This window comes from Nonomuraea sp. NPDC049684, assembly GCF_044465345.1.
Lineage (GTDB): Bacteria > Actinomycetota > Actinomycetes > Streptosporangiales > Streptosporangiaceae > Nonomuraea.
Map to the genome: position 1 here is coordinate 228,335 of NZ_JBITLO010000012.1, position 56,761 is coordinate 285,095.

A 56,761-nucleotide genomic window follows, 5' to 3' on the forward strand; every position below is an offset into this window, starting at 1 on the left:
CGGCCGCCTCCAGGCCCCGGGCCCCCTCCATCGCCCGCCCCGCCGCCGTCGCGTACCGGCTCAGCAGGTGTTCGTCCCCCTCCTGGAAACCCCGTCCCGCCACCCACACGAACGTGTGGTCGCGGACCTGCGCCGGCACCGGCACGGCCAGGAAACCCGGCTCGCCCATCGACTCGTCCCGCGCCAGCCGGAGCGACCCCTCCGCGGCGGCCAGCTCCTTCAGCACCCCGGACCCCGACAACCACCGCCGCACCCGCAGCGGGTCTCCCGGCGGCGCGTGGACGTGCAGCGGACGGGCGTCCCGCCGCAGCACGTCCACGTGGACGAACCCCGCGTACGCGGTCCCCGCCACGGCCGCCGCGGCGCGCGCGAGCCGATCGATCACGTCGGCGACCTCCAGGCAGGAGAACGCGGTGATGAGTTCACGCATGGCGATATCGACACGGTTGTTTGGCATCGCGGTGATTCCCTCGGGTGGAGGGCGAAGAGATCGCGCGGCCCGATCACGCGAAACTCCGAACGGTGCCCCGGAGTATCACCCTCGACGCGGCTCTTGACTACCCCTCAACAGGAAATTGCGATTTCTCCGCATTTCGCAGGCAGAGCCGGCCGAGCCGTTCACGACGGGCGCAGCCGCACCCACTCCACGTCGTCCGCCCGCGTGCCGTCGGGCTTCGGGAACAGCTCCCGGTGCAGGCTCTCCCTGCTGAAACCGGCACGTTCCAGCACCGCGTGCGAGGCCGTGTTCGCCACGTCGGTGCCCGCCACGACCCGGTGCAGGGCCGTGCGCGCGAACGCCCAGTCGACCAGCAGCCGCACCGCGCGGGTCATGAACCCCCTGCCGCGGAAGTCCGGAACCAGCGAGTAGCCGATCATGGCCTGCCCGAGCACGGGAAGGACCTGCATGAGCTGGAGGTGCCCGGCGAACGCGCCGGTGGCGGCGTCCCTGACCGCCAGCTCGATGCGCTGCCCGGTGACCCACCAGTAGCCGGTGCAGCGGCAGCGCTGCTCGTCCTCCTCCAGGGAGGCGGGCGGGGTCAGGGAGTAGGCGGTCACGCTCGGGTCGCACATCATCCGGTGGTACTCCGGGGCGTCCTCCACCGCGAGCGGCGCGAGCCGCACCACGCCGTCGGTCAGCTCGCCGCCGTCGAAGAAGGGCAGGTACGGCTCCTCGGCCGCCGCCGGCTCCCCGGCGATGCGCGCGAAGGAGACCAGGTCGACCCACCGCCCGTCGCGCAGCCGCTTGGCCCTGCGCCGCCGGCCCTCCTCGCGGAACCCGGCCCTGAGCGCGACCCTGAGGCTGGCCACGTTCTCCACCTCGGCCTGCAGCTCCACCCGGTGCACGCCCCGGTCGGTCAGCCAGTCGGACACCGCCCTGGCGGCCCGGGCGGCCACGCCCCTGCCGCGCGCCCACGGCGCCACCACGTAGCCGATCTCGGCCGTGCCCCAGCGGTCGGGCGGGCGGACCCCGATCGCGCCGGCGTACCGGCCGTCCTCGGTGACGGCCCACTCCGCGCCGCCCGACGCCCACTTGTCCTCGGCGAACTTCAGGTAGGCGCGGGCGTCCTCGATCCGGTACGGCGACGGCAGCAGCGGCAGATGCCGGGCGGTGACGGGATCGTCCATCATGCGCGCGATCGCCTCGGCGTCGGGATCGGCGGGCATTCGCAGGATCAGGGGGCCGGTGGAGATCACGTCGCGCGGGAGCATCCCCCATAGATACCGCGCGTCCGCGCGCCCGAGAAACCCATATAACCTTGCCGCCATGGGTTTCCGCAGGCATGGGCCGTTCCAGGCAGGGGATCAGGTGCAGCTCACCGACCCCAAGAACAAGCGCCACACGATCACGCTCAAGCAGGACGGCGTCTTCCACACACACAAGGGCGCCATCCCGCACAGCGAGCTGATCGGGCAGCCTGAAGGCTCCGTCGTGCGGTCCTCCGGCGGCACCGCCTACCTCGCCTTCCGCCACCTGCTCCAGGACTACACGCTGGCGATGCCGCGCGGCGCGGCCGTCATCTACCCCAAGGACGCCTCGATGATCGTCGGCATGGCCGACGTCTTCCCCGGCGCGCGGGTGATCGAGGCCGGCGTCGGCTCCGGCGCCCTGACCTGCTTCCTGCTGCGCGCCGTCGGCCCCGAGGGCCACGTCACCTCCTACGAGCGCCGCGAGGAGTTCTCCGAGGTGGCCCGCAAGAACGTGGAGAAGTTCTTCGGCGACCCGATGGACGACAACTGGCGCCTGGTCGTCGGCGACCTGGTCTCCTCGATCGACGAGGCCGACGTCGACCGCGTCATCCTCGACATGCTGGCCCCCTGGGAGTGCGTCGACGCCGCCGCCAAGGCCCTCACACCGGGCGGCGTCATCTGCTGCTATGTCGCCACCACCACCCAGATGTCCAAGACCGTGGAGGCCATTCGCGATCACGGGTGTTTCACCGAGCCTCATGCGTGGGAGACCCTGGTTCGCGACTGGCATGTCGAAGGGCTCGCGGTTCGTCCCGATCATCGGATGATCGGCCACACCGGCTTCCTCGTCAGCGCCCGCCGCATGGCAGACGGAGTGACGCCGCCACCGCGACGCCGCCGACCGAAGGGAACCACCGAGGAACTATGACAATTTGGCCACGAGGGTGCGTTGGTGCGTGACACGGGAACAGATCGCCGTGTTCATATGCTGGGAGTATTAAACGCACCATTGGGGATTATTCACCGAATACTGCATGTCACTCGACGAACACTGCCCGGCCAGGTTACGGAGGGGCCCGAGATAGGTAAGGTCCTTAGTAGTCGCCCTCGACTGGGAAGGAGGTGACGGGGCGTGGCAGCTCGCGATGATGCTGAGGCTCGAGCCGCGCAGCGCGAACGGGAGGTCGCTGATCTTTCAACACAGGTCTCCTTCCTCCAGGAGGAGATCACCGCGCTGAGGCGGAAGCTGGCCGAGTCACCCCGTCAGGCCAGAGTCCTCGAAGAGCGTCTCCAGGAGGCACAGGCGAATCTCGCGGCCGTGACAGGCCAGAACGAGCGCCTGGTGGCCACACTCAAGGAGGCCCGGGACCAGATCGTCGCTCTCAAGGAGGAGGTCGACCGGCTGGCGCAGCCGCCGTCCGGCTTCGGCACCTTCCTTGAAGCCCGAGAAGACGGCACGATCGAGGTGTTCACCGGAGGGCGCAAGCTCCGGGTGAACGTCAGCCCCGCCGTCGACGTCGACTCGCTGAGGCGTGGCCAGGAGGTCATGCTCAACGAAGCACTCAACGTGGTCGAGGCGCTCGGCTACGAAGAGGTCGGCGAGATCGTCATGCTCAAGGAACTGCTGGACGAGGGCAGGCGGGCCCTGGTCATCTCGCACGCCGACGAGGAGCGCGTCGTGCGACTGGCCGACTCGCTGGTCGGCCAGCCCATCAGGGCCGGTGACTCGCTCCTGCTCGAACCCCGCTCCGGCTACGTCTACGAGCGCATACCCAAGTCCGAAGTCGAAGAGCTCGTGCTCGAGGAGGTCCCCGACATCTCCTACGAGGAGATCGGCGGGCTCATGCGGCAGATCGAGCAGATCAGGGACGCCATCGAGCTGCCCTACCTGCACGCCGACCTGTTCCGCGAGCACAAACTGCGTCCCCCGAAGGGCGTGCTGCTCTACGGCCCGCCCGGCTGCGGCAAGACGCTCATCGCCAAGGCGGTCGCCAACTCCCTGGCCAAGCAGGTCGCGGAGAAGACCGGCCAGTCCGGCAAGAGCTTCTTCCTCAACATCAAGGGCCCGGAGCTGCTCAACAAGTACGTCGGCGAGACCGAGCGGCACATCCGCCTGGTCTTCCAGCGGGCGCGGGAGAAGGCCTCCGAGGGCACCCCGGTGATCGTGTTCTTCGACGAGATGGACTCGATCTTCCGCACCCGTGGCTCCGGCGTCTCGTCCGACGTGGAGAACACCATCGTCCCTCAGCTGCTGTCGGAGATCGACGGCGTCGAGGGCCTGGAGAACGTCATCGTGATCGGCGCCTCCAACCGCGAGGACATGATCGACCCCGCGATCCTGCGGCCGGGCCGCCTGGACGTGAAGATCAAGATCGAGCGGCCCGACGCCGAGGCGGCCAAGGACATCTTCTCCAAGTACCTGCTGGCCGACCTTCCCCTGCACCCCGACGATCTGTCCGAGCACGGCGACTCTCGCGAGGCGACCATCCACGGCATGATCCAGAGTGTGGTGGAGCGCATGTACACCGAGAGCGAGGAGAACCGCTTCCTCGAGGTGACCTACGCCAACGGTGACAAGGAAGTCCTCTACTTCAAGGACTTCAACTCCGGCGCGATGATCCAGAACATCGTCGACCGGGGCAAGAAGATGGCCATCAAGCAGTTCCTGGAGAGCGGGCAGAAGGGTCTGCGGGTGCAACACCTGCTCACCGCCTGCGTCGACGAGTTCTCCGAGAACGAAGACCTGCCCAACACCACCAACCCCGACGACTGGGCCCGCATCTCCGGCAAGAAGGGCGAGCGGATCGTCTACATCCGCACGCTGGTCTCCGGCAAGCAGGGCACCGAGGCCGGCCGTTCGATCGACACGGTCGCCAACACCGGCCAGTACCTGTAGGGAACGTCTGGAAAGGGCCGCGCGGCCGCCCGCGCGGCCCTTTCCATGCCCGCCGGGCAAAGCGCCCTTTCCATGCCCGCCGGGCAAAGCTGTCTGGAAGAGACGGGGCCGGCTTCCCGAGGAGAGCGGGGAACCCGCCGGGGTGACCTTCGGGGGAGGCGTCCGGGAGAGAGCCGGGGGAAGCCACCCGGGCCGGCGCGGGGGAGAGCCGGGGCGCTTCTGGGAGATGGGCGCGCGACTTCCGGGGAGGCGGGGGCGTCCTCTTGAGGACAAAGCGTGCTTCTTCTTGAGGAGAGAGCGCGTGAGTTCCTGGGAGAAGGGGGCGCGACACGCGTCATCCGCCGTACAAGCCGCCCGGGTGAGGCGCACACTGGGGCCTGTGACGGTCCGTAAGCGGGTGGACGTCCGCGTCGAAGGCGTCGTCCAGGGCGTGGGGTTCCGCCCCTTCGTGTATTCGCTGGCCAGCAGGCTCGGCCTGGCCGGCCGCGTGCGCAACGACGTCGAGGGGGTGTTCATCGAGGTCGAGGGCGCCCTGGCCGGGGTCGAGGAGTTCCTGACCGCGCTGGAGCGCGACGCGCCCGCCCTGTCGGAGATCGAGAGCGTCACGGTCGTCAGCGGCCCGCCCGCGGGGCACCGGGGCTTCAGCATCGCCGCCGGCGACCCGGCCGGCCCGCGCCGCGCCCTCGTCCCGGCCGACCTCGCCACCTGCGACGACTGCCTGCGCGAGCTGGCCGACCCGGCCGGCCGGCGCCACCGCTACCCGTTCATCGCCTGCGCCAACTGCGGGCCGCGCTTCACCGTCGTGCGCGGCGTGCCCTATGACCGGCTGCTGACCACCATGGCCCGGTTCGCGATGTGCGCCGGCTGCTCGGCCGAGTACCACGACCCCGGCGACCGTCACTTCCGCGCCGAGTCCACCTGCTGCCCGGCCTGCGGCCCGTCCCTGCGCCTGCTGGACGCCCGCGGCGCCGAGCTGTGCGGCGACCCGGTCACCGCCTGCGCGACCCTGCTGCGGGCCGGCCGCGTCGTCGCCGTCAAGGGGCTGGGCGGGTTCCACCTGGCCGTGCCCGCCGCCCACCAGGAGGCCGCCGCGGCGCTGCGGGCCCGCAAGCACCGCGCGGAGAAGCCGTTCGCCGTCATGGTCGCCGACCTCGACCAGGCCCGGCGGCTGTGCGCGGTCGACGGGCAGGGCGCCGCGCTGCTCACCGGCCGCGCGCGGCCGATCGTGCTGCTGCCCCGGCTGCCCGGCGCGCCCGTCGCCGACGCCGTCGCGCCCGGCAGCCGCGACCTCGGCCTGATGCTGCCCTGCACGCCGCTGCACCACCTGCTGCTCGCGGAGGTGGCCGAGCCCATGGTCCTGACCAGCGGCAGCGTCGGCGACGAGCCCATCGCCTACGAGGACGCCGACGCGGTCACCCGGCTCGGCGGCATCGCCGACGCCTTCCTCGTCCACGACCGGGCCATCCACGTCCCCGCCGACGACTCGGTGCTGCGTCCCTGGTCGGGCGGGCACACCGTGCTGCGCCGCGCCCGCGGCCACGCGCCCGAGCCGCTCACGCTGCGCCGTCCCGCGCCCCGGCCGGTGCTGGCCTGCGGCGCCGAGCTGCGCAGCACCTTCTGCCTGGTACGCGGCCGCCGCGCGTTCCTGTCCCAGCACATCGGCGACCTGGACGACCAGGAGACCCTGCGCTCCTTCGTCGAGGGCATCGACCACTTCTGCGGCCTGTTCGACATCCGTCCCGAGGTCGTCGCGCACGACCTCGACCCCGGCTACCTGTCCACCAGGCACGCCCTGGAGCTGACCGGCGTCGAGCTCGTCGGCGTCCAGCACCACCACGCCCACATCGCCTCCTGCCTGGCCGACAACGGCGAGACCGGCCCGGTGATCGGCGTGGCCCTCGACGGCCCCGGCCACGGCCTCGACGGCACGCTGTGGGGCGGCGAGTTCCTGCGCGCCGACCTGACCTCCTTCCACCGGCTCGGCCACCTGGCCCTGGTGCCGATGCCCGGCGGGGCCGCCGCGCTCCGCCAGCCGTGGCGCATGGCCGCCGCCTACCTGCGCGACGAGCACCCCGGCCTGGACGTCGTCCGCCGCAACGCCGCCCACTGGCCCGACGTGCTCGCCCGGACCCGCACCGGGCTCGGCGCGCCCATGACCTCCAGCGCCGGGCCGCTGTTCGACGCCGTCGCGGCGCTGCTCGGCATCCGGGACGCCGTCACCTACGACGGGCAGGCGGCCGCCGAGCTCGAACAGCGCGCCGACCCGGCCGAGAGCGGCTCGTACCCGGCGACCATCACCGAGGGCGACCTGCTCGTCGTGCACGCCGCCGACCTGGTCCGGGCCGCCGCCGCCGACGTCGCGGCCGGGGTGGCCACCGGCTCGATCGCGGGCCGCTTCCACAACGGCGTGGCCGACGCCGTCGTGCGCTGCTGCGTCATGCTCAGGGACGGCACCGGCCTGAACACCGTGGCGCTGTCGGGCTCGGTGCTGCAGAACGCGCTGCTGCTCGAACGGGCCGTCGAGCGCCTGCGCGGTGCCGGGTTCCGGGTGCTCACCCACACCCGGGTGCCGCCCGGCGACGGCGGGCTCAGCCTCGGCCAGGCCGCCGTGGCCGCCGCCCGCGACCGCTCGTCGTGACATGCGGCCGGGCGCGCCCGCCAGGCACCCGGGAACGCCCGTCCTAGCATGGCGATCATGCACTTCTTCAACCCCGGCCGCACGCCCTACTCCGAACGCGACCGTGAGCTGATCGGTGTGGAGCACGCCCGGCTCGCCCGCGCCCACTTCGCCCGGCACCCCGCCTACCGGCCCACGCCCGTGCACACCCTGACCGATCTGGCCGGGGCGGGCACCGTGCACGTCAAGGACGAGAGCGGCCGCATGGGCCTGGGCAGCTTCAAGGCGCTCGGCGGGGCCTACGCCGTGCACCGGCTGTCCGAACGCGACGGCGGCGGCACCACGTACGTCTGCGCCAGCGCCGGCAACCACGGCATCTCGGTCGCGGCCGGGGCCAGGGAGCTCGGCGCGCACTGCGTCGTCTACCTCAGCGAGCAGGTGCCCGAGCCGTTCGCGCACCGGCTGCGCGCCCTGGACGCCGAGGTCCGCCGCGAGGGCGGCGACTACGACGCCAGCCTGGCCGCCGCCCTGCACGCCTCCCAGGAGCACGGCTGGCGCCTGGTCGCCGACACCTCCTGGGAGGGCTACGACGACATCCCCCTGGACGTGATGCGCGGCTACACCGTCCTGTTCGACGAGATCGAGATCCCGCCCACGCACGTGTTCGTGCAGGCCGGGGTGGGCGGGCTGGCCGCCGCCGCGGCCGGGTACGCGCGCGACCGCTGGGGCGAGCAGCCGCGGATCGTCGTGGTCGAGCCCGACGGCGCGCCCTGCCTGCTGGAGAGCGCCCGCGCCGGACGCCCGGTGCACGCGACCGGTTCGCCCACGCGCCTGGGCAGGCTCGACTGCCTGGAACCGTCCCTGATCGCCTTCGACCTGCTGAGCCGGCAGGCCGACCTGTTCCTCACCGTGTCCGACGAGCAGGCCGCCGAGGCCGCCGCGCTGCTGGCCGAGCGCGGGGTGGCGCTGTCGGAGTGCGGCGCGGCCGGGGCCGCCGGGCTGCTCGCCCTCGATCCCGGGACCCGCGAGGCGCTCGCGCTGGGCCCGGCGGCCCGCGTGTTGCTGGTGGGAACAGAGGGACCTGTGGAACCAAAGTGATCAGCGGGTCGTCAAAGGGGCGTGCATCAAGCTAACCGGCCAAAGCATGCTCGGGGAGACGGCCGGTTGGCCGAGCTCGACCTGCTGCGTTTCCTCGCCGCCCTGGCGGTCGTCGCCTTCCACTACCTGGTGGCCTTCGCCTCGGTCTGGGGGGCCAGGCCCGCCGCGCTGTTCCCCGCGGTGGCGCCCTTCGCCGGGCTGGGCATCCTCGGCGTCGAGCTGTTCTTCGTCATCAGCGGGTTCGTCATCCTCATGACGGTGTGGGGGAGGGGCCTCGGGGCGTTCGCGCGGTCGCGGCTGGTGCGGCTCTACCCGGCGTACTGGCTGAGCCTCGGCGCGGTGGCGGCCCTGTACGGGCTGACCGGCGCCACCGCGCTGGACCCAAAACTTTCACCAGGCCAGTACCTGGTGAACGCCACCATGTTCCAGCGGCTGTTCAAGGTGGCCGACGCCAGCGGCGTCTACTGGTCGCTCTGGGCCGAGCTTCGGTTCTACCTGCTGATCGCGATCCTGGTGATCGCCGGCGTCACGTACGGGCGCGTGCTGGTGTTCTCGGGCGTCTGGCTGGCCGCCGCGCTGGCCGCCAGGTTCGTGGAGAACGACCTGCTGAACGAGATCGTCATGCCCGACTACGCCCCCTACTTCGTCGCCGGCATGGCCCTGTATCTCATCCACCAGAACCGCAAGGCCCTGCTCCCGTGGCTGTACGTGGCCGCCGGATACGCCATGGCCATCCCCGCCGCGCTGGGCCGCGTGCACCGCCGCATCGACGCCGCCGGGTTCAAGAACATGCCCGTCACCGACACCAGCGTGATCGTCACGCTCACCCTGATCTTCGCCGCCATGGCCCTGGTCGCCCTCGGCCTGATCCGCCTCAAACCCTCCAGGACGCTCACCGCGCTCGGCGCCACCACTTACCCGCTTTACCTCTTCCATGGGGTCGCCGCGGCGGCGCTCATCCCGCTGCTCACCGGCGACCTGCCCCCCTGGACGGTGGCCCTGGTCACGACTCTGGCCGCCGTCGTGCTGTCGTATCTGATCTACTCCTTTGCCGAACGGCCCATCCAGCGACTCCTCAAGCCCCGCAGATCACCGCAAACCACAACAAGCTCCGCCGTACAGATTCAGAAGGCGTCGGTGCCATAACTCTGTGGCCTCGGGGCACTGTGAAGGGCATAGGCTCGGGCATATAAACGGCGGATAGGCAGATCCGGACGAACAGAGGGTGTTGCATGACGGTGCGTCGGGTGATGGGCATCGAGACCGAATACGGCATCTCCGTACCAGGTCAGCCAGGCGCCAACGCGATGGTGACCTCCTCCCAGGTCGTGAACGCCTACCTGGCCGCCTCGGCGGCCCGCGCGCGCAGAGCACGATGGGACTTCGAGGAGGAGAACCCGCTCCGCGACGCGCGCGGCTTCGACCTGGCCCGCGAGGTCGCCGATCCGAGCCAGCTCACCGACGAGGACCTCGGGCTGGCCAACGTCATCCTCACCAACGGGGCCAGGCTCTACGTCGACCACGCCCACCCGGAGTACTCCTCGCCGGAGTGCACCAACCCGCGGGCCGCGGTCATCTGGGACAAGGCCGGCGAACGCGTGATGTACGACGCGGCCACTCGCGCCTCGGCGATCCCGTCCAACGCGCCGATCCAGCTCTACAAGAACAACACCGACGCCAAGGGCGCCTCCTACGGCTGCCACGAGAACTATCTGATGCGGCGGGCCACGCCGTTCGCCGACATCGTCCGGCACCTGACGCCGTTCTTCGTCTCGCGGCAGGTCGTCACCGGCGCGGGCAAGGTCGGCATCGGCCAGGACTCCCGCGGCGAGGGCTTCCAGATCAGCCAGCGCGCCGACTTCTTCGAGGTCGAGGTCGGCCTGGAGACCACGCTCAAGCGGCCCATCATCAACACCCGCGACGAGCCGCACGCCGACCCCGAGAAGTACCGCCGGCTGCACGTGATCATCGGCGACGCCAACATGTCGGAGATCTCCACCTACCTCAAGCTCGGCTCCACCGCGCTCGTCCTGGCCATGATCGAGGAGGGCTTCCTGACCCGCGACCTGGCCGTGGAGAACCCCGTCCAGTCGCTGCGAGCGGTCAGCCACGACCCGACCTGCCGCTACGAGATCCCGATGCGCGACGGCCGCAAGCTCACCGCCGTGCAGCTCCAGATGGAGTACCTGGAGCAGGCCCGCAAGTACGTCGAGGAACGCGGCACCGCCCAGGACGAGATGAACAAGGACGTCCTCGACCGCTGGGAGTCCGTGCTCACGCGCCTGGCCGAGGACCCGATGCAGCTCTCGCGCGAGCTCGACTGGGTCGCCAAGCTGGAGCTCCTGGAGGGCTACCGCACCCGCGACAGCCTGCCCTGGTCCCACCCGAGGCTGCAGCTCGTCGACCTCCAGTACTCCGACATCCGTCCCGACCGCGGCCTGTACAACCGGCTCGTGGCGCGCGGGCGCATGCAGCGCCTGATCAGCGAGGAGGAGGTCGAGCGCGCGATCGAGCTGCCGCCGACCGACACCCGCGCCTACTTCCGCGGGCGCTGCCTGAGCCAGTACAGCGAGTCGGTGGCCGCCGCCTCCTGGGACTCGGTGATCTTCGACATCCCCGGCCGGGAGTCCCTGCAGCGCGTGCCCACGCTCGAACCGCTGCGCGGCACCAAGGCCCACGTCGGCGAGCTGTTCGACCGCTGCCGCACCGCGGCCGAGCTGGTCGCGGCGCTGACCGGCAGCGGGGAGTGACCGGGGCCCCGGGCGGTCCCGGGGCTCACAGCAGGCCGATGCCGAGCGTCAGCGTGCCCGCGGCCAGCGACGCGCCGCCTACCGCGGTCAGCCAGATCAGCCGGTTCGGCTTGGTGTCGCGCGGACGCAGCACCGACAGGAAGAAGCCCAGCGGCATCAGGATGGGCGCGGCCACGATGAGCGTGCGCGTCAGCGCCTTCACGCCTTCTGACAGGCTCGCCTGGTCCACGTACACCATCGCGACCAGGCTGAACAGCACCAGGACGCCCGCGTGCGCGTGCCCGGCCCGCCACAGGCCCCTGCGGACGGGGTTGTCCAGATAGCCCGGCTCGTTGCGCATGAGGAAACGCAGCAGCGTCACGCCGCCGAAGGCGACGCCGGGAACTGTGATGAGGAGCACACCTGCCGTGTGCAGCGACGAAGGCGACATGTCGGGATCTCCTTGTGTATAGGTGGATCCATTATTGGATAGGACTGCTATCCAGTCAAGCCGCCAAGATCGCAGGGTGTTCGACGCGAAATGTCGTCCGGTTCGGGGAAGATATGCCTTAGAGGCAGTCCCCCAAGCGGAGGTAGGACATGGCAACCAAGGACACCGGCGGGCAGAAGCAGACCGGCCGGCGTGAGGCCGAAGTTGAGGAGACCGAGGCCTCGGCGGCGCCGGACGTGCAGGAGCGACAGGAGAAGCTCACTGACGATGTCGACGCGATCCTGGACGAAATCGACGAAGTGCTCGAAGAGAACGCAGAGGAATTCGTGCGTTCCTATGTGCAAAAGGGTGGCGAGTAGGGCCAGTAGGGCCTTGTCCTCACCGCTCTGACCATGGGGAAGGGTGAGCCCCGGCCGGCCCGGCCGGGGCTCACTCCTCGGGCCCTGCCGGGTCCGGCGTCCGGCCGGGCGCCGTGTAGTCGACCGCCACGCCGAGCAGCCTGATCGGGCGGTCCAGGTCGAAGCGGCCCAGCGCGGCGAGCGCCGCCTCGGTCAGCGCCACGGGGTCGGCCGTGGGCTCGGGGAGCGTGCACTGCCGGGTACGGGTCAGGAACGGGGTGAAGCGCACCTTGACCGTCACCCGCGCGCAGAGACGCCCGGCCGCCACGGCGTCGCGGGCGACCTGCCCGGCGAGATCGGCCACCTGGCCGGCGACGGCCTCGCGATCGGTGAGGTCACGCGGGAAGGTGATCTCGCGGCTGTGACCGCGGGCCACCCAGGGAGTGGTGTCCACCTCGGCCTCGCCCTTGCCGAGGGCCAGATAGCGGTACCAGGGGCCGTTCACCGGGCCGAAGGCGCGGGCCAGCTCGGCGGGGTCGGCGGCGGCCAGCTCGGCGACCGTGCGCAGGCCGAGCGCGGCGAGCTTGCTCGCCGTCCGGGCGCCGATGCCCCACAGCGCGTCGGTGGGCCGGTCGTTCATCACCTCGGCCCAGTTCTCGCCGGTCAGGCGGTAGACGCCGGCCGGTTTGGCGAAGGCCGAGGCGAGCTTGGCCTGGTGCTTGTTGTCGCCGATGCCGACCGAGCAGCTCAGCGTGGTGCGGTCGAGCACGACCCGCCGCAGGTCGGCCGCCAGCGCCTCGGGGTCGTCGGTCGTGGCGCCGACGAACGCCTCGTCCCAGCCCCACACCTCCACCTGCACCGGAAGCTCGCGCAGGGCGGCCATGACGCGCTCGGAGGCGGCCTCGTAGGCGGGCGGGTCGCTGGGCAGGAAGACCGCGTCGGGGCAGCGCCGCAGCGCGGTGCGCAGCGGCATGCCGGAGCGCACGCCGTGCGCGCGGGCCTCGTAGGTGGCGGTCGCGGCGACCGTGCGCGGCTGGGCGGGGTCGCCGGAACCGCCCACGACGACCGGCCTGCCGCGCAGCTCGGGATGGCGCAGCAGCTCGACGGCGGCGATGAACTGGTCGAGGTCGACGTGCAGGATCCAGGACCTGGCCATGAGTCCAGTATGCGAGGCGGGCCCCCGGGGTCACAGCAGCCGGTCGTCCCGGTAGACCAGGGCGCGGCGCGGCACGGCCCAGCGGGCGGCGCCGAGCGGCGGCTCCTCGCCCTCCGGCACGACGGCCTGGATGAGCGCGTCCGGGGACTCCAGGGTGATGAGGGTGTGGGTGCCCATGTTCTCCAGGACGGAGACGACGCCCGGGAAGGCGTCGGGGCGCTCGGCGGCGGACAGGTCCATGTACTCCGGGCGTACGCCGTACGTCACGGGGGCGTCGTCGTCCGGGGCCAGGCCGTCGGGCAGGGGGCGCAGGGCGCCGGCCACCTTGAGCCCGGAGCCGGTGACCTGGGCGGGCAGCAGGTTCATCGGGGTGGAGCCGATGAAGGAGGCCACGAACGTGGTGGCCGGCCGGTGGAAGATCTCCGCCGGGGTGCCCACCTGGATCATCGAGCCCCTGGACATCACGGCGATGCGGTCGGCCAGCGCGAGCGCCTCGGCCTGGTCGTGGGTGACGAACACGGTGGTGACGGCCAGCTCCCGCTGCAGCCGCTTGAGGAAGGTGCGCGCCTCCAGGCGCAGGCGGGCGTCGAGGTTGGACAGCGGCTCGTCGAACAGGAACGCGGCCGGATGGCAGGCGATCGCGCGGGCCAGCGCCACCCGCTGCTGCTGGCCGCCCGACAGCTCGGACGGACGCCGCAGCAGCAGCTCGGTGAGGCTGAGCCGGGCCGCGACCTCGGCCGCCTTCTCCGCCCGCCGGGCGCGGGGGACCTTCCTGATGCGCAGCGGGTAGGCGATGTTGGCGGTGACGTCCATGTGGGGGAAGATCGCGTAGTCCTGGAAGACCATGGCGACGTCGCGCTCGCCCGGCGGCAGCGCGGTGACGTCCCTGCCGTTGATGGCGACCGTCCCGGAGGTGGGGGTCTCCAGGCCGGCGATGCTGCGCAGGAGGGTGGTCTTGCCGCAGCCGGAGGGGCCGAGCAGGGCGAAGAACTCGCCGTCCTCGACGGTGAGCGCGAGGTCGTCGAGCGCGCGTACGCCTCCGGGGAACACCTTGGTCAGGCCGTGCAGGGAGATCAACGCTTGATTCCTCCGTGGAAGCGGAAACCGTACCGCTGGGAGACGAACAGGTACATCAGCACCACCGGCAGGGAGTACAGCAGCGAGAAGGCGGAGATGAGGTCGAGCCGGGGCGCGCCGCCCTCGGTGTAGAGCGTGTAGAGGATGATCGAGCCGGGCGCCTTCTCCGGGTCGCGCAGCAGGATGAACTGGAACAGGAACCCGCCCCACACGCTGGCCAGCGCCCACACGGCGATGGTGGCCAGCCCCGGCCGGACGAGCGGGACCACGATGTGCCGCAGGATCTGCAGCGACGAGGCGCCGAAGACCCGGGCCGACTCCTCGTAGGAGGTGGGCGTCTCGTCCATGAAGTCCTTCAGGATGAAGATCGCGGCGGGCAGCAGCCCGGCCGAGACCACGAGGACGACGCCGAGATGGGTGTCGATCAGGCCGAGCCGGGTGGCCAGCTCGAAGATCGGCACCATCGCCGCGGTGCCGGTGACCACGGACGACAGCAGCAGAAGCAGGTAGAGCAGGACGTCGCGGCCGGGCAGCCGCACCCGCGAGAGGGCGTAGGCGGCCAGCGCCGACAGGACGACGACCAGCGCCGCCGCCCCGCCCCCCTGGATCAGGGAGTTGCGGATCGAGCCCAATGCGTACGGGTTGTCCAGGACGGCGGCGAAGTTGCGCAACGTGAACTCGGGGATCGACGTGGTGATCGTCGGCGTGGCGTCGAAGGGCGCGCCGGCCAGCCAGAGCATGGGCAGCGCGAAGAAGGCCAGGACGACGGCGACGAACACGGTGGCGGCCAGCCGTCCGAGCGTGTGGCGGATCATGCGGGCGGTCCTCCGGCGGCGGCGGCCTCCCGGGTGCGGCGGCGTCCGCGCAGCAACCGCAGGTAGGCCAGGGCGAAGACGAGGTTGATCAGCAGGATGAGGAAGGAGATGGCGGCGCCGACGCCGAGCTGCCCGTCCTGGAGGGCGACGCGGTAGACGTACACGGGCAGGATCTCCGAGCGGCCCTCGGGCCCGCCGCCGGTCAGCACGAACGGCGTGAAGTCGTTGAACGTCCACAGGCTGATCAGCAGCAGGTTCGTCAGCACGTGCCGCCTGATGGCGGGCAGCACCACGTCGCGCAGCTGCTGCGGCACGCTCGCGCCGGCCAGCCTGGCGGTCTCCAGGTGCGAGGGCGGCACGTTCTCCAGGGCGGCCGAGTAGAGCATCATCGAGAACGCGGTGCCGCGCCACACGTTGAAGACGATGATCGACAGCAGCGGGTAGTCCAGCAGCCAGGCGAACCCGGGCGTGTGCAGCAGGGCGTTGAGCGTGCCGTCGTCGCGGTCGAGCAGCGCGAACCACAGCATGCCGACCACGGTGCTGGGCAGGATCCACGACAGCAGCACCGCGCCCTCGACGACCCGGCGCAGCGGGCCGGTGCGCGAGCGCAGGATCCAGGCCAGGGCGAACCCCAGCCCGGCCTGCCCGACGACGGCCGAGCCGCCGACGTACAGCAGGGTGAGCCACAGCGAGGACAGGAAGCGCGGGTCGGCGAGCGCGGCGGTGTAGTTGTCCAGCCCGACGACCTGGGGGTCGGCGGCGGCCAGGCCGGTCAGCCGGTAGTCGGTCAGGCCGAGGTAGATGGTCCACAGGGCGGGGAAGAGCAGGAAGACGCCGATCAGGACCAGGGCGGGCAGGACGAACGCGACCGCCCTGCCCCGGCCCAGCCCCGCGGCGTCAGCCGCCGACGTTGGCCGCGCCACCGACCAGTCCCTCCAGCTTGACCCGGTACGCCGCGGCCGCCTCCTCGGCGCTCTTCCCGGCCACCACGGCCGCGGTGGCCTCCTGCAGGGCGGTGGAGACCTGCGGGTAGACGGCCAGGCCCGGCCGGTAGGCGGTGATGGGCAGCACCTCGTCGGCGACGAACTTGAGCATGGGGTCGGCGCTCAGCACCTCTTCGTTGACGTCGGTACGGGCGCTGACGCGGGCCTGCCCGGCCAGCTGCGACTTGGTCGCGGCGGCCGAGTGCATGAAGGCCAGCAGCTCCCAGGCCGCCTTGGGGTTCTTGGAGAAGGGGTTGAGCACGCGGACGGCCCCGCCGGACATGCTGACGAAGTCCTGGCCGCGGATGCCGCCGCCGGGCTGCTTGGCCGGGATCTTGGCATAGCCCACGACCTGGTCGCGGTCGGGCATGGGGGCGACCCCGGCCTTGGGCTCGATGACCGAGCGCCAGAAGTAGTCGCTCTCGGCCAGGATGGCGATCTTGCCGGCGGCGAACTGCGCGAAGGACTTGTCGCGGCCCTTGGCCTCCTGCTGGAGCTTGGGGTCGCCGAGCCCGCTGCCGCCGTAGACCTGCTGGTAGAAGCCCAGGACGTCCTTGACGGCCTGGGAGGCCCCGGTCCACTTGCCCGAGGCGTAGATCTCCGCCCCGGCGCCGGCCAGCAGGGGCAGCACGCCCTGCATGGTGGTGGCCTCGCCCATGGCGGTGCCGGCGTCGATCTGGATCGGCGTGGGCACCCCGGCGGTCTTGAGCTTGACGCCGGCGTCGATGATCTGCTGCCAGCCGGTCGGCTGCCAGGTCTCGGGCAGCCCGGCCTTCCTGAACAGCGCCTTGTTGTAGAACAGCACGCGGCCGTCGGTGCCCTGGGGCAGGCCGTACTTCTTGCCGTCGAAGATGCCGAGGCCCTGGACGGCCTGCGGGATCTGCGACCAGCCCTCCCACTGCTCGACGCCGGCGCCGCCGACCTCGGTGAGCGGCTTGATGTATCCGGCCTGGGCGAACTCGCCGACCCAGATGCCGTCGAGGTCGATGACGTCGGCCCCGGTCCTGGACTTGAGGTCGAGAGCGATCTTGGTCTTGTACTGCTCGTCGTCCACGCCGTTGCCCTGGAAGAGCACCTTGACGTTCTGGTGGGTCTTCTCGAACTCGGGGATGACCCACTTCTTGATCCAGGCGGCGGACTCGGAGTTCTTGCCGCCCTCGATGGAGTTGGCGGTGATGGTGAGGGTGACGCTGCCCCCGGACTGGCTGCCGGAGCCGCAGGAGGTGAGGGCCAGGACGGCTGCGGCCGCGACGAGCGCGGGCCGGCTGGGGAGTCGCAAGTCGGCCTCCTGTTCAGGACGTGCAGACATACCGACAATCGCACGGGGTGTGGCGGGCGTAAAGAAACGATCTGATGAACGGTTCGCCGTGAGCTGATCGTGGGAAGTGCAGACAGCGACGCAACATGAGTAGGGTCGGCCTAAGACACTGATGTTGGGAGGGAGTCGCGTGGCACCGAACAGGGATCTGCCCGTCGGCCTGGTGGACCAGCTTTTCCGAAACTCAGGGAACTCCTCGTTCACCGAGTTCGTCGGCTCTTACGCGCCCGAGTTGCTGCCGCAGCGTCACCAGGCGCTGGCCACTCCGATCGGCGACCAGGTCCCGCACGCGACCACGATCGTGGCCGCCACCTTCGCCGGCGGCGTGGTGATGGCGGGCGACCGGCGGGCCACGTCGGGGAACATCATCTCGCAGCGTGACATCGAGAAGGTCTTCCGCGCCGACGACTACTCGTGCATGGGCATCGCGGGCACGGCCAGCACCGGCATCGAGATGGCCCGCCTCTACCGCGTGGAGCTGGAGCACTACGAGAAGATGGAGGGCCGCACGCTGTCGGTGGCGGGCAAGGCCAACCGCCTGGCCACCATGATCCGCGGCAACCTCGGCATGGCGATGCAGGGCCTGGTGGTGGTGCCGCTGTTCGCGGCCTACGACCCCGACCGCGACGAGGGCCGCATCTTCAGCTACGACGTGGCGGGCGGCCCCTACGAGCGCGACCGGTTCGACGCCATCGGCTCCGGCTCGATCTTCGCCCGCGGCTCGCTGAAGAAGCTCTACCGCGACGGCGCCTCGGCCGACGACATGGTGATGACGGTGATCCAGGCCCTCTACGACGCGGCCGACGACGACTCGGCGACCGGCGGTCCCGACGTGTCCAGGAAGATCTGGCCGATCGTGTCGGTGATCGACGCCGACGGCTTCCGCAGGCTGACCGACCAGCAGGTGGCCGCCAAGGTCGAACAGATGCTGGAGGCCCGGATGATCTCGCCCGACGGCCCCATCGCCCCGCTGCGCTAGAAAGGACCACTGCCCGTGTCCATGCCTTTTGGATATGCGTCCCCTGAGCAGATCATGCGGGACAAGGCCGACTACGCGCGCAAGGGCATCGCGCGGGGCCGGTCGGTCGTCGTGTTGCAGTACGTCGACGGCATCCTGTTCGTGGCGCCCAACCCGTCCCGGGCGCTGCACAAGATCAGCGAGATCTACGACCGCATCGGGTTCGCCGCCGTCGGCCGCTACAACGAGTTCGAGGAGCTGCGCCTCGGCGGCATCCGCTACGCCGACATCAACGGCTACACCTACGACCGCTCCGACGTGACCGGCCGCGGGCTGGCCAACCTCTACGCCTCCAACCTGGGCCGCATCTTCACCGAGTCGATCAAGTCGCTGGAGGTGGAGGTCGTCGTCGCCGAGGTCGGCGACACCCCCGACGGCGACGCCATCTACCGGCTGACCTTCGACGGCTCGGTGTTCGACGAGCACGGCTTCGCGGCCATGGGCGGCCAGGCCGACGCCGTGGCCGGGCGGCTCAAGGAGCGCTACCGCGAGTCGATGTCGCTGGCCGACGCCCTTGAGGTGGCGCTGACCGCGCTCACCGAGCCGGGCGGCGAGCGGCCGCCGGTCGCCCAGCTGGAGGTGGCGGTGCTCGACCGCAACCGCGAGCACCGCAAGTTCCTGCGGCTGACGGGCGCGCGGCTGGAGCGCCTGCTCGCCCAGACGACGACGTCCGCCACGCCGCCCGCCACGCCGCCCGCGGCCCCGCCGACCGGGCCCGCCGACGAGTCGTCCGCGTCGTCCGCGTCGTCCGAGGCGCCTGAGACCCCGCCTGCGCCGCCCGCCGCGCCGCCGACCGGTCCGCCCACGGGCCCCGAGGGCGACGTCGACGACGGCTCCGGGCCGCTCTGAGCCTTCGAAGATCGCCGGGACAGGGCGAGGGCCGCGGTGACGGCCCTCGCCCTGTCCCGTGAGGCCACCGCGTCCCATGAGGCCACCGCCCGGTACAGGGGGCCGGTACAGGGGGCCGGTACAGGGGGCCCGGTAGAGGGGCCGCGCTGTGTGACCTGTATCACTGGCGTGGCGGTGAACCCCGGGGCGCGAGGCGGGATCTCAGCAAGCGTGAACACAACGATGCGCACCCTCCTCGCCGGTGGCGCCGCCGCCGCCGCGCTGCTGGCCTCCGGCGTCGCCGCCCACGCGGCCACGACCGCCACCGCGACCGCCACCGCGACGGCGAGCAAGTACCCGGCGTACAAGAAGCCCGCGATCTTCGGCACGAGCTTCCAGGCCGACCCCGGCCACGACTTCACCAAGGGCATCCACTCCCGCCACAACGGCATCCTGCGCGGCTGGATCACCGACGTGCGCGACGGCGTCGCCGAGTACGAGCCCATCAAGTGGAAGCGGTCCAAGACCACCGAGGGCTACTTCGTCGGCCCGCCCGAGGGCGACGTGACGGCCTACGCCTCCCCGATCGCCAAGGACGTCGTCTTCCTGTCGGCCTACGGCTGCAAGCCGGTGATGGCGGCCATGACCGTCGACCGCAACACCGGCCTGGGCGCCAAGCGCTGCCCCGCCTCCGTCCTGGTCAAGCGGCACGACAAGCAGCGGCAGCCGTCCCTCATCACGGTGCACCAGGGCAAGATCGTCAAGGTGCAGGAGATCTACACCCCGTGATCCCGGCTCCGCGCTCCGCGGGGGCGGGCGCGGACCTGGTAAAACCCACCCAGCAAATCTGGCAAATGGGACGTCCGCCGGAAAACACCTGTGAAGATCTCTCCCGATCGCCGATCCGTGGGCATAGTGTGAGGTGATGGATCGTCGCATCTTCGGGCTGGAGAACGAGTACGGCGTGACCTGCACGTTCAGGGGGCAGCGCAGGCTGTCCCCCGACGAGGTCGCGCGCTACCTGTTCCGGCGGGTCGTGTCCTGGGGCCGATCGAGCAACGTCTTCCTCCGCAACGGCGCACGTCTCTACCTCGACGTGGGCAGCCATCCTGAGTACGCAACACCCGAGTGTGACAACGTCATCGAACTCGTCACCCACGACAAGGCGGGCGAGCGCATCCTTGAGGGCCTTCTCGTCGACGCCGAGAAACGCCTGCGCGAAGAGGGCATCGCGGGTGACATCTACCTGTTCAAGAACAACACCGACTCGGCCGGCAACTCCTACGGCTGCCACGAGAACTACCTGGTGGGCCGGCACGGCGAGTTCGGCCGCCTGGCCGACGTGCTGATCCCGTTCCTGGTGACCCGGCAGATCGTGTGCGGGGCGGGCAAGGTGCTCCAGACGCCGCGCGGCGCCGTCTACTGCGTCTCGCAGCGGGCCGAGCACATCTGGGAGGGCGTCTCCAGCGCCACCACCCGGTCCCGGCCGATCATCAACACCCGCGACGAGCCGCACGCCGACGCCGAGCGCTTCCGCCGCCTGCACGTCATCGTCGGCGACTCGAACATGAGCGAGACCACGATGCTGCTCAAGGTCGGCGCGACCGACCTGGTGCTGCGCATGATCGAGGCCGGCACGGTGATGCGCGACCTGTCCCTGGAGAACCCGATCAGGGCCATCCGCGAGGTCTCCCACGACATGACCGGCCGCCGCCGGGTGCGCCTGGCCAACGGCCGGGAGGCCTCCAGCCTGGAGATCCAGCAGGAGTACCTGTCCAAGGCCCAGGACTTCGTCGACCGGCGCGGCGGCGACGCCATCACCCGCCGGGTGCTGGAGCTGTGGGAGCGCACGCTGCGCGCGGTCGAGACCGGCGACCTCGACCTGGTCTCGCGCGAGATCGACTGGGTGACCAAATACCAGCTGATCGAGCGCTACCGCAAGAAGTACGACCTGCCGCTGTCCTCGCCCAGGGTGGCCCAGCTCGACCTGGCCTACCACGACGTCCACCGCAAGCGCGGCCTGTTCTACCTGCTGCAGAAGCGCGGCTCGGTCGAGCGGGTGGCCTCCGACCTGAAGATCTTCGAGGCCAAGTCGGTGCCGCCGCAGACCACCAGGGCGCGCCTGCGCGGGGAGTTCATCCGCAAGGCGCAGGAGAAGCGGCGCGACTTCACCGTCGACTGGGTTCACCTGAAGCTGAACGACCAGGCCCAGCGCACGGTGCTGTGCAAGGACCCCTTCCGCAGCGTGGACGAGCGCGTCGACAAGCTCATCGCCGGCATGTGAGGGAACGGCCGGGGCGTGGTGTTTACCTCGGCCCTACCTCGATGTCAGGTAGGGTGACGCGAATCTGACGTCTTTTCCGAGGGAAGTCCATGCGCCGCGCTCTGGCCGTACTGGCAGCCGTGCCTTTGATCTTCTTCGCCGCCGCGTGCGGCGACACCGACGCCGGGGCGAACGGAGGCGCCACCACCAGCACCGACTCGGCCGGGCTCACCGTCACCGGGAACGTGGGCGTCAAGCCCACGGTGACCTTCCCCGCCGGCTCGCCGGCGACGAAGTCCTCCTACCAGGTGATCCAGCCCGGCACCGGCCCCGAGGTCAAGACCGGCGACAAGCTGATCGTCAACCTGACCGTCTACAACTGGGACGGCAAGGGCAACGCGATCCAGGGCTCCTCCTACGACACCAAGCAGCCCGAGACCGTCCCGGTCAACGAGCAGCTCCCGCAGGTGCTGCGCGACGGCTTCACCAAGGTCAAGCACGGCGGCCGGCTGCTGGCCGTGCTGGCCAACGACTCGGCCCCGGCGGGGCAGGCCACGGCCGGCGCCGAGCCGACCAAGGTGTTCGTGCTCGACGTGGTCGGCGCCCGGCCCCCGGCGCTGAAGGCGGCCACGGGCAAGGAGACCGGCCAGACCCTCAAGGGCGTCAAGGTGGACAACCCGGGTGGCGACAAGGCCCCGACGCTGACCACCAAGACCGGCGACAAGCCGTCCAAGGAGCTGGTGGTCAAGACCCTCATCGAGGGCACCGGCGCCAAGGTGCAGCCCACCCAGACCCTGACGGTCCACTACACGGGCAAGATCTGGGGCACCGACAGCCAGTTCGACTCCAGCTGGGAGCGCGGCGAGCCGGCCGAGTTCCCGCTCGCGAACGTGATCCAGGGCTGGCAGAAGGGCCTGGCCGGGGTGCCGGTCGGCAGCCGGGTCGTGATGAGCATCCCGCCGGACCTCGGCTACGGCGACCAGGCCCAGGACAAGATCCCCGCCAAGAGCACGCTGGTGTTCGTGGTCGACGTGCTGGCGGCCTCCTGACCGGGTGATCTCCTGACGGGCCGTCCGACGACGCGGTAGCATCTCGTGGCCCGGTGGCGTCTCGCCGCCGGGCCACTCCGTCGTGGGAGGGCAGATGCGCCGCCGTACGATCGTGCCGTCGCTGGCGTCGCTGCTGCTGGCCGCCGCCTGCACGGGCCCGACGGCCGGCGGGGCCGCGCCCAGGGCGCAGGAGAGACTCGACCTGAAGGTGGGCGGCGCGTTCGGCGCCCGGCCCACGATCGTCTTCCCGGCCGGCCGGCCCGCCGCCGATCTCCGGGTCGACGAGCTGACCACGGGCGGCGGCGACCGGCTGGCCGACGACGACGTCGCGGTCGTCCAGTACACCGCGCACGTCTGGGACGGCCGCGGCAACCGCCTGGTCGACTCCAGCTTCAACCGGGGCGTCCCGGCGGCCTTCCCGGTGGGCTCGCTGCTGCCGGGGCTCGGCAGGGCGCTGCGCGGCCGTACGGTGGGCAGCAGGGTGCTCGCGGCCGTCCCGCCCGATCAGGGCTTCGGCGCGACCCCGCCGCGTGGCGTCGGCCCGGCCGACGACCTGGTCTACGTCGTGGACATCCTGGGCGCCCACCGCAAGGGCGCCTCGGTCGAGGCGGCCGGCGGGTCGCTGTCCGGCGTCGGCGTGACCGGCGGCGAGCGGCCGAAGTTGTCGATCCCGGCCGCCGCGCCGCCGCGCGCCTTCGCCGCCAAGGTGCTGCGACGGGGGAGCGGCAGCCCGGCGCAGGCCGGGCAGCTCCTGGTCACCCAGTACGAGGGCGCGATCTGGGCCCGGCGCAAGGTCTTCGACGCCACCTGGCCGACCGGCCTGCCCAGGGCGTTCCGGATCGGCGACGGCACCGTGATCAAGGCGTGGGACAAGGCGCTGGTCGGGGTGCCGGTCGGCAGCCGGGTGCTGATGGTCGTGCCGCCCGCCTACGGCTACGGTGCGCCGGGCCATCCCGCGTACGGGATCAAGGGCTCCGACACCCTCGTGTTCGTCGTGGACGTCCTGGCGGCCTACTGAGGCTCCGTAGACTCCGGCTGTGAGCAGTGACGACGACCTGCAGGCGCTCGGCCTGCTGCACGACCCCGTGCGCCGCAGCCTGTACGAGGCCGTGACGGCCGGCGGCGGCGACGTCGGCAGGGGCGAGGCCGCCGAGGCGGCCGGCGTGTCCAGGACGCTGGCGGGCCACCACCTCGACAAGCTCGTCGAGGCCGGGCTGCTGGAGAGCGGCTTTCGCGCCCAGGACAGGAAGGGCCCCGGCAGCGGCCGTCCGGCCAAGGTCTACCGCAGGGCCAAGGGCGAGCGCACGGTCAGCCTGCCCCCGCGCGACTACGCGACGCCCGCCTCGGTGCTGGCCGACGTGGTGGAGCTGCTCGGCGCCGAGGAGCAGGCCGAGCAGGCGGCCCGCCGGGCGGGCGCGCGCATCGGCAGGGGACGCGGCGGCGAGCCCGTCGACCGGGTGCTGCGCGAGCGCGGCTACGAGCCCTACGACGAGGGCGGCGCGCTGCGGCTGCGCAACTGCCCCTTCCACCTGCTGTCCCAGGACCAGCCGCTGCTGGTGTGCTCGATGAACCTGGCGCTGTGCCAGGGGCTGCTGGAGGGCATGGGCGAGGACCCGGGCAGGGCGCGGCTGGATCCGCGGCCGGGGGAGTGCTGCGTCTCGCTTTCTAAATCAAATGAAGATTGACATAGAAGCCGCGAGAGTGATGTGCTGAGCCCCATGCATCTGGCCCAGCTCAACGTCGCGCACCTGCGCGCGCCCATCGACGCCCCCCAACTCGCCGAGTTCGTCGCCCTGCTCGAACCCGTCAACGCCGTCGCCGACGAGGCCCCCGGCTTCGTGTGGCGGATGAAGGAGAGCGAGAGCGACCCCACCGCCACCGTCGTGCACGACTACGGCGACCACCTGCTGATCAACTTCTCGGTGTGGGAGTCGCTGCAGACCCTGTGGGACTTCACCTACCGCAGCGTCCACCTGGGCGTGCTGCGCCGTCGCAGGGAGTGGTTCCTGCGCGTGGCCGAGCCGTACATGGTGATGTGGTGGGTGCCCGAGGGGCACATCCCCTCGCTGGCCGAGGGCATGCGGCGGCTGGAACGCCTCAGGACCGAGGGGCCGAGCCCCGAGGCGTTCACCTACAAGGACTCCTACGACAGCAGCGAGGCCGCCAGCCTGCCCGCCGCCGCCGAGGTCAGGAAGTAGGGCAGGTCCTCCTCCAGGCCCCTGCCCATGGTGGACAGCTTCACGGGCGCGGCGCGCAGCGCCTCGTGCAGGCCGTCCACCGGCACCGGCACCAGCCGGTGCCGGGCCGCCAGCGGCCCGGCCTGCTCGCGCACCCGCTCGCCGAACGCGCCGGGCAGCTCCGGCACCGCCACGTCGGCCGGCGAGAGCGCGACCCGGCCGTAGGCGGTCAGCGAGTGGTGGGAGACGCCGACGTGCCGCTCGCGCGCGTCGCCCTCGCTGACCCGCAGCGCCGCCACCGGACGGCCGCCCAGCACCCCGGCGGCGTTGACCGCCTCGCCCGCCGCCACGCCCGAGAAGCCCCAGCGGGTGCCCGTCCCCAGGTTGCCCGGGCCCTGCGTGACGATCGCCACGTCGGCCCGCAGCACGTGCCTGGCCGCCAGCAGCCCGGTGTGGACGGTGACCGTCTCGACGTCGCCGCCGAACGCCTGGCCCGTCGTCACCACCCCGGCCAGCCACCCGGTCTCGCGCAGCCGGGCCGCCGACATCGAGAACCAGGCGGGCAGCGCGCCGCCGTCCTGCATCACGTACGCCACCCGCAGGCCGGGGGCGCCGTCGTACAGGCCCGACAGGATCGGGGCCAGCGCGGAGTGCAGATCGGCCACGATCACCGGCATCCCGGCCAGGTCGTCGGCCTGGCTCAGGACGTCGTGGAACGGGGAATCCTGCTCGTCGGCGCCCAGCACCGTGGCCTGCAGCGGCGTGTAGCGGGCCTTCACCAGGTGCCCGGGACCCACCGGATCTTGCGGCAAACGGTTCGGGACGGCCACCACCATGGCGTAACCTCCCGTACCGAGACCCATCGCGAGTGCGGTCGTGTTGAGCAGCACCTCGTCACCGGGTTCCGGGCGGCCCACCAACGGGGGGTAGGCCAGTGCCCGGCACTCACCTTCGGGGACGGCGACATCCAGCTCCACCGCTCCCGGCCACTCGCGTCGGATCCGGACAACCTCGCCCTTGCGCCATCTGATCACGGGGGCAGGGTAGCGTCGATGAAGGAGGAGTGAGGCAGATGTCGCGCCGTAAGACCGAGCGGTTGCTGAATCTGGTGATCTGCCTGCTCGCCACCCGGCGCCCGCTGTCGGCCGAGCAGATCCGCCAGGCGGTTCCCGGCTACGACCGCGATGGCGACGAGGCGTTCCAGCGCATGTTCGAACGCGACAAGAACGAGCTGCGCGAGATCGGCATCCCCATCGACGTCGTGCGCGACCCGTGGGAGGACGAGCCGGGCTACCGCATCGACCCGCAGTCCTACGAGCTGCCGGAGATCACCCTGGAGCCCGACGAGGCCGCCGTGCTGGGCCTGGCGGCGCAGGTGTGGCAGCGGGCCAGCCTGGCCGAGGCCGCCTCGGGGGCGCTGCTGAAGCTGCGCGCCGCCGGCGTGGCCACCGACGAGCCGGTCGGCGGCCCGATCGGCGGCGGCGCCCTGGAGCTGCGCGTCGACACCCGCGACCCGGCCTTCCCCGCCCTGTGGGACGCCGTGCGCGACCGCCGCGTGGTGCGCTTCGACTACCGCGCCTCCGGCAGCGAGACGGTGCGCGCCCGCACCGTCGAGCCGTGGGGCGTGGTCAGCCGGCGCGGGCGCTGGTACCTGGCCGGGTTCGACCGCGACCGCGCCGCGCCGCGCGCCTTCCGCCTCAGCCGCATCGCCGGTCCGGTCACCGCACTCGGCCGTCCCGGTGTCGTCGAGGTGCCCCACGGGGTCGACCTGCGGGCCATGGTCGGCTTCCCCGAGGAGCCCGTGGACGAGCGCGTCGCCGTCATCCGGGTGCGCCGGGGCACCTGCGAGGGCCTGCGCCAGCTCGCCAGGGCCGTGCGCCCGCGCGAGGACGGCTGGGACGAGGCCGAGCTGGCCTTCGCCGACCCCGAACGCCTCGCGGGCTGGATGGCCAGCCTCGGCGCCGACGTCGAGGTGGTCGGGCCCCCCGACGCCCGCGAGGCCGTCATCCGCCGACTGAAGGGAGCCCTGGCATGAGCGGTTCGGCTGACCGGCTGCCCAGGCTGCTGGCGCTGGTGCCGTACCTGATGTCCCACCCGGGAGCCCAGGTCGGCGAGGTCGCCGAGGTGTTCGGGCTGAGCGAGAAGCAGCTCATCGACGACCTGCAACTGGTGTGGATGTGCGGCCTGCCCGGCCACACCCCAGGCGACCTCATCGACGTCTCCTGGGACGGCGGCGAGATCATCATCGACAACGCCGACACCATCGCCCGGCCGCTGCGGCTCGGCATCGACGAGGCCAGCGCGCTGCTGGTCGCGCTGCGCATGCTGGCCGCCACGCCCGAGCTGGCCGACGTGGCCGCCGGCGACGCGCTGCCGCGCGTGGTGGCCAAGCTGGAGCGCGCCGCGGGCGAGGGCGCGGCCACCGTCAGCAGCCAGGTCGCCTTCGACGTCGAGGCCGCCCCCGACGCGCTCGGCCGGGTGCGCGAGGGGCTCACCGCCCGGCGCCGGCTGTCGCTGCGCTACTACGTGCCCGGGCGCGACGAGGTCACCCCGCGCGAGGTCGACCCGACCCGGGTCGTGGTCGTCGACGGCCGCACCTACCTGGAGGGCTGGTGCTACCGGGCCGAGGCGATGCGGCTGTTCCGGCTCGACCGGGTGCTCGGCGTCGACGTGCTCGACGTGCCGGCCGACCCGCCGGCCGAGGCCGAGCCCATCGACGTCACCCGCGGCGTCTTCCGTCCCTCGCCGACCGACGAGCTGGTCGAGCTGGAGGTCAGCGCCGCCGGGCGGTGGGTGGCCGAGTACTACCCGTGCGAGGAGGTCACCGAGCTCGGTGAAGGGCGGCTGAAGATATCGTTGCGGGCGCGTGACGAGGACTGGATCGTCAAGCTGGCGCTGCGGCTCGGCGACACCGGCCGGGTCGTCTTCCCGCCCGCGATGGCCGAGACCGTGCGCGGGGAGGCCGAGCGGGCCCTGGCCCTGTACGCTCAGCACCCATGACGTGGATGTTCTTGGCCGCCGGGCTGGTCCTGGCCGGGCTGGCCGTGCTCGGCGCCGCGGGCGCCAGGGCCGCCGCCGCGGCACGTGCCTTGAAACGGGAGGTCGCCGCGGCGAAGGCGCGTCTGGAGCGGGGGCAGGCCAGATTGACGCCTCGGGAAGATGAGACCACGGCCCCTGGGGGCGTACCATCGGGGCTGAAGACCGGCACTCGCTGATAAAGGACGTTTCATGTCGAACCTTGGAGTTCCCGAGCTCCTGATCATCGCAGGCGTGCTCGTCCTGCTGTTCGGTGCGAAGAAGCTGCCCGACGTGGCCAGGGGCGTCGGCAGGTCGCTGCGCATCTTCAAGTCGGAGACCGCCAAGCTCCGCGATGACGACGACGACACGCCCCACACCACGGTCCAGGCGCAGCCGGCCCCGGCTCCGGCCCAGCAGCCCGCACCGCAGCCGATCACCCCCGCTCCCGCCCCGGCCCCCGCCGCCGCCCCGGCGCTGTCGGCCGAGGAGCAGGCCCGCCAGCTCGAGGAGCAGGCCGCCCGCCTGCGCGCCAGCGCCGCCCAGGCCGACAAGCAAGGCTGACCCCCCTTCCTCCTCCTTCACCCCTGGACTGCGAATGGCGCTGCTCAAACGGTCGAGAGATTCCGGATCGGCCCCCGACCCCGAGGGCCGGATGCCGCTCATGGAGCACCTGCGCGAGCTGCGCAACAGGTTGCTCATCTCGGTTCTCGCGGTGGTCGTGGGCATCGTCGTCGGCTGGATCCTGTTCGACCCGGTGTGGGAGGCGCTGCGCGCGCCCTACTGCGAGACGGTGCAGTCGCGCCAGCTCAACGGTCACTGCAGCCTGGTCTACAACGGCATCTTCCAGTCCTTCTTCATCACGCTGAAGGTCTCGGCGATGGTGGGCGTCGTGGTGGCCTCACCGGTCTGGCTCTACCAGATCTGGGCCTTCGTCACCCCGGCCCTCTACCGCAACGAGAAGCGCTACTCCATCGCCTTTCTCGGCCTGGCCGTCCCGCTGTTCGTGTTCGGCGCGGGCCTGGCCTACGTCATCATGGACACCAGCCTCGGCATCCTGCTGAGCTTCTCGCTCGAGGACACCGTCGCGACGATCTCGATCGACGAGTACCTCGACTACGTCCTGATCATGTTGATGATCTTCGGCGTGTCGTTCGAGCTGCCGCTGCTGCTGGTCTTCCTCAACGTCATCGGCGTCCTGTCCCACGCGACCGTCAAGAAGCACCGGCGTACGGTGATCTTCGCGATGTTCGTGTTCGGGGCGGTCATCACCCCCGGTGGCGACCCGCTCACCATGATGGCGCTGGCCGCGCCGATGATCATCCTGTACTTCCTCGCCGAGCTCTTCATGTTCGTGCGGGAGCGCCGCAGGCCCGCGGGCGAGGACTTCTCGCACCTGTCCGACGACGAGGCCTCGCCGCTGGCCGACGCCCCGTCCGATGCCACGTCCGACGCCGAGGATTCCGACGGCGCCCGATAGGCGATAGGTTCCGGGCGTGGCCCCCCAAATCGCCCTGCTCGTCAACCCCGCCGCACGCGGCGGGCGCACCCTGCGACTGCTCGAACCCGTCGCCCGCCGGTTGCGGGCCGGCGGCGCCGAGCTGTCGGTGATCGTCGGCGCCGACGCCGCCGACGCCCTCGAACGAGCCTGCACCGCCGTCGCCGAGCGCCCCGACGCGCTGGTGGCCTTCGGCGGCGACGGGCTGGTCCACCTCGCCGTCCAGGCCGTGGCGGGCACCGACGTGCCGCTCGGCATCATCCCGGCCGGCACCGGCAACGACTTCGCCGCCGCCCTGGGGCTGGCGCGTGACCCGCTGGCCGCGGCCAGGACCGTGCTGCGGATGCGGGCCCGGCCGGTCGACGCCGCCCGCGTACGGGCCGGGGAGTCGGAGGAGCTGTTCGCCGGGGTGCTGTGCTGCGGCTTCGACTCGCGCGTCAACGAACGCGCCAACCGGCGCACCTGGCCGCCAGGCAAGGGCCGCTACCTGGTGGCGGTGGCCGAGGAGCTGCGCGCCTTCCGGCCCATCCCGTTCCGGGTCACGCTCGACGACGGGGAGGTGGTCGAGCAGGAGGCCATGATGGTCGCCGTGGCCAACACCCGCTCCTACGGCGCCGGCATGCGCGTGTGCCCCGACGCCTCGCCCGACGACGGCCTGCTCGACGTGATGATGGTCGGCGCGGTCTCCAAGGGCGAGTTCCTGCGCGTCTTCCCGGGCGTCTACCGGGGCACCCACGTGGGCCACCCGGCGGTGTCGGTGCGGCGGGCCCGCAGGGTCACACTGGAGGCGGCCGACGTGGTGGCCTACGCCGACGGCGAGCGCGTGGGGGCGGTGCCGGTCAGCTGCGAGATCCAGCCCGGCGCGCTGCGCGTGATCACCTGATCTACAACGTAAAGGCTGTTCGCCGCGGGCCGAGTCCGCCGGGACGGACCGGAATGGCGATTTCGGTAGGCTGACGGGTATGACAACGCCAGCGGAACGCTACGCGGCCTTCCGTCAGAAGCACGGAGACGACGGAGGGGCGCTGAGATCGTTCCGCGGTCTCTACGACTTCGAGCTCGACGACTTCCAGCTCGACGCCTGCCGGGCCCTGGAGGCGGGCGACGGCGTCCTGGTGGCCGCGCCCACCGGGTCGGGCAAGACGGTCGTCGGCGAGTTCGCCGTCCACCTGGCCCTGGAGCAGGGCCGCAAGTGCTTCTACACCACCCCCATCAAGGCGCTGTCCAACCAGAAGTACAACGACCTGGTCAAGCGCTACGGCACGGCCAAGGTCGGCCTGCTGACGGGCGACAACAGCGTCAACGGCGAGGCCCCGATCGTGGTCATGACCACCGAGGTGCTGCGCAACATGCTCTACGCCGGCTCGGCCACCCTGGCCGGGCTGGGCTTCGCCGTCATGGACGAGGTCCACTACCTCGCCGACCGCTTCCGCGGCGCGGTGTGGGAAGAGGTCATCATCCATCTGCCGGAGTCGGTGCGCCTGGTGGCGCTGTCGGCCACGGTCAGCAACGCCGAGGAGTTCGGCGAGTGGCTGGGCGAGGTGCGCGGCGACACCACGGTCATCGTCGACGAGCACCGGCCGGTGCCCCTGTGGCAGCACATGATGGTCGGCAACCGCGTCTACGACATGTTCATGACCGACGACCTGACGCCGCGGATCAACCCCGCGCTGATGCGGGTGACGCGCGACGCCGAGCGGCTGATGGCCGGGCGGCGCGGGCGCGGCGGCTACGGCAAGGTCCACCGCTCGCGTCCGCCCGACCGCGTCCAGGTGATCGAGAAGCTCGACTCCGAGGGGCTGCTTCCGGCGATCACGTTCATCTTCTCGCGGGCCGGCTGCCAGGCGGCCGTGCAGCAGTGCCTCTACGCCGGCATCCGGCTGACCACCGACCGCGAGCGCCACGAGATCAGGCAGCTCGTCGACGAGCGCACCGCCCACCTGCCCGACGAGGACCTGGCCGTGCTGGGCTACCTGGAGTGGCGCGACTGCCTGGAGCGCGGCCTGGCCGCCCACCACGCGGGCATGCTGCCGGCCTTCAAGGAGGTCGTCGAGGAGCTGTTCACCCGCGGCCTGGTCAAGGCCGTCTTCGCCACCGAGACGCTGGCGCTCGGCATCAACATGCCCGCGCGCAGCGTGGTGATCGAGAAGCTCGACAAGTGGAACGGCGAGACCCACGCCGACCTCACCCCGGGCGAGTACACCCAGCTCACCGGGCGGGCCGGGCGGCGCGGCATCGACGTCGAGGGGCACGCGGTGGTGCTGTGGCAGCCGGGCATGGACCCGCTGTCGGTGGCCGGGCTTGCCGGCACCCGCACCTACCCGCTGCGCTCCAGCTTCCAGCCGTCCTACAACATGGCCGTCAACCTGGTGGGCCAGTTCGGCCGCGAGCGCGCCCGCACGCTGCTGGAGGAGTCCTTCGCGCAGTTCCAGGCCGACCGGGCGGTCGTGGGCCTGGCCAAGCAGCTGCGCAAGCACGAGGAGGCCCTGGAGGGCTACCAGGAGGCCATGACGTGCCACCTGGGCGACTTCCCCGAGTACGCCGCGCTGCGCCGGCGGCTGTCGGACCGCGAGGCCGAGCTGTCCAAGCAGCGCGGCGCGGCCCGGCGCGCGGCCGCCGTGCGCTCGCTGGAGGCGCTGCAGCCCGGCGACGTGATCCGGGTGCCGGGCGGGCGCCGGGCGGGCCTGGCGATCGTGCTCGACCCCGGGCGCAACCCGCGCGGCCACGGCCCGAGCCCGCTGGTGCTGACGATCGGCAAGCAGGTCAAGAAGCTCGACCCGGCCGACTTCCCGGTGCCGGTCGAGCCGCTGGAGAAGCTGCGCATCCCGAAGAACTTCAACGGCCGCTCGCCGAAGGAACGCGCCAACCTCGTCTCCACCCTGCTGGCCAAGATCGGCGACCGCGACCTCGGCAAGCCGGCCAGGGCGCGCGACCACTCGATCGACGACGACGAGGTCAACGAGCTGCGCCGGCGCATCCGCCAGCACCCCTGCCACGGCTGCGACGAGCGGGAGGACCACGCCCGCTGGGCCGAGCGCTACTACAAGCTCCAGCGCGAGACCGAGGGGCTGCGCCGCCGCGTCGAGGGCCGCTCCCACGTCATCTCCCGCACCTTCGACCGCATCTGCTCGGTGCTGGAGCAGCTGGGCTACCTCGACGGCGAGGCCGTCACCGACGAGGGCCGCCGCCTGGGCCGGCTCTACACCGAGCTCGACCTGCTGACCGCCGAGTGCCTGCGCGGCGGCCTGTGGGAGGAGCTCGAACCGGCCGAGCTGGCCGCGTGCGTGTCGGCGCTGGTGTTCGAGTCGCGGCAGTCCGACGACGCGCGTCGTCCCAAGGTCCCGGCGGGGCGGGCCCAGGACGCGCTGTCGTCGATGATCCGGCTGTGGGGCGAGCTGGAGGGCATCGAGTCCGACCACGGGCTGTCCACCATCCGTGAGCCCGATCTGGGGTTCGCGTGGGCGGCGTTCCGGTGGGCCAAGGGCCACAGCCTCGACGCGGTGCTGCTGGAGGGCGTGGCCGGCAACGAGCTGGCGGCCGGCGACTTCGTGCGGTGGATCAAGCAGCTGATGGACCTGCTCGGCCAGCTCGGGAGCGCGGCTCCGGAGGGCAGCAAGATCAAGCAGACCGCTGGCAAGGCGATGGACGCCATGCGGCGCGGCGTCGTGGCGTACTCGTCGCTCACCTGAGGTCCCTGAGGTCACTGCAGGTCACCTCAGGTCACCGCAGGTCACCTGGCGTGACCTCTGACGCGGGAATGTCCGCGAAGGGCGGGCGGATCCAGCCGGATCCGCCCGCCCTTCGGGCTTTCCGATTAGCTGAGAACCAGTTCTGAGTAGCATCTTTGAGCGTTCCGTGACCGCCATAAGCGGATTTCGCGATTTACGGCTCATTTAAGTAGCCGGCGGCAGTGCCTTTGTGGCCGGGATTCACCGGTCAATTCTCCCTTTAACGGCCGAACTTCTGGTGATTTGCGGCGAATTCGTGGGTATCGTCCCATTTGTCGAATGGAACAGCCATACGGGGGAGGAAGATATGGCTAACAACCAGCTGACCCAGCCCGGCTTCCAGGAGTCCTGGCGCTGCCGCCGTCGCCGGTGGTACCGCCGTCGCTGCTGCTACCGTAGGTGGTGGGGCTGGGGGTGGTAGAGCAACCCCGTGAGAGCCGGCGGCCCAGCCGCCGGCTCTCCCTTACGCTCTCCGGCCGTGAACTCGCTCCCGCCGTTTCCATCCGTCGAACCTTTCGCGAGTTCTGGCCGGACACCAAAGGTCTGCGCCGGTTTTTCGCCTGTGGCGTGGTGTTCGCCGTCCTCGCGGCGCTCTGCGAGGTCGCCGCGATCCGCCTGTTCGGGCACATCACGGACGACGTGCTCGCCACCCGCGATCTGGACGCCTTCTGGGCGCCCGCCTTCACCTGGCTCGGGCTCGCCGCCTTCGCCGGGCTGACGTCCTTCGTCGGGACGTACGCCACGGCCTACGGCGCGGAACGCTTCCTGCTCGCCCTGCGCGACCGCGTGTTCGCGCACATCCAGACCCTGTCGCCGGACTTCTCGGAGAACCGGCGGCTGGGCGACCTGATGGCCCGGCTGACCGACGACATCCAGGCCATCGAGGAACTCGTCGGCTCCGGCCTGGTCAAACTGTTCACCACCGCGGCCAGCGTGGTGTTCTTCGCCGGCGCCGCCTTCCTCATCCGCTGGGACCTCGCCCTCGTCACGATGGCGCTGATCCCGGCGTTCCTGGTCGTCTCGAAGCTGTTCGCGGCCAGGTTCAGGACGGCGGCGGCGCGCGAGCGGCTCAGCAACGGCGCCATGAACAGCGTGCTGGAGGAGGGGCTGGCCAACCAGGCGCTCGTCCAGGCCTATAACCGGCAGGGGGCCGAGTCCGGGCGCCTGCACGGCGAGGGCCGCCGCTGGCTGCGCGCCAATCTGTCCCAGGCCTGGCTGTCGGGGCTCTACCAGCCCATCGTCCAGGTCATCGAGACGGTCTGCCTGATCGTCATCATCGGGTTCGGCGCCTGGGAGATCGTCTCAGGACGGCTCACCCTGGGCGGCCTGCTCGCCTTCGCCGCCTACCTGGCGATGCTCTACCCGGCCGTGCAGAGCCTGGGGGAGCTGGCGCTGACGGTGTCGGAGGCGGCGGCGGGATCGGACCGGGTGATCGAGATCCTGCGCGTCCGGCCCCTCGTCACCGACCCCGAGGGGGCGGTGGCGCTGCCCGGCCGGGCCGAGGGACGGGTGGAGTTCGACGGCGTCGGCTTCACCTATCCGGGACGCACCCGGCCGGCCGTGCGCGATGTGTCGTTCACCGCCGGGCCCGGCGAGCTCGTCGTCTGCACCGGGCCCAGCGGGAGCGGCAAGTCGACGCTGGCCAAGCTGCTGCTGCGGTTCTACGACCCGGAACGCGGGCGCATCCTGCTCGACGGCCGCGACATCAGGGGCCTGACGCGGGAGTCGCTGCGCGCCAACGTGGCGATCCTGCACCAGGAGACGCTGCTGTTCTCGGGGTCCGTGCGCGACAACATCGCCTACGGCCGGCCGGGCGCCTCGCTCGACGAGGTGATCAGGGCGGCCGAGGCGGCCGGCGTGCACGACTTCGTCAAGCTGCTGCCCCAGGGGTACGACACCCCGGTCGGGCAGCGGGGCCGGCTGCTGTCCGGCGGCCAGCGGCAGCGGATCGGGATCGCCAGGGCCATCCTGCGCGACGCGCCCGTCCTGGTGCTCGACGAGCCGATGACCGGTCTGGACGACGCCACCGTCGCCCAGGTCATGAAGCCGCTGCGGCGGCTGATGGCCGGGCGCACGACCATCCTCATCACCCACGACCTGCGTCACGTGCCGGAGGGCGCGCGAGCCGTGGAGCTGGAGCCGGTGCCCCGCGAGGAGCGCATCCGGCTCAAGCGCGTCGGCTCGTTCGGCCTGCGGCCGCCGCTTGCGGCGCCGCCCTGAGCGGCGGGCGCGGCAGGTCCCATGCGGCCGCCCCTCCTGGCTCCGGCCAGGGCGGGCGGCCGCGCCACGCCGGGCTACCGCCCGGTAGAATCGGAGCCCTCCCTCCGCTTGCCGAAGGCAGGTTCCCCATGGGCGACCACAGCTCCGCCCGGCCGTTACGCGCCGACGCCCGCCGCAACCGCGAGCGGGTCCTGCAGATCGCGCAGGAGGCACTGGCCGCCGACGGGCTGACCATCTCCCTCGACGAGATCGCCCGCCGCGCCGGGTTCGGGGTCGGCACCGTGCACCGGCACTTCCCCACCGAGGAGGCGCTGCTGGAAGCGGTGCTGCTGGGCCGGGCCGAACGTTTCGTGGCCGACGCCCGCGCGCTGGCCACCGCCGAGGACGCAGGCCGGGCCTTCTTCGGCTGGTTCTGCCGGGTCGCCGAGCAGGCCGCGGCCCACCAGGCGCTGTGCGACCTGCTGGACGGCGGCGCGGGGCCGGCGCCGCGGCCCGGCTCGGCGCTGGAGGCCGACCTCGCCGACGCGGTCGGGCGGCTGCTGGCCCGCGCGCAGCGCGCCGGGGCCGTGCGCCGCGACCTGTCCGCCGACGACGTCCGCGACCTGCTGCGCGGCGCCCTGGCGGCCGAACGCCACGCGCGGGGCAGGGGCGCGGCCGGGCGGATGGCGGCCGTGATGTGCGACGGCATGCGCGCCGGGGCGGGCTGACCGGCCGTGAGGTGCGACGGCATGCGCGCCGGGGCGGGCTGACCGGCCGTGAGGTGCGGCGGGCATGCGCGCCCGCGAGGGCTGACCGGCCGTGAGGTGCGGCGGGCGGGGGCCGACTGACCGGCCGGTCAAAGGGGTGTCGTCATATGGCTACAGATCGTCACCCTCGGGGCAGTTTCTCCGCCGAGTCCGGCGGACATCCCGAAGACGTAGGAAAGGGACCCCCTTCAGGTCCATCGGGCCGGGGTCCGGTCAGCTCGGGAGGTAACCCGTGTTCGCTCTCATCGCCGCCCTGTTCTTCCTGCTCGCCCTGATCTTCGACATCGCCGGCACCGCCGTCGGCAACGTGCTCACCGCGGGCACGCTCACCACGGCCGGGCTGCTGTGCGTCGCCCTCCACCTGCTGGGGGTCGGCGCGGGATGGTCGCCGCTCAAGCGGTGAGGGCGGGTCCACCGGGGGCCGCGCGCGAGATCGTCCGGCGCGCGGCCCTCGCCGTGCCCAGGAGTGCCGTGCCCGCGGGTGCCGCGCCTGCGGGCGCCGGTCTCGCGGCGGGTTTCAGGCCAGGGTGAAGCGGACCTCGCGCGTTGCCGGGTCGGCCTGCGTCAGGCGGACGGTGACCCGCTCGCCCAGCGGCAGGTCGCCGTCGCAGCGGGCGATCACGGCCGGCTCGACGAGCTGCACCTGGCCGCCGCCGCGGCGCTCGTCCACGTCGATCACCATCGCCTCGAACGACTGGCCGATCCGCTCCCGCAGCAGGAACGCCTCCACCAGGTCCACGCAGGCCCGGTCGACCGCCCCGGCGCGGCGGCCGGTCGCCGACATGATGTCCGGCAGCAGCGGCAGCGCGGCCCGTACCTCGGCGGGCACCGGCTCGCCCGCGGCGACCGCCAGGCACACCTCCGTCGCGTACCGGTCCACCAGCCGCCGCAGCGGCGCCGTGACGTGCGCGTACGGCGCCGCCACCGCCGCGTGCTCGGCCAGCTTGGGCGGCGCGCCGTCGAAGGCCGCGTACCCGGCGCCGCGCAGCAGCACCTTCGACTCCTGCAGGAACGCCGCCTGCTGCGGGTTCTTCGGGTCGAGGTCGTGCACGACCTCCCCGTAACCGGCGCCCTCGGGCCACGGCACGCCGAGCGCCTGCGCGACCCTGCGCACCTTGGCCAGGTCGTCCGGCTGCGGAGCGGGCAGCACGCGCAGGATGCCGACCTCGGCGTCCAGCATCATCGAGGCGGCGGCCATGCCGGTCAGCAGCGAGATCTGGGCGTTCCACGCCTCGGCGGGCAGCGGCAGGCGGAACTCCAGCCGGTAGCCGCCGTCGGCGTCCCGGACGACCTCCTGCTCGGGCGTGGGCAGGGTGACCCCGCCGCGCGCCCGCTCCAGCCCCAGCCGCAGCGCGCCGATCTCGGCCAGCAGGCTCAGGGTGCCGTCGGCGGTGCCGGTGTCCACGGCCGCCTGAACGTAGGCGTAGTCGAGCCGCTCGCGGCTGCGCACCCGGGCGCGCTGCACGTCCGCGCCGACGATCCGGCCCTCGGCGTCGAGATCGACCCGCCAGACCGCGGCCGGACGGATCGCGCCCGGCAGCAGGCTCGCCGCGCCCTCCGACAGCACCTTGGGATGCAGCGGCACCCTGCCCACCGGCAGGTACACCGTCTCACCCCTGGTACGGGCCTCGGCGTCGATCGCGCCGCCCGGCCGGACGAAGGCCCCGACGTCGGCGATGGCGTACCAGACGCGGTAGCCGTCGCGCAGCCGTTCCAGGTGCAGGGCCTGGTCGAGGTCCATCGAGCCCGGCGGGTCGATGGTCACGAACGGCACGTCGGTCAGGTCTTTGGCGTCCAGCCTGGGCACCTGCGCCACCCAGTCGGCCTCGTCGAGCACGTCCTGGGGGAATCCGGCGGGCAGCCGCTGCTCGCGCAGCACGCGGTCGAACCCGTCCTCCAGCCTGGCGGGGATCGGGCCAGGAACCTGAATCATCGACACGCCCACAACCTACTCAAGGCGGGCGTACCGTCACGACTGGGGCGTCAGGTGGGCGTCCAGGCCGGTGATGCGCAGCAGGCGCTTCATGTTGGGCGGGACGTTGGCCAGCCGCAGGCTGGTGTGCCCGCGGGCGGCCTGGTTGTGCAGGGAGACCAGGATGCCGAGCCCGGCCGCGTCGATGAAGGACAGCCCGCCCACCTCGATCACCACCGACATGTCCGGCCGCCGCGCCCGCCCGGCCTCCTCCAGCACGCCGAGCAGGTGGCCGCGGACGGCCTCGGTGGTGGCGATGTCGAGCTCGCCGCTCAGGGAGACGGTCACGGTCGTGTCGTGGCGGCTGGTGGTCAGGTGAAGAGAATCCATGTCGGCTCCCCGCTGTCGGTCCGGGCGGAGGAAAGTGGTGCTGACTACGGGGACCCGCCCCTGGCCGAAGGCGCCGGATGCGATGATCGTCACGCAGCGCTACGGTCTGTTTCCGAAGAGGAGTGTACATGCCCTCCTGTCCGGGCTCGCGGAGCAGGCCCCCTACGTGCGAAGAGCCCGCCGAGACCGGCGCCGCGGGCGTTGCGGGCGGGGGCGTACCGCCCGGTAACGTCTCGTTCCACCTGATCCACTGACATTGAGGAGCGTGACGTGCCCCCCGTCATCCTTTCCGCCGCAGGTTCGGCCCTGGTGCTCGACGACTCCGGCCCCGGGCTGCCGCGGGTGCGGCACTACGGCGCCGATCTCGGGTCGGTCGCCGGAGCCGACCTGGCGCCCGCCCTGCTGTCGCTGACCCCCGCGCTGGCGCTGCTGCCCGGCCAGGACGAGTCCTGGTTCGGACGGCCGGGCCTGTCCGGTGACCGGGCCGGTGAGCACTGGCCGGTGCGCTGGAGCGCCGAGAGCGTCGAGACGGCGGCCGAGCCGGGCGCGGGCGGCCGCGTCACCGTCTCCGCCGCGGACGCCGAGGCGGGGTTGCGGCTGCTCAGCGAGCTGGTGATGGACGCCTCCGGCGTCGTCATGATGCGGCACACGGTGACCAACACCGCCGCCTCGCCGTACCGGCTGCAGGGGTTGACGTGCGCGCTGCCGCTGCCCGCCCGGGCCGGGGAGCTGCTGGACTTCACCGGACGGTGGGCGCTGGAGAAGGTGCCGCAGCGCAGGGAGTTCGGGCAGGGGGTGTGGTCGCGGGAGAGCCGCCGCGGCCGGACCGGGCACGACGCGACCGGCCTGCTCGTCGCCGGCACGCCCGGTTTCGGGTTCCGCTCCGGCGAGGTGTGGGCCGTGCACGCCGGCTGGAGCGGCGGCCACGTCCACTACGCCGAGCGGCTGGTCGAGGGCCAGGCCGTGCTGGCCGCCGGCGAACTGCTCGAACCCGGCGAGATCACCCTCGCCCAGGACGACGCCTACACCACCCCGTGGGTCTACTTCACCTGGTCCGGCAGCGGCCTGGACGAGGCTGCCGGCCGCTTGCACGACCACCTGCGCGCCGCCCGTCCGCTGCCGGTCCGCCCGGTGACCCTGAACAACTGGGAGGCCACCTACTTCGACCACGGACTCGACCGGCTGCGCGAGCTGGCCGACAAGGCGGCCGCCGCCGGGGTCGAACGGTTCGTGCTGGACGACGGCTGGTTCCGCCACCGCCGCCACGACCGCGCCGGGCTCGGCGACTGGTACGTCGACGAGGACGTGTGGCCCGGCGGCCTGCACCCGCTGGCCGAGCACGTCCGCGAGCTGGGCCTGCAGTTCGGCCTGTGGTTCGAGCCCGAGATGGTCAACCCCGACTCCGACCTGGCCCGCGCCCACCCCGACTGGATCCTCGCCCGCGCCGCCCGTCCGCCCGCGCTCTGGCGCAACCAGCAGGTGCTCGACCTGGCCCGGCCCGAGGTCTACGACTACCTCCTCGACCGCCTGGACACGCTGACCCGCGAGTACGCGCTGGACTACATCAAGTGGGACCACAACCGCGACCTGGCCGAGCCCGTCCACGACGGGAGGCCCGGCGTGCACGCGCAGACGGCCGCGGCCTACCGGCTGATCGACGAGCTGCGCCGCCGCCATCCCGGGCTGGAGATCGAGTCGTGCTCGTCGGGCGGCGCGCGCATCGACTACGGCGTCCTGGCCCGCACCGACCGCGTGTGGGCCTCCGACTGCAACGACGCCCTCGACCGGCAGGCCATCCAGCGCTGGACCGGGCTGCTGGTGCCGCCGGACCGCATGGGCTGCCACGTCGGCGCGCCGCACGACCACATCACCGGCCGCGCGCTGCCGCTCGCCTTCCGGGCGGCCACGGCGATGTTCGGCCACATGGGCGTGGAGTGGGACCTGACCTCGGCGAGCCCGCAGGAGCTGGAGGAGCTGGGCGTCTGGATCGCGCTGCACAAGCGGCTGCGTCCGGTGCTGCACGCGGGCCGGGTCGTGCGGGCCGACCATCCCGACCCCTCGACGCTGGTGCACGGGGTCGTGCTGCCCGAACGGGCCGTGTTCGCCTGCGTCCAGCTCACCAGCCGGGTCACCGTCAGCCCGGAACCGTTGCGGCTGCCGGGGCTCGACCCGGCCGCGCTGTACGAGGTGCGCGCCGCCGGGCCGCTGCCGGAGGGGGCGGGGCTGCCGCAGTGGGTGTTCGCGCCGGCGCGGCTGCCGGGGGCGGTGCTGGCCGAGCTGGGGCTGCCGGGGCCCGCGCTGCGTCCGGCCTCGGCGTTGATCTTCGAGGTCGAACGCGTGGCCTGAGGGGGGCGGAGCTGGCCGATCGATCGCCGGGCCCCCGGCCCATCGAACCGCCCTCCCGCGCCTCGGCGGCGTACGGGGGCGCGCGGTCGGGGTACGGTCGGGGTGCGGTCGGGGTGCGGTCAGTGGGTGGCCGGGCGCCAGGGGGCGTCGGCGGGGGAGGGGCGCCAGGCAGCCCAGTCGATGCGCACCCGGTCCGGCCGCGCCGGGTCCACCTTCACGGGCAGCACCGCGCCCGGGATCACCAGCCCCATGGGGATGCGCGGCAGCGTCTGGCGGTGGGCGACCCGGTAGGCGGGGCCCTCGTGCGGCTGCACCACCAGCCCGAAGCTGACGACGGGCTGGTCGTTGACGGACATGTGGGTGTCGGCCATCGACTCCACCACGGCCTGGGCGGGAATCCCGGTCGCCAGGAGCCGCTGGCCGTTCCTCGCCATGATCAGGAACGGCACGCCGACCGCGGCCGTGATCAGCGTCGTCCCGGCGGTGATCGCCACAGCCAGCAAGATTCCCGTGGTCACTGTGCTTCCCCAGTTCTGTTCTCCGCCCGGCGTCCGGGCGGCTCGTTCCGTCTGATCTCGAAGCAGTTTCTAGCGGGGACGGCTTGATCGCCGCTTGATCGCCGGTTGCAAGATCCGGCCGTCTAGCTGGTTTATTTCACGGGTAAAACACCTGGTAACCTTTTGGGGATGACCAGTGCTCTCCGACCCCGTGCCCGGTCCCTGCCGTCCCCTGCGTCGCCGTCGCTGGCGCCGGGGCCTTCGTTGGAGGCGTCATTGCGGTCTGGGGTGGGGGCGTCGGCGGGGTGGCGTGCGCGGCTGCCTGTGTGTGCGGCGCTGCGTCTGGGGCCCGTGGGCGACATCTGGCACAAACCCGCCCTGAGCGCCGTCGTCGCCCTCGCCGTCCCGCTGCTCGCCCTCCTGGCCGCCGGACGGCTCGACCTCGTGCCCTACGCCGCCGCCGGGTCGATGTGCGCCTTGTACGGTCACGGCCTGCCGTACGCGGCCCGTGCCAGGGCGCTGGGCTGGGTGGTGCTGGGGATGACGTCCAGCACGGCGGTCGCGCTGGTCGTCTCGGCCCTCACCGGCTCGGTCGCCGTCCGGGTGGCGGTGGCCGCCCTGCTGGCCGGGCTGCACAAGGCCGTCTGCGACGCCACCCGGATCGGGCCGCCGGGGAACGTCGTCCTCACGTTCGTCGCCGCCGGCTCGGTGTTCGTGCCGCAGGAGCTGGGCGACGTGCCCGCCCACGTCGGCCTCGGGCTGCTCGGCGGCCTCCTGGCCTGGACGGTCGGCATGGCCCCCGGCCTCCTCCGCCCCGACGGCCCGGAACGCGTCGCCGTCGCCCGAGCCCTCGAATCCACCGCCCACCTCCTACGCACGGCACCGAAGCCCCGCCATCTCCCGGAGCCCCACGATGTCCCCGAGACTCGCGGCCTCCTGGATGGACGCAGCCTCTCCGGCATCCGCCGCCTGCCCGGCGCGCGCGGCCTCCTTGCAGGGTCCGGCCTTTCAGGGACCTGCGAACTCTCGGAAGACCGCGACTTCCGCGAGGGGCGCGAGGGCGTCGCGGTGCGCCAGGCGCGCCATGCCGCTGCGGCGGCGGTCAACGCTGCCTGGCAGACGCTGCTGCGCTCCGGGGTTTCCGCTCGGCGCCGCGACGCGCTGGCCCGGCTGCTGGTCCGCGCCGAGTCGGCCGCCGCTGGGATGGCCGAGGAGACCGGTCCGGGCGCTGCGAGGGCTCCGGGCGTTCCCGCTCTTTCAGGCGTTCCCGCCTCTCCAGGTGTTCCGGCATCTCCCGACGTTCCGGGCGTGCAGGCTTCTCCTGGAGTTCCGGGTGTTCCGGCCTTTCTGGATTCGGCCTTTCCGGGGGGTCAGGTGGGTCCTGGAGGTCCGGTCGCTTCAGGGGCCGCGCGGCGGGCCGCTCCCCGGGAGCTTGCCGGATGGGCCCGGGACCTGCGTAAAGGGCGCCCGCTGCCGTCTCCTCGCGAGGTCCCGCTCCTTGCGGACGAGCGGGCCGAAGTCGTAGGCGTCGCGGCTGGACGGGATGAGTCCGCGATGACCGGAGCGGACCGGCCGGGGCGTCCGGCAGCGGCCGGCGGGGTGGGACGTGCGGCAGGGGCCGGCGGAGTGCGGCGTGGAGGATCGGGCGAGGGAGCGCGGCGTGGGAGATCGGCCGATGGAGCCCGGTGTGGGGGATCGGGCCTTGGAATGCGGCGTGGTGTCGTGCGGGTGGTGGTGGAGGTGGCTAGGCGGTGGCGGGTTGTCGGGATGGTGTTCGGCGGGGCCGCTGCGGCCGGGTGGGGGTCGTTGGCGCTGGGGGTGGGCAGGCCGTACTGGGCGGTGGTGACGGCGGCGGCCGTGTTCGCAGCCAACACCACCCTCTCCTGGAGCCGCGCGATCCAGCGCGTCGTCGGCAACCTGCTGGGCGTCGGGCTGTTCACCCTGGTCGCCCCCGTGACCCGGCTGGGCGCGGTGGCGCTGGTCGTGGCCGTTCTGGCGTTGCAGTGTGCGACGGAGGCGGCCATCACGCGCAACTACTGGCTGGGAAGCGTCTTCGTCACGCCGATGGCCATCCTCATGGGGGAGTTCGCCGGGACGCGGCCGGTGGCCGAGCTCGTGGCCGATCGCTGGCTGGACACGTGTCTCGGCGCGGTGGCGGGGCTGCTGGCCTGCGTGCTGGTGCCGGACCGGAGGGCGGCCCGGCGCGTACGGGCGGGGCTCGTACGTCTGGAGCGGATGCTGGCCGGGACGCCGGAACCGGGGGAGCGTGACCGGCTCCGCGCGGCGCTGGCGGAGGTCCGCGAAGCGGCCGACGTCGCCGCCGGCGAGTGGTGGACCGGGGCGCTGCCCCACGAGCGCATCGCCGCCGCCGAGCGGGCCGGCCACCGCAGGCTCGCCGCCCTGTACGCCTGACCCCACGCCTCGGGCGACCGCGCGGCCGGTCGCCGTCGGCCCACCCCGCACCACGCCCCGGCCCCGGGTGGAGCGCGTACGATCGGAGCCACCGGAAGATCGGCACGATGAGAGGAACGAGCACGTGGAGGACGCCGTCGCGAAGGCGTTGCGGCAATGGCGGCAGGTCCTTCCCGACGCCGACCTCGACACGATCGCCGTCATCGGCAGGCTCAACCGCTGCGCCGCGCTCCTGCAGCAGGCCGCCGACGCCCCGCTCGGGCGCGCCGGGGTGAGCCGCCCCGAGTACGACCTGCTGTGCGCCCTGCTCAGGGTCGGCGGCGAGCTGACGCCGGGCAGGCTGGCCCGCGAGACGTTCGCGTCGGGAGCGGCGGTGACCAAGCGGGTCAGGCGGCTGGAGGAGATCGGCCTGGTCGCCCGGCGGGTGGACGAGCGGGACCGGCGCGTCGCCCACCTCTCGCTGACCGGACGCGGCAGGGAGCTGATCCTGCGCCTGCTGCCCGAGCAGCTCGACTACGAGACCGAGCTGCTGGAAGGGCTTCCCCGCGACCGCGAACGCCAGCTCGCCGACCTGCTGGCCGAACTGCTGCTCGTCCTGGAGGGCCGCCTCGGCGGCCTGCTCGGCTGAACCCCTCGACGCCTGCGCCGCAGGGCGAGCCCAGCCAACGGCGGCCCGCCCGCGGCCTCGGACCGCGCGGCTCCGGAGCGGGGCCTCGGACCGCGGCCGCCGAGTGTGCGGCCTCGGGCCACGCGCCCCGAGCATGTGGGGCCCGAGCGTGTGGGGCCGGAGCGTTGGCCGCGAGTGCGGTCGGGTGTGCGGCTCGGGTGTGAGGTTTGGGTGGCGTACGGATGGAGGAGGCGGGGAGCGGGGTTAGGGTGGCCGCGTGCATATCGACGAATGGCTGCAAGCGATCCCCGCCGCCTGGTTGTGCGCGATGGTCGCGCTCGTGATCGGCCTGGAGAGCCTCGGCATCCCGCTGCCCGGCGAGATCGTGCTGGTCAGCGCCGCCATTCTGTCCGCCAAGGGCGTGGTCAGCCCGGTCGCCGTCGGCGTGTGCGCGAGCGCGGGGGCGATCGTGGGCGACTCGGCCGGCTACGCCATCGGGCGCAAGGGCGGCCGCCGGCTGTTCGACCGGCTGGGCCGCCGCTTCCCTCGCCACTTCGGCCCCCGCCACGTCGCCAAGGCCGAGAACTACTTCCACCGGTACGGCGTCTGGGCCGTGTTCGTCGGCCGCTTCATCGCGCTGCTGCGCATCCTGGCCGGGCCGCTGGCGGGGGCGCTGCGCATGCCGTACTGGCGGTTCGCCGTGGCGAACGTGCTGGGCGGCATCGTGTGGGCGGGCGGCACCACCGCGGTGATCTACTATCTCGGCATGGTGGCCGAGAAGTGGCTGAAGGGCTTCTCCTGGGTCGGGCTCGGGGTGGCGGTGCTGTTCGGCATCGGCACCACGCTCTACCTCAAGCGCCGCGCGGCCTCAGCGCTCGATGAGGGTGACCTCGAGGGAGTAGTGCGAGGCCCGATAGACGTGTGAGCCGTGCTCGACGGCCCGTCCCTGGTCGTCGTACGTCGTCCTGATCATGGTGAGCAGCGGCGCGCCGCGGCGCTCGTCGAGCAGCTTGGCCTCGACCTGGCCGGCGGCGCGGGCCCCGATGCGCTGGTTGGCCACCCGCATGCGCACGCCCGCGCCGCGCAGCAGCTCGTACAGGCCGCGGCCCTCCAGGTCGGCGGCCGAGAGCGGGGCAAGGCCCAGCGGCAGCCAGTTGTGCAGCACGGCGAGCGGCTCGCCGGCGGCGAAGCGCAGGCGTTCGAGGTAGAGGATCTCGGTGCCGGGCTCGACGCCCAGGATGGCCGCCTTGTCCTCCTCGACCGGGCGCGGCTCCAGCGCGAGCACCTGCGTGGCCGGCTCCTGGCCCGAGCGGCGCAGGTCGTCGTAGAGGCTGGTCAGCTCGACCGAGCGCTTGACCTGGCCGTGCACCACCTGCGTGCCGACGCCGCGCTTGCGCACCAGCAGGCCCTTGTCCACGAGGTATTGGATCGCCTGGCGGATCGTCGGCCTGGACAGGCCGAGCTTGTCGGCGAGCAGGATCTCGTTGTCCAGCCGGGAGCCGGGCGCCAGGTCGCCGCGCCGGATCGCCTCGGCGATCTGCTCGGCCACCTGGAAGTAGAGCGGCACAGGGCTGGATCGGTCCAGGTCGATGGCCAGGTTCGGGGTCATGCTGATCAGCCTAACCGAGGTCAGAATGTCAAGACAAATAGCGTGTGGCGAGCAGTGCGGGCAGCCCGGCGAGCGAGGTGAGGCGGGGGAACCCGGGCGGCGCCGCCTCGACGCCCAGCCGGTCGATCCACACCGAGGGCATGCCGGCCGCCGCCGGGCCGCGTACGTCGTTGTCGAGGTCGTCGCCCACGAGCAGCACCTGTCCGGGCGGCAGGCCGAGGGCGCGCGCGGCGGCGGCGTAGCAGGCGGCGGACGGCTTGAAGTGCCCGCCCAGGCACTCGCCGGTCAGCACCGGGCCCACGTCGAGGCCGAGCGCCCGGATCTTCGCCTCCTGCACGTCCTGTGAGCCGTTGGTCAGGACGCCCAGCGTGTAGCCGCGCAGTTCGGCCAGCGCCGGGACCACGTCGGGGTAGGCGGCCCAGCCGCGCCGGTAGTGGTCGCCGTAGCTCGCGAAGGCGGCCTCCAGGTCGGCGGGCGCCTCGACGGACAGCTCCCGGCACAGGGCGCGCACCCGGCGGCGGCGCTGCTCCTGCCAGGAGCACTCGCCGGCCTGCCAGGCGGCCAGGTGGGGGATCTCCAGCGCCGCCCACAGCGCGGCGACCTCGGGCAGGCGGGGATGGCCGGGGGCCAGCTCCGACGCCCACGCGGTGATCGCGGCGTCGGCCGCGCCGCGATGGTCGAGCAGAGTGCCGTCGAGGTCGAACAGGATGCCCTTGATGGTGCCGCTCACCCGGCGAGCATATCGGCGGCCACCCGGGCCGCCGTCTCGCGCGGCGGGTAGCCCAGGGTGAGGCCGCGCACCGAACGCGGCGCGGCGGCGAAGCGCGCCTCGGCGTCCTCGCCCAGCACGTAGGCCAGGGCGGGGGACAGGCCGCGATGCGACTCCAGCGCCGCCACCTCGGCCGCGGCCCGCCCGGGGGGCAGGGCCTCGTGGTAGTCGGCGATCAGGGAGTCGAGGTCGAAGAGCCGCTCGTAGGGCTCGGTGGTGCCGGCCACGACCCGGACGGCCGCGCCTTCGGCGCGCGCCCGGTAGACCAGGCCGGTGCCGCCGCTCTTGGCGAACCAGCGCAGCGCCTCCTCGGCGGGCAGGATGAAGGTGCCGTACGGCTTGCGCCCGTACAGCAGGGCCTCGGCGATCCAGCGGTCGCACCAGTGTTCGTCGCGGTACGGCGTCGGCGACCCCGGGTCGCAGCTCAGGCCCTGGGCCAGCACCGGGTTCCAGGCCGAGACCAGCGGGCTGCTGAAGCGCGGCATGCGGGGGCCCAGGCAGCGGCTCAGCGCGTAGCCGTACCAGACGGTGACGACCTCGGTGCGCCGCTTGGGACGCCTGCGCTCGTAGGCGCCGTTCATCACCTGGCCGTCAGGGTGGCGCCAGGGGCCGGGTTCGGTGGCCTGGTCTGTGGGGACCCGGGGGGTGCGGTAGTCGGGATTGAGCGTCCACGCGTCCGCCACAGTGTCGGCTCCTTCGGCGTCGGGGTCGCGGCAAGACCATCAGAGTGACTCATCGTGCAACACCCGTCACGGTGAATCAATGAACCGGGAGTGAACGATGATGTTTGTCATCAGTGGTGCCTGCGGTACTCGCCTGCCTGCCGGATATGGTCGATCATGACGCGTTCCGCTGCGTCGGCGTCGCCCGCCTCCAGGGCGGCCAGCAGCCGCTCGTGCGCCTGGAGCTGCCGCCCGACCTGCTCGGGGTCGAGCCACAGCGACGCCTCGGCGGGCACCGGGACGCCGTTGCGCACCGACCTGGCGTGGGCGCCGAGGAGGGCCGGGCCGCCGATGTCGACGATGCGCAGGTGGAAGCGGCTGCTCTGCTCGGCCAGCCGGTCGTGCCTGCCCTGCTCGGCGTCGTCGGCCATCTCGCGGTGCAGGTCGCGCAGCCCGGCCAGGTCGCCGGGGGTGATCCGGGCGGCGGCCAGCCGCGCCCCCAGGCCCTCGACGACCGCGCGCAGCCCGTAGTACTCGGCCAGGGCGTCGTCGCCGAGGTCGATGACGGTCGCGCCGTGGTGGGCCTCGTAGCTGATCAGCCGGTCCTTCTCCAGCCGGCGCAGCGCCTCGCGCACGGGGGTGACCGAGACGCCGAGCCGCCGGGCGACGGCCCCGGCGCGCAGGGCGGTGCCGCCGGGGATGCGGCCGCCGCGGATCTCGTCCAGCAGCACGGTGTAGACGTACTCGGCCTTGCTCATGGGGGGCGCGGGCGGCGTCGGGTCGCTGGCTGTCATGTCTCCAGTCTCTCGCACGGCCGGTCGCGGCTATTACTTATTTCTTATAACTTACAAACTATGACAAGTCTGGCCGACCTGCGGGTCATCGACGCGGCGACGCTGTTCGCCGGTCCCTCCGCCGCGATGATGCTCGGCGACTTCGGCGCCGACGTGATCAAGATCGAGCATCCCCGCCGCGGCGACCCCTCGCGCGGCCACGGCGCCTCGGTGGACGGCGTCGGCCTGTGGTGGAAGTCGCTGTCCCGCAACAAGCGCACCGCCGCCGTCGACCTCTCCCGCGCCGAGGGCCAGGAGATCCTGCGCCGCCTGGCCGAGCGCTCCGACGTGCTGATCGAGAACTTCCGTCCCGGCACCCTGGAACGCTGGAACCTGGCCCCCGAGGACCTGCTCAAGGCCAACCCGCGGCTGATCGTGGCCCGGATGACCGGGTTCGGGCAGATCGGCCCGATGGCCGGGCAGCCGGGGTTCGGGACGCTGGCCGAGGCCATGAGCGGGTTCGCGGCCATGACCGGCGAGCCGGACGGCCCCCCGACCCTGCCGCCGCTGGCCCTGGCCGACGGCATCGCGGGCCTGGCCATGTCGTACGCGATCATGGTGGCCCTGCACGCCCGCGCGGCGACCGGCCGCGGGCAGGTGATCGACCTGGCCATCATCGAGCCGATCCTGGGCCTGCTCGGGCCGCAGATGACCGCGTACAAGGCGCTCGGGGTGGTGCCGCGGCGCACCGGCAACCGCTCCAGCAGCAACGCCCCGCGCAACACCTACCGCACCCGCGACGGCCGCTGGGTGGCGATCTCCACCAGCGCCCAGCCCATCGCCGAGCGGGTCGTCACCCTCGTCGGACGGCCCGACCTGGTCGAGCAGCCGTGGTTCGCCAGCGGTCACGGCCGCGTCCAGCACGTGGACGAGCTGGACGAGGCGGTCGCCACCTGGATCGCCGCCCGCGACGCCGACGAGGTGATCGCCCGCTTCGAGGAGGCCCAGGCCGCCGTCGCCCCCATCTACGACGTCACCGACCTGGCCACCGACCCGCAGTACGCCGCGCTCGGCACGTTCGTCGAGCTGCCGGACGCCGAGCTGGGCACGGTCACCCTGCAGAACGTGCTGTTCCGCCTGTCGGAGACGCCCGGCGAGATCCGCTGGCCCGGACGCCCGCTCGGCCACGACACCGACGAGGTGCTCGGCGAGCTGGACTACCCGGCCGAGACCGTCGCGGCCCTGCGCGAGGCCGGGGTGATCGCGTGAACGCCCCCGTCACCTGGCTGTACGTGCCCGGCGACCGTCCCGAGCGCTTCGCCAAGGCCGCCGCCTCGGGCGCCGACGTCGTCATCATCGACCTGGAGGACGCGGTCGCGCCCGCCGCCAAGGACGCCGCCCGCGCCCACGCCGTCGCCTACCTGCGCGGGCCCAGGCAGGGCGGGCCGCGGATCCACGTCCGGGTGAACGACGTGACGACCGCGCGCGGCCTGGACGACCTGGCGGCCGTGGGCGAGCTGGCCGACGCCGTACGGCTGCCCAAGGTCGAGTCGGCCGCCGCGCTGGACGCCTTGCCCGGCACGGCCCCCCTGTACGCGCTGCTGGAGTCGGCGGCCGGGATCCTCGGGGCCGGCGCCGTGGCCGCGCACCCGCGGGTGGCCGGCGTGGCGCTGGGCGAGCAGGACCTGGCCGCCGAGCTGTCCCTCACCGACGAGAGCGCCATGAACCAGCTCAGGCTGCAGGTCGTGCTGGCCGCCGCGGCCGCGGGCCTGCCGCCGGTGCCCATGTCGGTCTACCCCGACGTCAAGGACGAGGACGGGCTCCTCGCCTCCTGCCGGGCCGGCCGCGCGCTGGGCCTGTTCGGCCGGACCGCCATCCACCCCGCGCAGCTCCCGGCCATCCGGCGGGCCTTCCGCCCGACCGAGGAGGAGACGGCCAGGGCCGCCGAGATCGTCGAGGCGGCCGAGCGGGCGGGCGCGGGAGCGGTGGCCCTGCCCGACGGCCGCTTCGTGGACGCCCCGGTCCTGGCCCGGGCCCGCCGCGTGCTGGACCTGGCCCGCCGGCTCGCCCCCGCCGACCGGCCCGGACCCGGTTAACGCGACGGGTACCAGCGGACCTGCAGCTCCTCGTCGTCGGGGGCCGGGCCGGGCAGGTCGCGGTGGGCGGGCGGCACCCGCAGCGAGTCCATCATCAGCGTCAGGTAGCGGTGGCGGAGCCGGCCGGTGCGCTCCTCGTCGCCGAGCTTGATCGAGGCGATCTGCTCGAACAGCAGCGCGATGTCGGCCACCGTGACGTCGGCCCGCAGCACGCCCGCCTCGACCGCCCGGCGGTGCAGCCGGGTGGCCAGGTCGCCGGCGCGGACGGCGTCGTGGTAGAGCTCCTCCGTCGGCTGGAAGGTGCCGGCCAGCTTGATCGTCAGGGAGCTGGTGTCGGCGTCGACGATGCCGCGCAGGTAGGAGGCGAACGCCTCCCAGGGGTCGCCCTCGTCGTCCATCGCGCGCTGGGCCACGTCGGCGTAGAGCTTCAGGCCGTCGCCGCACAGCTTCTGCAGCAACGCCTCCTTGCTGGGGTAGCGCCGGTAGAGCGCGCTGATCCCGACGCCCGCCTTCTCGGCCACGGCCGCGATGGGGGCGCCCGGATCGGCGGTGAAGACCGCCCTGGCCGCCTGGAGGATCAACTCGTCGTTGCGGGCGGCCTGAGCCTTGCGGCCGCTCATGGGTGCGCTGGTCATGCCTCCAGCATACGGGAACGAAAGATTCCGTTCTACTATTGGCGAAGATCGAAGCGCTGGTCCGTATGTCTATACAAAGAGATCGCAGTGCGGTAGAACCAGGCTAGCCCGTTGGTCTTGGAGGTATTCGATGAGACGTACCCCGATCGTGCTGGCGCTGGCCGGCGTACTGGCCCTGACCGGCTGTTCCTCCTCCGCCGAGCCGGCCGCGCAGAGCGCCGCGCCAGGCTCGGCCGCCGCCCCGGCGGCCGGCGGCAGCTTCGCCGTCATCACCCACGGCGGCGCCGGGGACGCCTTCTGGGACGTGGTCAAGAACGGCGCCGAGGCCGCCGGCAAGCAGTACGGCGTCAAGGTCACCTACCAGGGCGACGGCGACCCCGCCAAGCAGTCGCAGCTCATCGACCAGGCCGTCGCGGAGAAGGTGGACGGCCTCGTCGTCTCCATGGCCAACCCCGACGCGCTCAAGGAGGCCGTCGGCAAGGCCGTCGCGGCCAGGATCCCGGTCGTCACCATCAACTCCGGGGCCGACTCCTCCAAGGCGTTCGGCGCCCTCACCCACGTCGGCCAGTCCGAGGACGTGGCCGGGCGCGGCGCCGGCGAGCAGCTCAAGGCCGCGGGCGTCACCAAGCTGCTGTGCGTCGTGCACGAGGCCGGCAACGTCGGCCTCGACCAGCGCTGCAAGGGCGCCGAGCAGACCCTCGGCGGCACGGTCGAGCGCCTGCAGGTGGACGTCGCCAACCTGGCCGACGTCACCTCCAAGGTCACCGCCAAGCTCCAGTCGGACAAGCAGCTCAACGGCGTGCTCGCGCTCAACCCGGCGGTCGCCGTGGCGGCCAGGGACGCGATCAAGGACTCCGGCTCGCAGGCCAGGCTCGCCACCTTCGACCTGTCGGGCGACGTGGTCGCCGCGATCAAGGACGGCGAGATCCTGTTCGCCGTGGACCAGCAGCAGTACCTCCAGGGCTACCTGCCGATCGCGTTCCTGAAGCTGTACAAGGACAACCTCAACACCGTCGGCGGCGGGCTGCCGGTCAACACCGGGCCCGGGTTCGTCACCAAGGACAACGCCGAGCAGGTGGCCAAGCTGGCCGAGGCGGGCACCCGATGAGCGGCCGCCCGGGCGAGCGCGGGGACGGGGAGGGCCGCCGATGACGGCCGCACCCGCGCGGGCCGACGAGCGGGTCGCCCGGGTCGGCCTGGCCCGCCGCCTGATCGTCCGGCCCGAGCTCGGCGCCGTGGTGGGGCTGGTCGCGGTGTTCGCGTTCTTCGCCGCGCAGTCGGAGGTGTTCCGCTCGCCGGCCGGGATCGCCAACTGGCTCGACCCGGCCGCCACGCTCGGGATCATGGCGGTCGCGGTGGCGCTGCTCATGATCGGCGGCGAGTTCGACCTGTCGGCCGGCGTGCTGACCGGCACCAGCGGGCTGATCCTGGTCACGCTGGCCACCCGCTACGGGTTCGGCGTGTGGCCGGCGATGCTGGCCGGGCTGGTCGTGGCCCTGGCCGTGGGGTTCGCCAACGGCCTGGTGGTGACCCGGACGAAGCTGCCCAGCTTCATCGTCACGCTGGGCACGTTCCTCATGCTGCAGGGCGTCAACCTCGGCGTCACCAAGGCCATCACCGGGACCGTGCAGGTCGGCGGGCTGCGCCGGGCGGCCGGGTTCGACGGCGCGAGCGCGCTGTTCGCGGGCACGATCCAGATCGGCGGCACGTCGTTCCGGGTGGCGATCCTGTGGTGGATCGCGATCACCGCGCTGGCCACGTGGGTGCTCATGCGCTCCAGGCCGGGCAACTGGATCTTCGCCGTGGGCGGCGACGAGCAGGCCGCGCGGGCGGTCGGGGTGCCGGCGGCCCGGACGAAGATCGCCCTGTTCATGACCACGGCGGTGGCCGCCTGGCTGGTCGGCTCGATCCTGGCGTTGCGCTACACCTCCGTCCAGGCCAACATCGGCATCGGGCAGGAGTTCATCTACATCATCGCGGCCGTCATCGGCGGCTGCCTGCTGACCGGCGGGTACGGCTCCGCCGTCGGCGCCTCCATCGGCGCGGTGATCTTCGGCATGGCCGACAAGGGCATCGTGTTCCTGGGCTGGGACGCCGACTGGTTCAAGTTCTTCCTCGGAGCCATGCTGCTGCTCGCCACGCTGGCCAACCGGATGGTCCGGCGCTACGCCGAGGAGGTGCGGCATTGATCCTGCAGACCCGCGACATCGGCAAGACGTTCGGCTCGGTGCTGGCCCTGCGCGGGGTGTCGATGGGGGTGGAGGCCGGCTCGGTCACCTGCGTGCTCGGCGACAACGGCGCCGGCAAGTCCACGCTCATCAAGATCCTGGCCGGGGTGCACCAGCACGACACGGGGACGTACCTGGTGGACGGGGCCGAGGTGCGCTTCTCCAGCCCGCGCGAGGCGCTCGACCGCGGCATCGCCACCGTCTACCAGGACCTGGCGATGATCCCGCTCATGTCGGTCTGGCGGAACTTCTTCCTCGGCTCAGAGCCCCGCAAGGGACTCGCCTTCGACGTGGCCGGGGCCCGCCGGGTGGCGGCCGAGGAGCTGCGCGCCATGGGCATCGACATCCGGGACGTCGACCAGCCCGTCGGCACGCTGTCGGGCGGCGAGCGGCAGTCGGTCGCCATCGCCAGGGCCGTGCACTTCGGCGCGCGGGTCCTCATCCTGGACGAGCCCACCTCGGCGCTGGGCGTCAGGCAGGCGGGCGTGGTGCTGCGCTACATCGCCCGCGCCCGCGACCGGGGGCTCGGCGTGGTGTTCATCACCCACAACCCGCACCACGCCTACCCGGTCGGCGACCGGTTCCTGCTGCTCAACCGCGGTACCGGCATGGGCGAGTACGCCAAGTCCGACATCGCCAAGGACGAGCTGACCGCGCTGATGGCCGGCGGCGCGGAACTGGCGGAGCTGGACCACGAGCTCCGGCGCGAATGAGCCGCTTGATCGGAATTTGGCGAAACCGGGCGATCGGATCGAGGTAGGTCAAGGCAGGAACCGGGGTGGACCACACTGACGACCGGGGGCGGCCACCGTGACGACGATGATCAGCAAGCAGATCGTGCTGGAGAAGGCGGCGCAGGAGTTCGCCGACGCCAACGCCAAGCGGCCCTTCATCTACGAACTGCCGCCCGAGCAGGGCCGCGAGGTGCTGGAGAAGCTGCAGTCCGATGCGAGCGTGCCCAAGCCGGAGATCGACGAGGAGTGGATCCAGGTCCAGGGCGGCCCGACGGGCATCGTGCCGGTGCGCATCGTCAAGCCCAAGGGGGCCACGGGCACGCTGCCGGTCATCTTCTACATCCACGGCGCGGGCTGGGTGTTCGGCTCGGCGCACACCCACGACCGGCTCGTGCGCGAGCTGGCCGTGCGGACCGGCGCCGCCGTCGTCTTCCCCGAGTACGACCGCGCGCCCGAGGCGAAGTACCCCACGCAGATCGAGCAGAACTACGCCGCCGCCCAGTGGGTGGCCGAGCACGGCGCGGAGAAGGGCCTGGACCCCTCCCGCATGGCCGTGGCCGGGGACTCGGTGGGCGGCAACATGTCGATCGTGCTCACGCTCATGGCCAAGGAGCGCGGCGACGTGCGGCTGCTCGGCCAGGTGCTGTTCTACCCCGTCACGGACGCCAACTTCGACACCGAGTCCTACAAGCAGTTCGCCACGGGCTACTACCTCAACCGGGACGGCATGAAGTGGTTCTGGGACCAGTACACGACAGATCCGGCGCAGCGCGCGGAGAGCCACGCCTCGCCGCTGCGCGCGAGCGACCAGGAGCTGCGCGGCCTGCCGCCGGCCCTGGTGCTGAACGGCCAGGCCGACGTCCTGCGGGACGAGGGCGAGGCGTACGCGGCCCGGCTGCGGGAGGCCGGCAACGACGTCACGGCGGTCGAGCTGGCGGGGATGGTGCACGACTTCGCCATGGTGGACCTGCTGCGCGACACCAACGCCAACAAGGCCGCCATGAGCCTGGCGGTCGCCAAGCTGCGCGAGTGGCTGAATCCCTGATCTACAACGTAAAGACGCCTGCGTTCCACGCTGCCCATACGGTGAGAAAGAACCATATTTCTCCACCAAGACAAAGGAGTACGGAAGCGTGGCACGCGACGCTGTCTGGGCCGTTATTACCGGCATGTACGACGCCTACGCGCGAGGTGACAGGCAGGGCATCGACCGGCTCCTCCACCCGGAGGCCACGATCTGGGACTCCGCCGAGCCGGGCCTGATCACCAGCAGGCGGCAGCTCGACCGAGTGCGCGACGCGCGCCCGTCGGACGGCCCGGCGGAGACCTCCGTCCGGGCCATCGACGAGATCGTGGACGTCTGGGGCGACACCGCCCTGGCCCGGTACCTGCTGCAGGTGGACTTCGAGCGCGGCGACCCCGAACTCGTCCGGACGACGAGCGTGCTGCGCCTGGTGGACGGCGAGTGGAAGATCGTCCACGTGCACGAGAACACGCTCAGCTCGTGCACCAGGACGCACACCGACGACGTGCGCGAGGACACGCCCTGACGGCGTGACCGGAGGCAGGCCCGCCGCCTGAGGGACCGGCGGCGACCCGGCGGCGACCCGGCGGCGACCCGGCGGTGACCCGGCAGTGACCCGGCAGTGCGCCGCGCACAGCCGGGCCCGCCCCGGCCGGGCGTCGCGCACACCGACGCGGAAGGGGGACGGCCCTATGGTGCGGCAATACTTCGCGCCCCCCTCCGAGGAGCTTGCATGACCGCCACCGACGCACCGACGCTCCCCATCGGGGCGGCGTTCGACCGGATGCCGTTCTCCCGCCGGCACGTGCTCATCGCGCTCGCCCTGTTCATCGCCTTCGTCATCGAGTCCTGGGAGCAGCTCGCCCTGGTCTACGTCTCCGGCGACCTCGGGCCGGCGTTCGGCATCGACGAGGCCGGGATCGGCGTCGTGCTGTCGGCGGTGGCGTTCGGCATGATCCCCGGCGTGCTGGTCTGGGGGCCGCTGGCCGACCGCGTCGGGCGCAGGCCGACCGCGTTCTGGTCGCTGCTGGCCTATGGCGTGATCGCGCTCGCCTCGGCGTTCGCGCCGAACATGGCGACGCTGGTCGCGCTGCGCGTATGCTCCGGGCTCGCGCTGGCCGGGGTCTACACGATCACCTTCCCGCTCTTCCTGGAACTGCTGCCGACCAGGCACCGGGGCCGGGCGGCGGTCTACCTGTCGATCGGCTGGCCCATCGGCATGCTGGCGGCCATCGCCGCCTCGGTGACGCTCGGCGGGCTCGGCTGGCACGTCGTGGTCATCGCCAGCGCCGCGGCCGGGCTGTGGGCGTTCGCGATCAGGGCGTGGGTGCCCGAGTCGCCGTACTGGCTGGCCGCCCGCGGGCGGCAGGAGGAGGCGCGGGCCGTGCTGCGCGTCCTGGGCAGCCCCGACGCCGAGGCCACGTTCACGGTCGCCGGAACGGTGGCGAGCCAGCGCGCCGGCCACCCCATGGACCTGTTCCGCGGCCGGCTGGCCCGGATCACCGTCCTCATGCTGCTGCTCAACTTCGTCTTCAACTGGGGCTACTGGGGGCTGCAGACCTGGCTGCCGACGCTGCTGCAGGCCAAGGGCCTGTCGCTGTCGGCCTCGCTCGGCTTCGCCGCGCTCAGCGCGCTGATGATGATCCCCGGATACGTGAGCGCGTCCCTGCTGACCGGCCGGTTCGGCCGCAAGAAGGTCTTCCTGTTCTACGTCGTCGCCGCCGTGCTGGGCGGCCTGTGGTTCGCCACCGCGAGCAGCCTGACCGGCCTGTACCTGGGCAACTTCGTCCTGTCGTTCTTCAGCCTGGGCGCGTGGGGCGTCTGGAACACCTGGAACGGCGAGTTCTACCCGACCGCGCTGCGCGGCACCGGCTACTCCTGGGCCACGGCCTCCCAGCTCGTTGCCACCACGGTCGCGCCGTCGGCCGTGGGCGCGCTGCTGGCCCACGCCACCGGCTTCACCGCGACGATGCTGGTGATCAACGCGTTCATGGTGGCCACGGCGCTGCTGGCCATGCCGCTGCCCGAGACCGAAGGGCGCGAGCTGGAGTGATCCTCGGCGTCGCGCTGGACGGGCCGTCGCCGGCGGTGGTGGCCGTCGGCGACGGCGCGCCGCCGTCGCAGGCCGTACGCGCCTGCGTGGCGGTCGACCTCGACGGGATGCCGCGCGCGCCGGTGGCCGCCATCCGCGTCGGCGGGCCGTGCCCGCCGGTGCTGCGGCCGGTGGCCGACCCGGGGGTGGCCACGATCGTGCGCGGCGGGCACAGCCTGACCGGCCGCCCGCTGGCTCCGCTGGACACCGGCGCGGTGCGCGAGTTCGCCGCCGGCTGCGGCCTGGTCGACTTCGCGGTGACCGCG

At 72.4% G+C, this 56,761-nt stretch carries 55 protein-coding genes (2 of these 55 cut by a window edge); 38 read left to right on the forward strand and 17 right to left on the reverse strand.

Annotation, left to right across the window (positions count from 1 at the left end):
- Both ACIBST_RS33215 and ACIBST_RS33220 read right to left on the reverse strand, forming a co-directional pair.
- Positions 1–430: the 5' portion of a hypothetical protein gene (locus ACIBST_RS33215; protein WP_397177414.1), read on the reverse strand. The gene continues 41 nt to the left of window position 1, outside the view; only the first 430 of its 471 coding nucleotides appear in the window; the start codon lies at positions 428–430; its stop codon lies beyond the left edge, outside the window.
- Between the two features lie 188 nt (positions 431–618).
- Entirely contained in the window at positions 619–1,710 is a 1,092-nt protein-coding gene (locus tag ACIBST_RS33220; protein ID WP_397177416.1) for a GNAT family N-acetyltransferase, read from the reverse strand.
- Positions 1,711–1,765: 55 nt separating this feature from the next.
- Here ACIBST_RS33220 and ACIBST_RS33225 point away from each other — a divergent pair, with 55 nt between their 5' ends.
- The 6 genes from ACIBST_RS33225 (at position 1,766) to dop (ending at position 11,050) form a co-directional block, all read left to right on the forward strand.
- On the forward strand, positions 1,766–2,617 hold the full coding sequence (locus ACIBST_RS33225) for a tRNA (adenine-N1)-methyltransferase (protein WP_397177418.1): 852 nt from the start codon (positions 1,766–1,768) through the stop codon (positions 2,615–2,617).
- A 204-nt stretch (positions 2,618–2,821) separates the two neighbouring features.
- Positions 2,822–4,585: a proteasome ATPase gene (arc, locus tag ACIBST_RS33230; RefSeq protein ID WP_397177420.1), complete on the forward strand. Its 1,764-nt coding sequence runs from the start codon at positions 2,822–2,824 to the stop codon at positions 4,583–4,585.
- A 379-nt stretch (positions 4,586–4,964) separates the two neighbouring features.
- Positions 4,965–7,223, forward strand: coding sequence for a carbamoyltransferase HypF (hypF, locus tag ACIBST_RS33235; RefSeq protein WP_397177422.1), 2,259 nt, complete (start codon positions 4,965–4,967; stop codon positions 7,221–7,223).
- Between the two features lie 57 nt (positions 7,224–7,280).
- Positions 7,281–8,300, forward strand: a complete 1,020-nt coding sequence (locus ACIBST_RS33240) for a pyridoxal-phosphate dependent enzyme (RefSeq protein WP_397177423.1) — start codon at positions 7,281–7,283, stop codon at positions 8,298–8,300.
- A gap of 66 nt (positions 8,301–8,366) precedes the next feature.
- Positions 8,367–9,446, forward strand: coding sequence for an acyltransferase family protein (locus ACIBST_RS33245; protein WP_397177425.1), 1,080 nt, complete (start codon positions 8,367–8,369; stop codon positions 9,444–9,446).
- Positions 9,447–9,532: 86 nt separating this feature from the next.
- On the forward strand, positions 9,533–11,050 hold the full coding sequence (gene dop, locus ACIBST_RS33250; protein WP_397177426.1) for a depupylase/deamidase Dop: 1,518 nt from the start codon (positions 9,533–9,535) through the stop codon (positions 11,048–11,050).
- Positions 11,051–11,075: 25 nt separating this feature from the next.
- Here the strand turns inward: dop and ACIBST_RS33255 are convergent, their stop codons facing one another.
- Positions 11,076–11,480 (reverse strand): hypothetical protein, encoded by a 405-nt coding sequence (locus ACIBST_RS33255; RefSeq protein WP_352327589.1) that lies wholly within the window; start codon positions 11,478–11,480, stop codon positions 11,076–11,078.
- Between the two features lie 149 nt (positions 11,481–11,629).
- Here ACIBST_RS33255 and ACIBST_RS33260 point away from each other — a divergent pair, with 149 nt between their 5' ends.
- Positions 11,630–11,839, forward strand: coding sequence for a ubiquitin-like protein Pup (locus ACIBST_RS33260; RefSeq protein WP_132622197.1), 210 nt, complete (start codon positions 11,630–11,632; stop codon positions 11,837–11,839).
- 70 nt (positions 11,840–11,909) lie between these two features.
- On the opposite strand, the gene ACIBST_RS33265 is transcribed toward ACIBST_RS33260, so the two are convergent.
- Genes ACIBST_RS33265 through ACIBST_RS33285 form a run of 5 tightly spaced genes read right to left on the reverse strand, consistent with a single transcriptional unit; the run spans position 11,910 to position 17,128 of the window.
- A complete protein-coding gene (locus tag ACIBST_RS33265; protein ID WP_397177427.1) occupies positions 11,910–12,974 on the reverse strand; it encodes a DNA polymerase IV in 1,065 nt (354 codons plus the stop codon).
- Positions 12,975–13,004: 30 nt separating this feature from the next.
- Positions 13,005–14,051, reverse strand: coding sequence for an ABC transporter ATP-binding protein (locus tag ACIBST_RS33270; RefSeq protein ID WP_397177429.1), 1,047 nt, complete (start codon positions 14,049–14,051; stop codon positions 13,005–13,007).
- A complete protein-coding gene (locus ACIBST_RS33275; protein WP_397177431.1) occupies positions 14,048–14,866 on the reverse strand; it encodes a carbohydrate ABC transporter permease in 819 nt (272 codons plus the stop codon). The genes ACIBST_RS33270 and ACIBST_RS33275 overlap by 4 nt, the downstream gene beginning before the upstream one ends.
- Complete coding sequence (locus ACIBST_RS33280; RefSeq protein WP_397177433.1) at positions 14,863–15,789, reverse strand: carbohydrate ABC transporter permease; 927 nt, start codon at positions 15,787–15,789, stop codon at positions 14,863–14,865. The genes ACIBST_RS33275 and ACIBST_RS33280 overlap by 4 nt, the downstream gene beginning before the upstream one ends.
- Complete coding sequence (locus ACIBST_RS33285) at positions 15,764–17,128, reverse strand: extracellular solute-binding protein (RefSeq protein WP_397177435.1); 1,365 nt, start codon at positions 17,126–17,128, stop codon at positions 15,764–15,766. Before ACIBST_RS33285 ends, ACIBST_RS33280 begins: the two co-directional genes overlap by 26 nt.
- A gap of 151 nt (positions 17,129–17,279) precedes the next feature.
- Here ACIBST_RS33285 and prcB point away from each other — a divergent pair, with 151 nt between their 5' ends.
- The 8 genes from prcB (at position 17,280) to ACIBST_RS33325 (ending at position 24,523) form a co-directional block, all read left to right on the forward strand.
- Positions 17,280–18,146, forward strand: a complete 867-nt coding sequence (gene prcB, locus ACIBST_RS33290; protein WP_397177437.1) for a proteasome subunit beta — start codon at positions 17,280–17,282, stop codon at positions 18,144–18,146.
- Positions 18,147–18,167: 21 nt separating this feature from the next.
- Positions 18,168–19,034, forward strand: a complete 867-nt coding sequence (gene prcA / locus ACIBST_RS33295) for a proteasome subunit alpha (RefSeq protein WP_397177438.1) — start codon at positions 18,168–18,170, stop codon at positions 19,032–19,034.
- A 210-nt stretch (positions 19,035–19,244) separates the two neighbouring features.
- On the forward strand, positions 19,245–19,802 hold the full coding sequence (locus tag ACIBST_RS33300) for a hypothetical protein (RefSeq protein ID WP_397177440.1): 558 nt from the start codon (positions 19,245–19,247) through the stop codon (positions 19,800–19,802).
- Between the two features lie 136 nt (positions 19,803–19,938).
- Positions 19,939–21,297 carry a Pup--protein ligase gene (gene pafA / locus ACIBST_RS33305; protein ID WP_125642647.1) on the forward strand — a complete coding sequence of 453 codons (1,359 nt, stop codon included), beginning with the start codon at positions 19,939–19,941 and terminating at the stop codon, positions 21,295–21,297.
- Between the two features lie 119 nt (positions 21,298–21,416).
- Entirely contained in the window at positions 21,417–22,325 is a 909-nt protein-coding gene (locus ACIBST_RS33310) for an FKBP-type peptidyl-prolyl cis-trans isomerase (protein WP_397177442.1), read from the forward strand.
- A gap of 94 nt (positions 22,326–22,419) precedes the next feature.
- The gene (locus tag ACIBST_RS33315) at positions 22,420–23,343 is read left to right on the forward strand and encodes an FKBP-type peptidyl-prolyl cis-trans isomerase (protein WP_397177444.1); all 924 of its coding nucleotides are present in this window, start codon (positions 22,420–22,422) and stop codon (positions 23,341–23,343) included.
- A 19-nt stretch (positions 23,344–23,362) separates the two neighbouring features.
- Positions 23,363–24,010, forward strand: coding sequence for a helix-turn-helix transcriptional regulator (locus ACIBST_RS33320; protein WP_397177445.1), 648 nt, complete (start codon positions 23,363–23,365; stop codon positions 24,008–24,010).
- A gap of 33 nt (positions 24,011–24,043) precedes the next feature.
- On the forward strand, positions 24,044–24,523 hold the full coding sequence (locus ACIBST_RS33325) for a DUF3291 domain-containing protein (protein ID WP_397177447.1): 480 nt from the start codon (positions 24,044–24,046) through the stop codon (positions 24,521–24,523).
- Here ACIBST_RS33325 and ACIBST_RS33330 read toward each other — a convergent pair.
- Positions 24,469–25,536 (reverse strand): DUF3866 family protein, encoded by a 1,068-nt coding sequence (locus tag ACIBST_RS33330; RefSeq protein WP_397177448.1) that lies wholly within the window; start codon positions 25,534–25,536, stop codon positions 24,469–24,471. The two genes, ACIBST_RS33325 and ACIBST_RS33330, sit on opposite strands and share 55 nt — an antisense overlap.
- 38 nt (positions 25,537–25,574) lie before the next feature.
- On the opposite strand from ACIBST_RS33330, the gene ACIBST_RS33335 reads away from it, so the two are divergent.
- From ACIBST_RS33335 to ACIBST_RS33380, 10 genes are all read left to right on the forward strand, one after another.
- The gene (locus ACIBST_RS33335) at positions 25,575–26,537 is read left to right on the forward strand and encodes a helix-turn-helix transcriptional regulator (protein WP_397177450.1); all 963 of its coding nucleotides are present in this window, start codon (positions 25,575–25,577) and stop codon (positions 26,535–26,537) included.
- A complete protein-coding gene (locus ACIBST_RS33340; RefSeq protein WP_364341813.1) occupies positions 26,534–27,502 on the forward strand; it encodes a WYL domain-containing protein in 969 nt (322 codons plus the stop codon). Before ACIBST_RS33335 ends, ACIBST_RS33340 begins: the two co-directional genes overlap by 4 nt.
- Entirely contained in the window at positions 27,499–27,717 is a 219-nt protein-coding gene (locus ACIBST_RS33345; protein WP_397177451.1) for a hypothetical protein, read from the forward strand. The genes ACIBST_RS33340 and ACIBST_RS33345 overlap by 4 nt, the downstream gene beginning before the upstream one ends.
- Before the next feature lie 13 nt (positions 27,718–27,730).
- Positions 27,731–28,081 carry a Sec-independent protein translocase subunit TatA gene (tatA, locus tag ACIBST_RS33350; RefSeq protein WP_397177452.1) on the forward strand — a complete coding sequence of 117 codons (351 nt, stop codon included), beginning with the start codon at positions 27,731–27,733 and terminating at the stop codon, positions 28,079–28,081.
- Between the two features lie 34 nt (positions 28,082–28,115).
- Positions 28,116–28,997, forward strand: coding sequence for a twin-arginine translocase subunit TatC (gene tatC / locus ACIBST_RS33355; RefSeq protein WP_397177453.1), 882 nt, complete (start codon positions 28,116–28,118; stop codon positions 28,995–28,997).
- 16 nt (positions 28,998–29,013) lie between these two features.
- Positions 29,014–29,898 carry a diacylglycerol/lipid kinase family protein gene (locus ACIBST_RS33360; protein WP_397177455.1) on the forward strand — a complete coding sequence of 295 codons (885 nt, stop codon included), beginning with the start codon at positions 29,014–29,016 and terminating at the stop codon, positions 29,896–29,898.
- 79 nt (positions 29,899–29,977) lie between these two features.
- Positions 29,978–32,704 carry a DEAD/DEAH box helicase gene (locus tag ACIBST_RS33365; protein ID WP_397177456.1) on the forward strand — a complete coding sequence of 909 codons (2,727 nt, stop codon included), beginning with the start codon at positions 29,978–29,980 and terminating at the stop codon, positions 32,702–32,704.
- A gap of 606 nt (positions 32,705–33,310) precedes the next feature.
- Positions 33,311–34,963 (forward strand): ABC transporter ATP-binding protein, encoded by a 1,653-nt coding sequence (locus tag ACIBST_RS33370; RefSeq protein WP_397177458.1) that lies wholly within the window; start codon positions 33,311–33,313, stop codon positions 34,961–34,963.
- Positions 34,964–35,091: 128 nt separating this feature from the next.
- On the forward strand, positions 35,092–35,670 hold the full coding sequence (locus ACIBST_RS33375) for a TetR/AcrR family transcriptional regulator (RefSeq protein ID WP_397177459.1): 579 nt from the start codon (positions 35,092–35,094) through the stop codon (positions 35,668–35,670).
- A gap of 271 nt (positions 35,671–35,941) precedes the next feature.
- Positions 35,942–36,112, forward strand: a complete 171-nt coding sequence (locus ACIBST_RS33380) for a hypothetical protein (RefSeq protein WP_352331507.1) — start codon at positions 35,942–35,944, stop codon at positions 36,110–36,112.
- Between the two features lie 114 nt (positions 36,113–36,226).
- Here ACIBST_RS33380 and ACIBST_RS33385 read toward each other — a convergent pair whose 3' ends face one another.
- Together ACIBST_RS33385 and ACIBST_RS33390 are read right to left on the reverse strand one after the other, a co-directional pair.
- Entirely contained in the window at positions 36,227–37,642 is a 1,416-nt protein-coding gene (locus ACIBST_RS33385) for an RNB domain-containing ribonuclease (RefSeq protein WP_397177568.1), read from the reverse strand.
- 36 nt (positions 37,643–37,678) lie between these two features.
- Positions 37,679–38,011 carry an STAS domain-containing protein gene (locus tag ACIBST_RS33390; RefSeq protein ID WP_352324744.1) on the reverse strand — a complete coding sequence of 111 codons (333 nt, stop codon included), beginning with the start codon at positions 38,009–38,011 and terminating at the stop codon, positions 37,679–37,681.
- Positions 38,012–38,281: 270 nt separating this feature from the next.
- Between ACIBST_RS33390 and ACIBST_RS33395 the strand changes: the two genes are divergently transcribed.
- Complete coding sequence (locus tag ACIBST_RS33395; protein ID WP_397177461.1) at positions 38,282–40,357, forward strand: alpha-galactosidase; 2,076 nt, start codon at positions 38,282–38,284, stop codon at positions 40,355–40,357.
- 119 nt (positions 40,358–40,476) lie between these two features.
- Here ACIBST_RS33395 and ACIBST_RS33400 read toward each other — a convergent pair whose 3' ends face one another.
- Positions 40,477–40,875 (reverse strand): hypothetical protein, encoded by a 399-nt coding sequence (locus ACIBST_RS33400; RefSeq protein WP_397177462.1) that lies wholly within the window; start codon positions 40,873–40,875, stop codon positions 40,477–40,479.
- A 330-nt stretch (positions 40,876–41,205) separates the two neighbouring features.
- On the opposite strand from ACIBST_RS33400, the gene ACIBST_RS33405 reads away from it, so the two are divergent.
- The 3 genes from ACIBST_RS33405 to ACIBST_RS33415 all read left to right on the forward strand — a co-directional run bounded on the left by ACIBST_RS33405 (position 41,206) and on the right by ACIBST_RS33415 (position 44,798).
- Positions 41,206–43,266, forward strand: coding sequence for an FUSC family protein (locus ACIBST_RS33405; protein ID WP_397177463.1), 2,061 nt, complete (start codon positions 41,206–41,208; stop codon positions 43,264–43,266).
- Between the two features lie 124 nt (positions 43,267–43,390).
- The gene (locus ACIBST_RS33410; protein WP_352364113.1) at positions 43,391–43,894 is read left to right on the forward strand and encodes a MarR family transcriptional regulator; all 504 of its coding nucleotides are present in this window, start codon (positions 43,391–43,393) and stop codon (positions 43,892–43,894) included.
- Between the two features lie 256 nt (positions 43,895–44,150).
- Positions 44,151–44,798, forward strand: coding sequence for a DedA family protein (locus ACIBST_RS33415; RefSeq protein ID WP_397177465.1), 648 nt, complete (start codon positions 44,151–44,153; stop codon positions 44,796–44,798).
- On the opposite strand, the gene ACIBST_RS33420 is transcribed toward ACIBST_RS33415, so the two are convergent.
- From ACIBST_RS33420 to ACIBST_RS33435, 4 genes are all read right to left on the reverse strand, one after another.
- Complete coding sequence (locus tag ACIBST_RS33420) at positions 44,742–45,482, reverse strand: GntR family transcriptional regulator (RefSeq protein WP_352364117.1); 741 nt, start codon at positions 45,480–45,482, stop codon at positions 44,742–44,744. The two genes, ACIBST_RS33415 and ACIBST_RS33420, sit on opposite strands and share 57 nt — an antisense overlap.
- Before the next feature lie 28 nt (positions 45,483–45,510).
- Entirely contained in the window at positions 45,511–46,212 is a 702-nt protein-coding gene (locus ACIBST_RS33425; RefSeq protein ID WP_397177466.1) for an HAD family hydrolase, read from the reverse strand.
- Positions 46,209–46,934 carry a hypothetical protein gene (locus tag ACIBST_RS33430; protein WP_397177468.1) on the reverse strand — a complete coding sequence of 242 codons (726 nt, stop codon included), beginning with the start codon at positions 46,932–46,934 and terminating at the stop codon, positions 46,209–46,211. The genes ACIBST_RS33425 and ACIBST_RS33430 overlap by 4 nt, the downstream gene beginning before the upstream one ends.
- Positions 46,935–47,044: 110 nt before the next feature.
- The gene (locus tag ACIBST_RS33435) at positions 47,045–47,707 is read right to left on the reverse strand and encodes a GntR family transcriptional regulator (protein WP_397177470.1); all 663 of its coding nucleotides are present in this window, start codon (positions 47,705–47,707) and stop codon (positions 47,045–47,047) included.
- A gap of 60 nt (positions 47,708–47,767) precedes the next feature.
- Between ACIBST_RS33435 and ACIBST_RS33440 the strand changes: the two genes are divergently transcribed.
- Complete coding sequence (locus ACIBST_RS33440; protein ID WP_358299074.1) at positions 47,768–48,955, forward strand: CoA transferase; 1,188 nt, start codon at positions 47,768–47,770, stop codon at positions 48,953–48,955.
- The gene (locus ACIBST_RS33445; protein ID WP_397177471.1) at positions 48,952–49,782 is read left to right on the forward strand and encodes an HpcH/HpaI aldolase/citrate lyase family protein; all 831 of its coding nucleotides are present in this window, start codon (positions 48,952–48,954) and stop codon (positions 49,780–49,782) included. The genes ACIBST_RS33440 and ACIBST_RS33445 overlap by 4 nt, the downstream gene beginning before the upstream one ends.
- Here ACIBST_RS33445 and ACIBST_RS33450 read toward each other — a convergent pair.
- Positions 49,779–50,417 carry a TetR/AcrR family transcriptional regulator gene (locus tag ACIBST_RS33450; RefSeq protein WP_397177473.1) on the reverse strand — a complete coding sequence of 213 codons (639 nt, stop codon included), beginning with the start codon at positions 50,415–50,417 and terminating at the stop codon, positions 49,779–49,781. The two genes, ACIBST_RS33445 and ACIBST_RS33450, sit on opposite strands and share 4 nt — an antisense overlap.
- A 130-nt stretch (positions 50,418–50,547) precedes the next feature.
- Here ACIBST_RS33450 and ACIBST_RS33455 point away from each other — a divergent pair, with 130 nt between their 5' ends.
- From ACIBST_RS33455 to ACIBST_RS33485, 7 genes are all read left to right on the forward strand, one after another.
- On the forward strand, positions 50,548–51,525 hold the full coding sequence (locus ACIBST_RS33455) for a sugar ABC transporter substrate-binding protein (RefSeq protein WP_397177475.1): 978 nt from the start codon (positions 50,548–50,550) through the stop codon (positions 51,523–51,525).
- A 40-nt stretch (positions 51,526–51,565) separates the two neighbouring features.
- On the forward strand, positions 51,566–52,606 hold the full coding sequence (locus ACIBST_RS33460) for an ABC transporter permease (RefSeq protein ID WP_397177477.1): 1,041 nt from the start codon (positions 51,566–51,568) through the stop codon (positions 52,604–52,606).
- Positions 52,603–53,358, forward strand: a complete 756-nt coding sequence (locus ACIBST_RS33465; RefSeq protein WP_397177479.1) for an ATP-binding cassette domain-containing protein — start codon at positions 52,603–52,605, stop codon at positions 53,356–53,358. The genes ACIBST_RS33460 and ACIBST_RS33465 overlap by 4 nt, the downstream gene beginning before the upstream one ends.
- Positions 53,359–53,464: 106 nt before the next feature.
- Positions 53,465–54,424, forward strand: coding sequence for an alpha/beta hydrolase (locus ACIBST_RS33470; RefSeq protein WP_397177481.1), 960 nt, complete (start codon positions 53,465–53,467; stop codon positions 54,422–54,424).
- Between the two features lie 88 nt (positions 54,425–54,512).
- On the forward strand, positions 54,513–54,929 hold the full coding sequence (locus tag ACIBST_RS33475) for a nuclear transport factor 2 family protein (RefSeq protein WP_397177482.1): 417 nt from the start codon (positions 54,513–54,515) through the stop codon (positions 54,927–54,929).
- A gap of 207 nt (positions 54,930–55,136) precedes the next feature.
- Positions 55,137–56,456 (forward strand): MFS transporter, encoded by a 1,320-nt coding sequence (locus ACIBST_RS33480; protein ID WP_397177484.1) that lies wholly within the window; start codon positions 55,137–55,139, stop codon positions 56,454–56,456.
- Positions 56,453–56,761, forward strand: the beginning of a protein-coding gene (locus ACIBST_RS33485; protein WP_397177486.1) for a hypothetical protein. 633 nt of this gene lie beyond the right edge of the window; only the first 309 of its 942 coding nucleotides appear in the window; it begins with the start codon at positions 56,453–56,455; its stop codon lies off the right edge, out of view. Before ACIBST_RS33480 ends, ACIBST_RS33485 begins: the two co-directional genes overlap by 4 nt.

Bases quoted from the DNA above. Each gene is read 5' to 3' on its own strand.
- ACIBST_RS33220 (WP_397177416.1), bottom strand. From the start codon at position 1,710: ATGCTCCCGCGCGACGTGATCTCCACCGGCCCCCTGATCCTGCGAATG.
- ACIBST_RS33225 (WP_397177418.1), top strand. From the start codon at position 1,766: ATGGGTTTCCGCAGGCATGGGCCGTTCCAGGCAGGGGATCAGGTGCAG.
- ACIBST_RS33240 (WP_397177423.1), top strand. From the start codon at position 7,281: ATGCACTTCTTCAACCCCGGCCGCACGCCCTACTCCGAACGCGACCGT.
- dop (WP_397177426.1), top strand. From the start codon at position 9,533: ATGACGGTGCGTCGGGTGATGGGCATCGAGACCGAATACGGCATCTCC.
- ACIBST_RS33255 (WP_352327589.1), bottom strand. From the start codon at position 11,480: ATGTCGCCTTCGTCGCTGCACACGGCAGGTGTGCTCCTCATCACAGTT.
- ACIBST_RS33260 (WP_132622197.1), top strand. From the start codon at position 11,630: ATGGCAACCAAGGACACCGGCGGGCAGAAGCAGACCGGCCGGCGTGAG.
- ACIBST_RS33265 (WP_397177427.1), bottom strand. From the start codon at position 12,974: ATGGCCAGGTCCTGGATCCTGCACGTCGACCTCGACCAGTTCATCGCC.
- ACIBST_RS33275 (WP_397177431.1), bottom strand. From the start codon at position 14,866: ATGATCCGCCACACGCTCGGACGGCTGGCCGCCACCGTGTTCGTCGCC.
- prcB (WP_397177437.1), top strand. From the start codon at position 17,280: ATGTTGGGAGGGAGTCGCGTGGCACCGAACAGGGATCTGCCCGTCGGC.
- prcA (WP_397177438.1), top strand. From the start codon at position 18,168: ATGCCTTTTGGATATGCGTCCCCTGAGCAGATCATGCGGGACAAGGCC.
- pafA (WP_125642647.1), top strand. From the start codon at position 19,939: ATGGATCGTCGCATCTTCGGGCTGGAGAACGAGTACGGCGTGACCTGC.
- ACIBST_RS33315 (WP_397177444.1), top strand. From the start codon at position 22,420: ATGCGCCGCCGTACGATCGTGCCGTCGCTGGCGTCGCTGCTGCTGGCC.
- ACIBST_RS33325 (WP_397177447.1), top strand. From the start codon at position 24,044: ATGCATCTGGCCCAGCTCAACGTCGCGCACCTGCGCGCGCCCATCGAC.
- ACIBST_RS33335 (WP_397177450.1), top strand. From the start codon at position 25,575: ATGTCGCGCCGTAAGACCGAGCGGTTGCTGAATCTGGTGATCTGCCTG.
- ACIBST_RS33340 (WP_364341813.1), top strand. From the start codon at position 26,534: ATGAGCGGTTCGGCTGACCGGCTGCCCAGGCTGCTGGCGCTGGTGCCG.
- ACIBST_RS33345 (WP_397177451.1), top strand. From the start codon at position 27,499: ATGACGTGGATGTTCTTGGCCGCCGGGCTGGTCCTGGCCGGGCTGGCC.
- tatA (WP_397177452.1), top strand. From the start codon at position 27,731: ATGTCGAACCTTGGAGTTCCCGAGCTCCTGATCATCGCAGGCGTGCTC.
- tatC (WP_397177453.1), top strand. From the start codon at position 28,116: ATGGCGCTGCTCAAACGGTCGAGAGATTCCGGATCGGCCCCCGACCCC.
- ACIBST_RS33365 (WP_397177456.1), top strand. From the start codon at position 29,978: ATGACAACGCCAGCGGAACGCTACGCGGCCTTCCGTCAGAAGCACGGA.
- ACIBST_RS33375 (WP_397177459.1), top strand. From the start codon at position 35,092: ATGGGCGACCACAGCTCCGCCCGGCCGTTACGCGCCGACGCCCGCCGC.
- ACIBST_RS33385 (WP_397177568.1), bottom strand. From the start codon at position 37,642: ATGATTCAGGTTCCTGGCCCGATCCCCGCCAGGCTGGAGGACGGGTTC.
- ACIBST_RS33390 (WP_352324744.1), bottom strand. From the start codon at position 38,011: ATGGATTCTCTTCACCTGACCACCAGCCGCCACGACACGACCGTGACC.
- ACIBST_RS33420 (WP_352364117.1), bottom strand. From the start codon at position 45,482: ATGACCCCGAACCTGGCCATCGACCTGGACCGATCCAGCCCTGTGCCG.
- ACIBST_RS33435 (WP_397177470.1), bottom strand. From the start codon at position 47,707: ATGACAGCCAGCGACCCGACGCCGCCCGCGCCCCCCATGAGCAAGGCC.
- ACIBST_RS33440 (WP_358299074.1), top strand. From the start codon at position 47,768: ATGACAAGTCTGGCCGACCTGCGGGTCATCGACGCGGCGACGCTGTTC.
- ACIBST_RS33450 (WP_397177473.1), bottom strand. From the start codon at position 50,417: ATGACCAGCGCACCCATGAGCGGCCGCAAGGCTCAGGCCGCCCGCAAC.
- ACIBST_RS33455 (WP_397177475.1), top strand. From the start codon at position 50,548: ATGAGACGTACCCCGATCGTGCTGGCGCTGGCCGGCGTACTGGCCCTG.
- ACIBST_RS33460 (WP_397177477.1), top strand. From the start codon at position 51,566: ATGACGGCCGCACCCGCGCGGGCCGACGAGCGGGTCGCCCGGGTCGGC.
- ACIBST_RS33470 (WP_397177481.1), top strand. From the start codon at position 53,465: ATGATCAGCAAGCAGATCGTGCTGGAGAAGGCGGCGCAGGAGTTCGCC.
- ACIBST_RS33480 (WP_397177484.1), top strand. From the start codon at position 55,137: ATGACCGCCACCGACGCACCGACGCTCCCCATCGGGGCGGCGTTCGAC.